51 protein-coding genes and 1 other RNA gene (1 of these 52 cut by a window edge) are annotated in these 57,671 nt (G+C 36.8%); 41 read left to right on the top strand and 11 right to left on the bottom strand.

Translation table 11 applies throughout. The features are described from left to right. Positions 1-11 precede the first annotated feature (11 nt). The 7 genes from IGK81_RS11145 (at position 12) to IGK81_RS11115 (ending at position 7,535) form a co-directional block, all read left to right on the top strand. On the top strand, positions 12-284 hold the full coding sequence (locus IGK81_RS11145) for a hypothetical protein (RefSeq protein ID WP_014834442.1): 273 nt from the start codon (positions 12-14) through the stop codon (positions 282-284). Then, complete coding sequence (gene comGF / locus IGK81_RS11140) at positions 259-693, top strand: competence type IV pilus minor pilin ComGF (RefSeq protein ID WP_034700735.1); 435 nt, start codon at positions 259-261, stop codon at positions 691-693. Before IGK81_RS11145 ends, comGF begins: the two co-directional genes overlap by 26 nt. Continuing rightward, positions 662-1,033 (top strand): competence type IV pilus minor pilin ComGG, encoded by a 372-nt coding sequence (gene comGG, locus IGK81_RS11135; RefSeq protein WP_034700733.1) that lies wholly within the window; start codon positions 662-664, stop codon positions 1,031-1,033. Before comGF ends, comGG begins: the two co-directional genes overlap by 32 nt. Positions 1,034-1,198: 165 nt before the next feature. Next, positions 1,199-2,206, top strand: a complete 1,008-nt coding sequence (locus IGK81_RS11130) for a class I SAM-dependent methyltransferase (RefSeq protein ID WP_010720892.1) — start codon at positions 1,199-1,201, stop codon at positions 2,204-2,206. A gap of 24 nt (positions 2,207-2,230) precedes the next feature. Beyond that, entirely contained in the window at positions 2,231-3,415 is a 1,185-nt protein-coding gene (locus IGK81_RS11125; protein WP_010737077.1) for an acetate/propionate family kinase, read from the top strand. A 223-nt stretch (positions 3,416-3,638) separates the two neighbouring features. Continuing rightward, complete coding sequence (locus IGK81_RS11120; RefSeq protein ID WP_034700729.1) at positions 3,639-4,853, top strand: immunoglobulin-like domain-containing protein; 1,215 nt, start codon at positions 3,639-3,641, stop codon at positions 4,851-4,853. Between the two features lie 243 nt (positions 4,854-5,096). Beyond that, a complete protein-coding gene (locus IGK81_RS11115) occupies positions 5,097-7,535 on the top strand; it encodes an immunoglobulin-like domain-containing protein (protein WP_178306380.1) in 2,439 nt (812 codons plus the stop codon). A gap of 184 nt (positions 7,536-7,719) precedes the next feature. Here the strand turns inward: IGK81_RS11115 and IGK81_RS11110 are convergent, their stop codons facing one another. From IGK81_RS11110 to IGK81_RS11095, 4 genes are all read right to left on the bottom strand, one after another. Then, positions 7,720-8,187 carry a universal stress protein gene (locus IGK81_RS11110; RefSeq protein WP_010720888.1) on the bottom strand — a complete coding sequence of 156 codons (468 nt, stop codon included), beginning with the start codon at positions 8,185-8,187 and terminating at the stop codon, positions 7,720-7,722. Positions 8,188-8,257: 70 nt separating this feature from the next. Continuing rightward, positions 8,258-8,545: a hypothetical protein gene (locus tag IGK81_RS11105; protein ID WP_010720887.1), complete on the bottom strand. Its 288-nt coding sequence runs from the start codon at positions 8,543-8,545 to the stop codon at positions 8,258-8,260. A 114-nt stretch (positions 8,546-8,659) separates the two neighbouring features. Next, positions 8,660-8,854, bottom strand: a non-coding RNA gene (ssrS, locus tag IGK81_RS11100) — 6S RNA. 61 nt (positions 8,855-8,915) lie between these two features. Continuing rightward, complete coding sequence (locus IGK81_RS11095) at positions 8,916-10,211, bottom strand: replication-associated recombination protein A (protein ID WP_010720886.1); 1,296 nt, start codon at positions 10,209-10,211, stop codon at positions 8,916-8,918. Between the two features lie 264 nt (positions 10,212-10,475). Between IGK81_RS11095 and IGK81_RS11090 the strand changes: the two genes are divergently transcribed. The 13 genes from IGK81_RS11090 (at position 10,476) to IGK81_RS11030 (ending at position 26,984) form a co-directional block, all read left to right on the top strand. Beyond that, entirely contained in the window at positions 10,476-10,985 is a 510-nt protein-coding gene (locus IGK81_RS11090; protein ID WP_034699958.1) for a DinB family protein, read from the top strand. Between the two features lie 224 nt (positions 10,986-11,209). Beyond that, the gene (locus tag IGK81_RS11085; protein ID WP_010737082.1) at positions 11,210-11,851 is read left to right on the top strand and encodes a DNA-3-methyladenine glycosylase; all 642 of its coding nucleotides are present in this window, start codon (positions 11,210-11,212) and stop codon (positions 11,849-11,851) included. Next, positions 11,848-12,336 carry a DUF3013 family protein gene (locus IGK81_RS11080; protein WP_034699955.1) on the top strand — a complete coding sequence of 163 codons (489 nt, stop codon included), beginning with the start codon at positions 11,848-11,850 and terminating at the stop codon, positions 12,334-12,336. The genes IGK81_RS11085 and IGK81_RS11080 overlap by 4 nt, the downstream gene beginning before the upstream one ends. A 12-nt stretch (positions 12,337-12,348) precedes the next feature. After that, a complete protein-coding gene (gene prmA, locus IGK81_RS11075; protein WP_034699952.1) occupies positions 12,349-13,296 on the top strand; it encodes a 50S ribosomal protein L11 methyltransferase in 948 nt (315 codons plus the stop codon). Beyond that, positions 13,297-14,049 (top strand): 16S rRNA (uracil(1498)-N(3))-methyltransferase, encoded by a 753-nt coding sequence (locus IGK81_RS11070; protein ID WP_034699950.1) that lies wholly within the window; start codon positions 13,297-13,299, stop codon positions 14,047-14,049. It begins immediately after the preceding gene. Between the two features lie 206 nt (positions 14,050-14,255). Next, a complete protein-coding gene (locus IGK81_RS11065; RefSeq protein ID WP_010720880.1) occupies positions 14,256-16,469 on the top strand; it encodes a RelA/SpoT family protein in 2,214 nt (737 codons plus the stop codon). An 11-nt stretch (positions 16,470-16,480) separates the two neighbouring features. Beyond that, positions 16,481-16,927, top strand: a complete 447-nt coding sequence (gene dtd, locus IGK81_RS11060) for a D-aminoacyl-tRNA deacylase (protein ID WP_034699948.1) — start codon at positions 16,481-16,483, stop codon at positions 16,925-16,927. Between the two features lie 304 nt (positions 16,928-17,231). Continuing rightward, a complete protein-coding gene (locus tag IGK81_RS11055) occupies positions 17,232-18,491 on the top strand; it encodes a cytochrome P450 (RefSeq protein ID WP_034699946.1) in 1,260 nt (419 codons plus the stop codon). Between the two features lie 305 nt (positions 18,492-18,796). Beyond that, positions 18,797-19,744 (top strand): aldo/keto reductase, encoded by a 948-nt coding sequence (locus IGK81_RS11050; protein WP_010737088.1) that lies wholly within the window; start codon positions 18,797-18,799, stop codon positions 19,742-19,744. A gap of 454 nt (positions 19,745-20,198) precedes the next feature. After that, positions 20,199-21,491 (top strand): histidine--tRNA ligase, encoded by a 1,293-nt coding sequence (hisS, locus tag IGK81_RS11045; protein ID WP_010720876.1) that lies wholly within the window; start codon positions 20,199-20,201, stop codon positions 21,489-21,491. Positions 21,492-21,505: 14 nt separating this feature from the next. Continuing rightward, a complete protein-coding gene (gene aspS, locus IGK81_RS11040; RefSeq protein ID WP_034699943.1) occupies positions 21,506-23,272 on the top strand; it encodes an aspartate--tRNA ligase in 1,767 nt (588 codons plus the stop codon). Between the two features lie 447 nt (positions 23,273-23,719). Next, positions 23,720-24,595 carry a YitT family protein gene (locus IGK81_RS11035; protein WP_010720874.1) on the top strand — a complete coding sequence of 292 codons (876 nt, stop codon included), beginning with the start codon at positions 23,720-23,722 and terminating at the stop codon, positions 24,593-24,595. Positions 24,596-25,037: 442 nt separating this feature from the next. Continuing rightward, entirely contained in the window at positions 25,038-26,984 is a 1,947-nt protein-coding gene (locus tag IGK81_RS11030) for an acyltransferase family protein (protein ID WP_010720873.1), read from the top strand. 448 nt (positions 26,985-27,432) lie between these two features. Here IGK81_RS11030 and IGK81_RS11025 read toward each other — a convergent pair whose 3' ends face one another. Continuing rightward, a complete protein-coding gene (locus tag IGK81_RS11025; RefSeq protein ID WP_034699939.1) occupies positions 27,433-27,714 on the bottom strand; it encodes a GIY-YIG nuclease family protein in 282 nt (93 codons plus the stop codon). After that, entirely contained in the window at positions 27,704-28,438 is a 735-nt protein-coding gene (locus IGK81_RS11020) for a tRNA1(Val) (adenine(37)-N6)-methyltransferase (protein ID WP_010720871.1), read from the bottom strand. The genes IGK81_RS11025 and IGK81_RS11020 overlap by 11 nt, the downstream gene beginning before the upstream one ends. A gap of 128 nt (positions 28,439-28,566) precedes the next feature. Between IGK81_RS11020 and IGK81_RS11015 the strand changes: the two genes are divergently transcribed. The 4 genes from IGK81_RS11015 to IGK81_RS11000 all read left to right on the top strand — a co-directional run bounded on the left by IGK81_RS11015 (position 28,567) and on the right by IGK81_RS11000 (position 36,865). Continuing rightward, the gene (locus IGK81_RS11015; protein ID WP_010720870.1) at positions 28,567-29,193 is read left to right on the top strand and encodes a lysophospholipid acyltransferase family protein; all 627 of its coding nucleotides are present in this window, start codon (positions 28,567-28,569) and stop codon (positions 29,191-29,193) included. A gap of 200 nt (positions 29,194-29,393) precedes the next feature. Further along, on the top strand, positions 29,394-30,521 hold the full coding sequence (locus IGK81_RS11010; RefSeq protein WP_010720869.1) for an exonuclease SbcCD subunit D: 1,128 nt from the start codon (positions 29,394-29,396) through the stop codon (positions 30,519-30,521). After that, positions 30,521-33,655: an AAA family ATPase gene (locus IGK81_RS11005; RefSeq protein ID WP_034699935.1), complete on the top strand. Its 3,135-nt coding sequence runs from the start codon at positions 30,521-30,523 to the stop codon at positions 33,653-33,655. Before IGK81_RS11010 ends, IGK81_RS11005 begins: the two co-directional genes overlap by 1 nt. 15 nt (positions 33,656-33,670) lie before the next feature. Beyond that, positions 33,671-36,865, top strand: a complete 3,195-nt coding sequence (locus tag IGK81_RS11000) for a DEAD/DEAH box helicase (protein ID WP_034699932.1) — start codon at positions 33,671-33,673, stop codon at positions 36,863-36,865. A 119-nt stretch (positions 36,866-36,984) separates the two neighbouring features. On the opposite strand, the gene IGK81_RS10995 is transcribed toward IGK81_RS11000, so the two are convergent. Further along, entirely contained in the window at positions 36,985-37,692 is a 708-nt protein-coding gene (locus IGK81_RS10995) for an HAD family hydrolase (protein WP_010720866.1), read from the bottom strand. A gap of 778 nt (positions 37,693-38,470) precedes the next feature. On the opposite strand from IGK81_RS10995, the gene spxA reads away from it, so the two are divergent. The 6 genes from spxA to IGK81_RS10965 all read left to right on the top strand — a co-directional run bounded on the left by spxA (position 38,471) and on the right by IGK81_RS10965 (position 43,949). After that, a complete protein-coding gene (gene spxA, locus IGK81_RS10990) occupies positions 38,471-38,869 on the top strand; it encodes a transcriptional regulator SpxA (protein WP_002296384.1) in 399 nt (132 codons plus the stop codon). Positions 38,870-39,257: 388 nt separating this feature from the next. Continuing rightward, positions 39,258-39,905 carry an adaptor protein MecA gene (locus IGK81_RS10985; RefSeq protein ID WP_010720865.1) on the top strand — a complete coding sequence of 216 codons (648 nt, stop codon included), beginning with the start codon at positions 39,258-39,260 and terminating at the stop codon, positions 39,903-39,905. Between the two features lie 100 nt (positions 39,906-40,005). Next, complete coding sequence (locus tag IGK81_RS10980; protein ID WP_051641773.1) at positions 40,006-41,001, top strand: competence protein CoiA; 996 nt, start codon at positions 40,006-40,008, stop codon at positions 40,999-41,001. Between the two features lie 123 nt (positions 41,002-41,124). Next, positions 41,125-42,939: an oligoendopeptidase F gene (gene pepF, locus IGK81_RS10975; protein ID WP_034699929.1), complete on the top strand. Its 1,815-nt coding sequence runs from the start codon at positions 41,125-41,127 to the stop codon at positions 42,937-42,939. Positions 42,940-43,308: 369 nt separating this feature from the next. After that, positions 43,309-43,485 carry a hypothetical protein gene (locus IGK81_RS10970; RefSeq protein WP_158000813.1) on the top strand — a complete coding sequence of 59 codons (177 nt, stop codon included), beginning with the start codon at positions 43,309-43,311 and terminating at the stop codon, positions 43,483-43,485. Continuing rightward, positions 43,482-43,949: a DUF4809 family protein gene (locus IGK81_RS10965; protein ID WP_034699927.1), complete on the top strand. Its 468-nt coding sequence runs from the start codon at positions 43,482-43,484 to the stop codon at positions 43,947-43,949. Before IGK81_RS10970 ends, IGK81_RS10965 begins: the two co-directional genes overlap by 4 nt. Positions 43,950-44,171: 222 nt before the next feature. Here the strand turns inward: IGK81_RS10965 and IGK81_RS10960 are convergent, their stop codons facing one another. The 3 genes from IGK81_RS10960 to IGK81_RS10950 are packed head-to-tail and all read right to left on the bottom strand — an operon-like array spanning position 44,172 to position 47,869. Then, entirely contained in the window at positions 44,172-45,359 is a 1,188-nt protein-coding gene (locus tag IGK81_RS10960; protein ID WP_010720860.1) for a galactokinase, read from the bottom strand. 2 nt (positions 45,360-45,361) lie between these two features. Continuing rightward, on the bottom strand, positions 45,362-46,396 hold the full coding sequence (locus IGK81_RS10955; RefSeq protein ID WP_034699924.1) for an aldose epimerase family protein: 1,035 nt from the start codon (positions 46,394-46,396) through the stop codon (positions 45,362-45,364). Between the two features lie 15 nt (positions 46,397-46,411). Further along, positions 46,412-47,869 (bottom strand): glycoside-pentoside-hexuronide (GPH):cation symporter, encoded by a 1,458-nt coding sequence (locus tag IGK81_RS10950; protein WP_034699920.1) that lies wholly within the window; start codon positions 47,867-47,869, stop codon positions 46,412-46,414. Positions 47,870-48,063: 194 nt separating this feature from the next. Here IGK81_RS10950 and IGK81_RS10945 point away from each other — a divergent pair, with 194 nt between their 5' ends. The 7 genes from IGK81_RS10945 to IGK81_RS10915 all read left to right on the top strand — a co-directional run bounded on the left by IGK81_RS10945 (position 48,064) and on the right by IGK81_RS10915 (position 52,557). After that, entirely contained in the window at positions 48,064-48,969 is a 906-nt protein-coding gene (locus IGK81_RS10945) for an AraC family transcriptional regulator (RefSeq protein ID WP_034699918.1), read from the top strand. Between the two features lie 77 nt (positions 48,970-49,046). Next, complete coding sequence (locus IGK81_RS10940; RefSeq protein ID WP_034699915.1) at positions 49,047-49,718, top strand: NAD(P)H-dependent oxidoreductase; 672 nt, start codon at positions 49,047-49,049, stop codon at positions 49,716-49,718. Position 49,719: 1 nt separating this feature from the next. Continuing rightward, a complete protein-coding gene (locus IGK81_RS10935; protein WP_010720855.1) occupies positions 49,720-49,890 on the top strand; it encodes a hypothetical protein in 171 nt (56 codons plus the stop codon). A 113-nt stretch (positions 49,891-50,003) separates the two neighbouring features. Further along, positions 50,004-50,894, top strand: a complete 891-nt coding sequence (locus IGK81_RS10930) for a LysM peptidoglycan-binding domain-containing protein (protein WP_034699913.1) — start codon at positions 50,004-50,006, stop codon at positions 50,892-50,894. Between the two features lie 499 nt (positions 50,895-51,393). Then, complete coding sequence (locus tag IGK81_RS10925) at positions 51,394-51,882, top strand: hypothetical protein (protein WP_232622384.1); 489 nt, start codon at positions 51,394-51,396, stop codon at positions 51,880-51,882. 38 nt (positions 51,883-51,920) lie between these two features. Continuing rightward, positions 51,921-52,115: a hypothetical protein gene (locus tag IGK81_RS10920; RefSeq protein WP_010737109.1), complete on the top strand. Its 195-nt coding sequence runs from the start codon at positions 51,921-51,923 to the stop codon at positions 52,113-52,115. Positions 52,116-52,140: 25 nt separating this feature from the next. Continuing rightward, a complete protein-coding gene (locus IGK81_RS10915; protein WP_010737110.1) occupies positions 52,141-52,557 on the top strand; it encodes a hypothetical protein in 417 nt (138 codons plus the stop codon). Between the two features lie 111 nt (positions 52,558-52,668). Here the strand turns inward: IGK81_RS10915 and IGK81_RS10910 are convergent, their stop codons facing one another. After that, complete coding sequence (locus IGK81_RS10910; RefSeq protein ID WP_010720853.1) at positions 52,669-54,042, bottom strand: amino acid permease; 1,374 nt, start codon at positions 54,040-54,042, stop codon at positions 52,669-52,671. Between the two features lie 245 nt (positions 54,043-54,287). Here IGK81_RS10910 and IGK81_RS10905 point away from each other — a divergent pair, with 245 nt between their 5' ends. From IGK81_RS10905 to IGK81_RS10890, 4 genes are all read left to right on the top strand, one after another. Next, entirely contained in the window at positions 54,288-55,034 is a 747-nt protein-coding gene (locus IGK81_RS10905; protein ID WP_010737112.1) for a metal ABC transporter ATP-binding protein, read from the top strand. Beyond that, entirely contained in the window at positions 55,031-55,882 is an 852-nt protein-coding gene (locus tag IGK81_RS10900; RefSeq protein ID WP_010720851.1) for a metal ABC transporter permease, read from the top strand. Before IGK81_RS10905 ends, IGK81_RS10900 begins: the two co-directional genes overlap by 4 nt. A 47-nt stretch (positions 55,883-55,929) precedes the next feature. Next, on the top strand, positions 55,930-56,880 hold the full coding sequence (locus tag IGK81_RS10895; protein ID WP_034699910.1) for a metal ABC transporter substrate-binding protein: 951 nt from the start codon (positions 55,930-55,932) through the stop codon (positions 56,878-56,880). Between the two features lie 304 nt (positions 56,881-57,184). Then, positions 57,185-57,671, top strand: the 5' portion of a protein-coding gene (locus IGK81_RS10890) for a hypothetical protein (RefSeq protein WP_034699908.1). Its footprint extends 260 nt past the window's final position; 487 of the gene's 747 nt are visible here — the first part of the coding sequence; its start codon is at positions 57,185-57,187; its stop codon lies beyond the right edge, outside the window.

The raw sequence follows: 57,671 nt of genomic DNA, 5'->3' as shown, positions 1-57,671 counted from the left end.
TAGAAACAGTAATGGCTTTATCCATTACCTTATCGTGTATCTTTCTTGTCAGCCATGGGAATTTGTATTTATTAACTGCAGAAAAGCAAAATAATCAGGAAATCTTATTACTTCGCAGGCTATATGAAGATGTAAAAACCTACCGAATGTATGAACAAATACCGAATCGAACGTTAAATGGACCAGATAGTCAGACAACCATAACCGCTAAAAAGAAAAAGATCGAAAAAGTGAAGCTCACACAAGGAGACAAAGTGATTGAGATTACCAAAATACCAGAATAAAGCTGCCTTTACACTGATTGAATGTTTGATTTCGCTTGCCATTTTAAGTGCTGTTTTACTTTCAATCAGTCTTTTAATCACGCAAACAACGAAAGTGGAACAATATTTACAACGAAAGGATCAAAAAGAGTGGCTGATTTTTTTAGCTCAGTTTGAAGAAGAAATAAAAAAAGGAAAAAATGTCGTCATTAAAGATAACCGTATTTATTATGAGATGGAAAAGAAAACCTATTTATTTGAGCAATATCATGCGTTGATACGTAAACGAGAAGTATCAGGGGGACACCAACCTGTGTTAACACAAGTCAAGCATTGGGAAGTGAGAGATTCTACTGCAGCTATCACATTTTTAATCGAATTTATAAACGGAGAGAAGTATGAGGGAATTTGGACCAAGCCACTATCATAAAAAGCATAACAAGGGGTTCAGTAGTAATATCTTATTCTCAACCTTACTATTGTTTTTAGTTTGTAGTTCCTTATTGTCGATCATTGTACAAACTTATCGCTCGACAGTAGATTTGAATCAACGCACCAAAAATTATTATGTAGCAAAAATAATCAAACAAATGGTTTTATCTGAAAGTAACGAGTTGAAAGAACAGGGAATGTATCAATATAATTTAGGAAAGGCTCATTACAAAAGAAAAGCGAATCAGCTAACGATCGAAATTCAGATCGAATCTCAGCATTTTCAGTTCATGGAAATGCTTAACAGTGATACAGAAAGTAACACAGAAAGTGAGTGAATCCATGAAAACGCACTCTTTTCTGTGTTACCGCTGTTTACATAACGTTTATGTTTTTTATTTCACAAACAAAAAAGTGTGAAAACGATTGAAATTTTGCTCATAGTTCGTTAAAATTAAACAGGTAAAATAATTGTTATAATATATCTAGAAATGAGGTGCACCATGTTACCAGAAAAAATGGAACAGGGGTTTGAACAAAACCTAAAAGCGATTCAGCTTTTACAAAATGCATTGGGAACTTCCTTTTTAGAAGCCTATGTCGAAAATGCTGAAAACTTAATCGACAACTATCAAGTACGAGTGGTAGATGGAGTACCGTCTGAAGAAATCAAGCAACAGATTTCTGCTTTGTATAAAGAGCTCAGTCAACTTTCCTTTGAACCAGAAGAGTGGCGCCGTCTGTCACAACTACTGTTACTAAAGGGGAGTCAGACAGAACATCTTCAAGCGAACCATCAACTTACTCCAGATAGTATTGGTTTTTTATTTGTCTTTTTAATTGAACAGCTATTCACAAATAAAGAAGAGCCAATCAAGATTTTGGACATTGCAGCAGGAATGGGCAACTTGTTATTAACAGTTCTTTTAAACCTATCAAGTGCGGGATACCAAGCGGAAGGGATGGGTGTAGATATTGACGATACGTTATTAGCGGTTGCTGCTTCAACAAGTGATCTGACTCAGGCGAATGTTCAATATTTTCACCAAGATGGCTTACAAGAATTACTGATTGATCCAGTGGATGTAGCTATCAGCGATTTACCGATTGGTTATTATCCGAATGATCAAAAAGCAAAAGAGTTTTTAACAAGCACCACACAAGGGCATAGTTATGCCCATCATCTGCTATTAGAACAGGCAATGAAGTATGTCAAACCAGATGGATTCGGTCTGTTTTTGATGCCAAGTAACTTCTTAGAAACAGAACAAAGTGAAGAAGTCAAAAGATGGTTTAAAGAAGAAGGATATCTTCAAGGAATGATCCAATTACCAGATGAATTATTCCGTAACAAGCAATCACAAAAAAGTATTTTGATCTTGCAGAAAAAAGGAACAAAGGCAAAACAAGCACAAGAAGTATTACTTGTAAAACTTGATTCACTAAAGAAACCAGAGAAGGTGACTGAATTTTTTAAAGAATTTGAAACATGGAAATCGTCTTCTCTTTAATCACGCACTAAGAAGGAGAATTATATGTCTAAAACAATTGCTATCAACGCTGGAAGTTCAAGTTTAAAATGGCAGCTATATCAAATGCCAGAAGAAACCGTAATTGCTAAAGGAATTGTCGAAAGAATCGGTTTAGAAGATTCAATTTTTACGATCAAATATGGTGAAGATCAAAAATTTGAGAAAATCATGGACATCGATGATCATGAAGTAGCAGTAAAAATGTTGTTAGATCAACTGATTGCATTACAAATCTTAAGCTCTTACGATGAAATCACTGGGGTAGGACATCGTGTGGTTCATGGTGGAGAAACTTATGCTGATTCTGTAATCGTGGATGAAGCTGTGATGGATCGCATTGAAGAATTGGCAGAGTTTGCACCATTGCATAACCCTGCTAATCTAATGGGTATCAAAGCATTTAAAAAAATCTTACCTGATATCCAAAGTGTGGCTGTGTTTGACACGTCATTCCACGCAACAATGCCAAAAAGCAGTTATTTGTATAGCTTACCTGTTTCTTACTATGAAGATTTCAAAGTAAGAAAATATGGCTTCCATGGTACAAGTCATCGCTATGTAGCAGAACGTGCGGCTAAGATGTTAGAGAAACCAATCGAAGAGTTGAAATTGATCACTTGTCACTTAGGGAATGGTGTTTCAATTACGGCAGTAGATGGTGGAAAATCAGTTGATACTTCGATGGGATTCACACCACTGGCAGGTGTAACAATGGGAACACGCTCAGGGGACATTGATCCAGCTGTTTTACCTTATCTAATGGAAAAATTAGAGATTGATATTGATGAAATGGTCAACATTTTAAACAAAAAATCAGGTTTGTTAGGTCTAACAGGTTTATCAAGTGACATGCGTGATCTTGAGAAAAACTATGAACAAGAACATATCCATTTGGCATATGACATCTTTGTAGACCGTATCCGTAAATATATTGGTGGATATGTGACAACGATGAACGGCGTTGACGCAATTGTTTTCACTGCTGGAATTGGCGAAAATGATGGGCACGTCCGTAGTGAAATCATTAAAGGGATGACATGGTTTGGTTGTGAAATTGATCCTGAAATGAATAAAAAACGTGGGGAAGAATTAGATATCTCCACAAAAGATTCAAAAGTCAAAGTACTTGTCATTCCAACTGATGAAGAATTAATGATCGCTCGTGACGTGGAACGTTTACGTAAATAAATATTCTAATGAAATAGTTGTTAGCCTTTTTTAGGTATGAAATAGTGTAACGAACGTATCATAATTTTAAGAATAAATTTTTTCCGAAGTGAACATTGTTCACTTCGTTTTTTTGTTTTGTCTATAAAAAGTGATTGATTGAAAAAAAGAAATGTTCTTTTTTAAATCAATAAAAAATATAGAAATAAAATAAAGTATTATGAAAAAAAGGGAGGAGATTGAATTGAGAAAAACAAATCGATTAACGATAACGATTATGAGTGTACTAATATTAGCTAATTCATCTATAACTGCCAGTCCATTTGTATACGCAGAACAAAATGAAGTCTCAGGAAAGAAAACAATGAAAAGTGAAATCAGCCAGGCAAATATTTCAGGTGAACATTCAGATGTGAAACAAACGAACATTCCTAATGATCAAAACGTTAAGAAAGCGACTGAGGCAGTGAAACTTCTGTTTGATGAAATAGGAGCAAAAACAAGTAATACCCAAGCAAAAATTAATGAAGTAAAGCTACAAGTAATGGAATTAACAGAAAGTGTACAAAAAACAAAATTATTTGAAAAAATTGTTCAAGCGCAAGAAATGTATGATTCAAAACAGACTAAAATGACAAATTCTAAAGAAAAAAATGGACAAAAAGAATTTGACGAAAAAACTCCTTCCTGTACAATCGACCCCTATATTTATGGGAACGTATACATGACTGGTGCTTATGAAGGGGAAATCAATCAATTTGAATTGATTGTTGGCGATAAAGAATATACCCCAGGTTTTACTTTGTTACCAAATAATCAGTTCAAACTTTATATTGGAAAGAAAATTCCGCCTTCAATTTTTTCAGTCACAGTAAAAATCTTTGATAAAAAAGGAAAAGAGACAAGTTCTCAAAACGTTTCAGTTCAAGCACCGAAACTCACCATTAACAATTACACATTAGGAGAAAACTATGTCAAAGGTGAGTTTATTGGTGATGTTGCTAAATTTAAATTGAGGGTGGGGACCACAGGAAGCACGAAAGAATACACTCCAGGTTTTAGACGATTAGCGAATAATCAATTTGAAGTCTATGCGAAAGATAAAATATTACGTGGAAGTAAAAGAGTCGTTTTGGTTGCTCTGAATTCAGAAGGAGATTTGTTAAAATCTGGTTTAGTTAGAGTCCAATCTCCCTACTTAGATATAAATGACTATAAATTAGGAAATGAATATATTACAGGTACCTATGCTGGGGCAGTAAAGAAATTTAAGTTAGTAGTGGATGGAAAAGAGTATTTTCCAGGATTTAAATTGTTAAAGGATAATCAATTTGAAGTCTACGCGAAAAACAAGGTATCGGCGCTAACTAAATCTATTACTTTGATTAGTTTAGATGAACAAGGAAAAGAAATCGTTAGTAAGCAAGTGGTTTTCATTGATTCAACGAATAAAGACTGACTATTTTTATAGCTGAAGCATTAACGACTCGTATAAAAAGTTACTTGAATAGAAATAGAAGAACAGCCAGTGTCACAAACAAAAATTTTTTTACCGAAGTGAGTAACTTTAACATTGTTTTTTATTTTATAAAATAGTCTATTTAAAAAAATGACATTTTTTTTTAAATAATTAAAAAAAATAGCGAGCCCGAATAGGTTATTATTTCCTTAAATCAAATAAACAAAAAAGGGTGGTTTTTAATTGAAAAAGGGGAACTTGAAAAAGAATTTAGTGTCGTTTTCAACTACGAGTGCATTAGTATTATCTAGTTTATCTGGAGTAGTGACACCAATGGTCCATGCAGATCAAAATGGGGCGGGAGAAGGCATCACTATTACTACTTCGGAAAAAAATGAGAAAAAAGAAGAAGCAAATCAATCAAATCAATCAAGTCAGGCGAGTGAAACAAGTCAAACACACGCTTCAGAAGAAAAAGAAAATAAAAAAGTAGAAGAAACAACAACATCTTCCACTACAAAAGAACAGAACGCATCAAGTGTGCCAGTACCGGAACAGAAGAATACACTTGCAGATGAAGTGATTCAACATGCTACTGATGCAGTCAATAATCTATTTGATGGAAATGGAGCAAAAGTAGGCAATACTAAAGCTCAAATTGATGCGGCGAAACAACAAGTCGAAAGCTTACCAGATAGTGATCAAAAAACAGCGTTGTTGGAAAAAGTCAATCAAGCACAAAAAGCATACGATACATTGATGCAAAAATGGCAAGTTGCGAATGAGACGATGGATAAACACTTTATTGATGGAGATATCGGTAATCCTAAAGGTAGTTTTACAACAGAAGAAATGATCGATCTTGCAGAAAAACTAGGTGAACTTCCTTATATAAACATTCCATTTTTAGAAGGCTATACGACCAATGAATTGCATGAAAAATACGATCAGTTAATTGCTGTATCAAACGCAACGCCAGTGGTGGATCGTCTGTTTTTTAATGGTAAACCAAGTACAAACAATACTCAAAATGATATTAATACTGCATTGAATCTTGTCCACCGTCTTGTGGATGGACCTTATAAAGACAGACTATTAGCGAAAGTACAAGAAGCACAAAAAGCTTATAATGATGCACATATTGTCCAAGATCCTGCAGAAAAACAAGCGGTAGAAGCTGTAAATCAGCTCTTTAATGGAGACACTCCCAAAGAAAGTAATACTCAAGAAGCAATAGATGAAGCTAGAAGAAAAGTAGATGCGGTAAATAATATATCTCCTGTTAAAGCACAATTATTGAAAAAATTAGAAATCGCTCAAGCAGCTTTGGATGATAGAGTAAATGCATTCAAAGTGGATGTTTATCATTATGGAAATGTCCATATGACGGGAGAATACAGTGGGAAAATCAAGAAGTTCAAGTTGATTGTTGATGGCAAAGAATACACACCAGGATTTAAATTATTAGCAAACAATAAATTTCAACTTTATATTGGGAAAAGGATTCCTTCGACAACAAAAACAGTTACAGTGAAAAGTTTTGATTCAAATGGAAAAGAAACAGGTACAAGAGAAGTTGCTGTACAATCACCTAAATTAACGGTGGAAGAATATACAGTAGGTAAAGATTACATCAAAGGTCAAATTGCAGGTGAGGCTAAACAATTCAAATTAATTGTTGATGGCAAAGAATATACACCAGGATTTAAACTTTTAGAGAATAATAATTTTGAAGTGTATGCAAAAAATAAAGTAACAGTAGATTCTAAAAAAGTGATTTTAAAAGTTTTAAATGCTGAAGGTATAGAAATCGGCATGCAAGAAATCACCCTTAACGCTCCAAGCTTAGTTGTAGATTATTATAAAGTAAACACTGATTATATTACAGGAAGCGTGACCGGCAATGTCAAGAAATTCAAATTGATAGTAGATGGAAAAGAGTACTTCCCAGGATTTAAGTTGTTAAAGAATAATCGATTTGAAGTATATGCAAAAAATAAAGTATCAGCAACGTCTAAAACAATTACTTTAGTGAGCTTAGATGAACAAGGGAAAGAAATTTTGAGCAAACAAGTTTCTATCTTGAATTCAGCAATCGAAGATGCTTTAACGATAGTAAATAATTTGTTTGATGGAAATGGAGCAAAAGTAGGCAATACTAAAGCTCAAATTGATGCGGCGAAACAACAAGTCGAAAGCTTACCAGATAGTGATCAAAAAACAGCGTTGTTGGAAAAAGTCAATCAAGCACAAAAAGCATACGATACATTGATGCAAAAATGGCAAGTTGCGAATGAGACGATGGATAAACACTTTATTGATGGAGATATCGGTAATCCTAAAGGTAGTTTTACAACAGAAGAAATGATCGATCTTGCAGAAAAACTAGGTGAACTTCCTTATATAAACATTCCATTTTTAGAAGGCTATACGACCAATGAATTGCATGAAAAATACGATCAGTTAATTGCTGTATCAAACGCAACGCCAGTGGTGGATCGTCTGTTTTTTAATGGTAAACCAAGTACAAACAATACTCAAAATGATATTAATACTGCATTGAATCTTGTCCACCGTCTTGTGGATGGACCTTATAAAGACAGACTGTTAGCGAAAGTACAAGAAGCACAAAAAGCTTATAATGATGCGCACATTATTGTACTTCCTAAAGGAAATAAATAGGCGAATTGATGACAAAGAAATATTTTTATCATGAAATCGATTAGGTTAGAAAAAATGATTGATTGAATAAATAATCTAAAAAAGAGCTTGGAACAAAAGAACGTGCCAAGCTCTTTAGCATATGTAAAAATAAATAAAAGCGGTTGTGACATACTTTTGTCACAACCGCTTGTTTAGTAATTAATCATTCTTTTTCAGGTAATTTATTCTCTAAATCAGTACGTACCACTAGAACATCACAAGTGGCGTTACGAATCACATATTCTGAAACAGAACCAATAAATAGACGTTCAACAGCATTCAATCCTGTTGCACCTAACATGATTAAATCTACATGGTTATCCTCAGGAATTTCTTTAGCGATGATTTGTTTCGGCGAGCCGTATTCAATCACGGTAGTAACATTGTTCAATCCCGCTTTTTTAGCATTTGCTTCATAATCAGCTAGCGTTTGCTTCGCCATTTCAGTTGCTTGCTCTGCCAACATGCCATCAAATGATGAAACGGTTTGGAAAGAACGAGTATCAATCACGTGTGCTAATAAAAGTTCTCCATTATTTCTGATAGCAACGTTTACGGCTTTTTTAAAAGCTAATTCAGCTTCATCAGAGCCATCTACGGCAACCATAATTTTTTTGTACTGTTGTAACATAAGCATTCACTCCTTCAGATAAATCAATCATTTATAATTCTATTGTAAAACAAGTTGAACAAAAAGAGAATTATTTACTGTTTGGTTTGACCATTTTCCGAGCGAAAGTAAAACTGAAGACAGAAGCAACAATAATGACCAAGAGCAGGTAAGCCAAAGCAATAAATCGTTGATTGAAGAAGGCGACAAAAATACCTAACACCCCTAGGAAAGCGTAAATGGCACCATAGAATTGTAAATAGCCACGATTTTTTTCTGTTTCTTCTATTAATACGAAAAAGATGGGTTGTTTTTTTAATAAATAATAGCTAACAAATAATAATAATAATGCGGCAATGCCCATTAAAAGTTGAATCATAGAAATTCCTCCAAAAGTCTAAAGATTGGTCAAATAATGTTTTTCAAGGGATCTACTCGAAAAAAAAGGAGCTGTACCAAGTAATTGGCATAGCCCCTTAATCTTCAAAAAATGGTAATCTCCGTTAATGCCGTTGTTCGTCCTGTAGTATTGATCCCGCGAATTCAAGCAGGTGGGTCCCACGGTCGTAGCCTCGAACTACCAAATGATAAGGCATGTTACCAGCAGTGACACAAGACGGGTCCCAAGATATCAATAAAAATGTTCGGTCAACACACAAAGAGGACAATTCGAACATCACAGATTTCCCACCTCTATAGTAGCATATGGAAATAAAAAGAGCAATGAGAGCGCTCATGGAAAATCAAGTCTATGTCGTTGGCTTATTGCCTCCTGATTTTTTCCATTCTTTGATTCGCTGATATTGTTGCCCAAGGGCTTGTTCATATTTCCCTGTAGTCTTCGGATGATAATAAGACGCTTGTTTTAATTTGTCGGGTAAATATTGTTGGTTCACCCAGGCTTGATCAAAATTGTGAGGGTATTGATAACCAATCCCACGATTCAATGCCTTGGCTCCTTGGTAATGACTGTCTCGTAAATGATCGGGCACTTCGCCAGCGTTGCCTGAGCGGATATCAGCAATCGCTTCATCTAAAGCGGCATAAGCAGAATTTGATTTAGGAGAGAGACAAAGATCAACTACGGCATCTGCTAAAGGAATCCTTGCTTCGGGAAGTCCTAGACGTTCAGCAGCTAAGACAGCATTGACAGTTCTAGCTGCGGCAGCAGGATTTCCTAGACCGATATCTTCATAACCAATCACCATCAAGCGCCGACAGATACTTGCCAGATCACCAGCCTCAACTAAGCGGGCTAGATAATGAAGTGCTGCGTCAACATCGCTTCCTCGGATCGATTTTTGAAATGCTGAAATCACGTCATAGTGAGCATCTCCATCTTTATCATGAGTAAGTGCTTTTCGTTGGATACATTCTTCAACGATCGTTAGCGTTAAGTGAATGATCCCCTGTTCATTTGGCTCGGTCGAACGAGCCGCTAATTCCAAGCCGTTAAGTGTGCTTCGAAGATCGCCGTTCGTTGCCCGTGATAGATGAAGCAAAGCGTTTTCGTCTAATTCAATAGCTAGATTACCAAGCCCACGCTCTTTATCACTTAGAGCTGATCGAACCGCTTGCTGGATATCTAATTCGTTTAAGGGTTTTACTTCAAAAATCTGTGTTCGACTGCGAATAGCAGGATTAATCGTGATATAGGGGTTTTCAGTTGTTGCGCCAATCATGATGATCCGTCCATTTTCCAGATGAGGGAGCAAAAAATCTTGTTTCGTTTTATCAAGACGATGGATTTCATCAAGTAAGAGAATGACAGTGCCACTCATCTTGGCTTCTTCGGCAACTACTTGTAAGTCTTTCTTGGAATCAGTTGCTGCATTGAGCATGCGAAAGGCAAATTTGGTTGAGCCAGCAATCGCACTAGCAATACTGGTTTTACCAGTTCCTGGTGGACCATATAAAATCATGGAAGACAACATTTTGGCATCAACCATTCGCCGAATAATTTTTCCTTCACCAACTAAATGTTCTTGTCCTACGACTTCATCGATCGTTCGTGGACGCATCCGATAAGCTAAAGGTTGCTGCATAAAACGGCCTCCTTTTTTTATTTTTCGTTCGTTAATTATACCATACATTAGGACAATCCACTTTATGGTAACGCTAATTTAGAACGCCGTAAACCGTAAAGTGAAAGGAAACGAGTTTACTCATATTCAGGCTAAGTTTAACAGAGAGGATCTTTATTGAAAGGACTGGGGGACTTTTAAAATAAAGCACCAGTTTCCTCGTTTATTCTGATTTGAGGTAAAATAAAGGGAGTGAAGACATAGATGGCTTGGAGGAGGAGAAAAATGAAAGCGACACGATTATTGAGTGAAACATTGTTACGAGCACAAGAACGGTTTGAAGAAACGTTAGACCAGCTAGATGTAGCAGAAGCAAATACGATGCCGGCACCTTTGATCAAATCAGTAACTTGGCTGATCTGGCATACTGCTCGAGAATTAGACCTTCAAATATCCGATTTGAAAAATAGTGAACCACTGTGGTTTAGTCAAGACTGGTCTGGAAAATTTGCATTAGATCTGCCTGATGATACGCAAGATTGGCAACACACACCTACGGAAGCAAAAAAAGTCGTCATAACAGACAAAAAACTACTTACAGACTATTTAGCTAATAGTGTTTCATTGACGATTGAGTACTTGGAACAAGTCGATGAAGGAACACTTGATGAAGTCATTGATTCCAACTGGACACCTCCTGTCACACGTGAAGATCGTCTCGTGTCGATCATTGATGATGCAGTGATGCATTCTGGTCAGGGAATCTATACTCGCCGACTGGTGATCGGTAAATAATGAATGCTAAACCTTGTTCTGGTTTGAACGGTCTATGTAAAATCCTATAAAAGGCTGTGACAGAAGTGTCTAGTTCTGAAAAATAAGCCGGAGAATCCGAAGATAGTTCTTCCTATTTTTGGGATTTTTCGGCTATTCTTATCTGCCTGTCTATTGCTGTAGGTTTTTCTTGGTTTCCATAGCTTATGCTTTCAATATTGTGTATGATAAGGGTGGTGAATAAAATGACAAATAAAGAGCAATTAGATGAACTTTTATTGAATAAAACAACACCCGAAGTTGCCAGAGATCTTTTAGGGATGTATTTAGAATATGTTACGCCAACTGGTACCGTTGGTGGTTACATCGTTGATGCAGAGGCATATCTTGGTCCAGAAGATGAAGCGGCTCATAGTTTTGGGATGCGCAGAACCCCACGAGTGGCAGCGATGTATGAAAAGCCAGGAACGATTTATCTTTATACGATGCACACCCACCGTATTTTAAATATTATTACGCAACCTGAAGGGATTCCACAAGGGGTAATGATTCGTGCGATCGAGCCTGCAACTGGTGTGGCTCAAATGAGCATTAACAGAGGCGGGAAGACTGGTCCTGATATTAGTAACGGTCCCGGAAAATTGGTAGCGGCATTAGGATTACCACAAGAACTTTATGGACAATCGATTTTAGACAGTCCGTTGCATTTTGTTTTTGAAAAAACAAAAATACCTAAGAAAATCATGGCTTTGCCAAGGATCGGTATTCCTAACAAAGGAGAATGGACAGACAAACCATTACGTTTTGTAGTGGCTGGAAATCCATATCTATCATTACAAAGAAAGAACCTGGTGGAGGAAGACTGGGGTTGGAGGAAGAGAAAATGAAAAAAACAAACTTACTTGACTACTTAGACAAAACAATCGAAAAAACGATCACTGATTATGATGTGGCATTAGACTGGGATACGAAAAACCATACGATTGAAATCATTGTCCGACTATTTGCAGAAAATAAAGCACATTTGGAAATCGATGATGCCCAAGGTGTAGTTTCCGAAGAAGAAATCATTGAATTTGAAGATGGTATTTTATTGTTCAATCCACAAAAATCCCATTTTGATGAAAAAGATTATTTAGCGGTTATTCCTTATGAAGGAAAGAAAGGGATAGCCAAATCGGTCATTGATGCATTGATTGAGTATTTGAACGAAGTATTAGCGCAAGGGCAAAGTGATCTCTTAGATTTTCTTGATGCAGATGATGAAACGGCAGTGTTTGAGTTGAATTGGGAAAATCAACAGTTAGCAAAACTAGTCGAAGAAAAACAGCAAAATGAGACGGACGTCTATTTGCCTTATCCAAGTTATTAAGGAGTGAATGTCATGAAATGGAATGAAGTAAAAGTTGAAACCGCCAGTGAAGCAGTGGAAGCTGTGGCTAATATACTAATGGAAGCAGGAGCAAGCGGTGTTGCGATTGAAGATGCTTTAGACGTTGAAAATTTCAAGTCTGATCAATATGGGGAAATCTTGAATAAAGAAGATTTTACTTCATTAACAGAAGGCGCACTGGTGATGGCTTATTTCCCTGAAACAATTTTTTTACCAGAAATTTTGCCTTTTATCAAAGACCGTGTAGCCCAACTCCCAGAATTTGGCTTGGCGATCGGTAAAAATATCATCACCGTTAGTGAAGTGGAAGAAAGCAACTGGGCAACTGCTTGGAAAAAGTATTATCACCCAGTACGGATCACCAGAATGTTAACGATCGTGCCTAGTTGGGAAGCGTATCAAACAAATGATCCATTAGAAAAGATCATTACATTAGATCCTGGAATGGCATTTGGAACAGGGACACATCCAACTACCTCTTTAACATTGCAAGCATTAGAAACGGTATTGCGTGGCGGAGAAACACTTTTAGATGTAGGAACTGGTTCTGGCGTCTTAAGTATCGCAGCAAAATACTTAGGAGCCAAAGATGTTTATGCCTATGATCTGGATGAAGTGGCTGTTCGTGCAGCGAAAGAAAATATGGATATGAATGAAGTAGCCAAAGATGTTCACGTAGCTGCTAATGATTTATTGAACGGCATCACAATCGAAAGTGATGTTATCGTGGCGAACATCTTAGCAGATATTATTTTGTTGATGATCCCTGATGCTTGGCGCTTATTAAAACAAACGGGGCGCCTGATCGTATCTGGTATCATTGAAGAAAAAAAACAAATGGTCATTGACGCCATGAAAGAACAGGGCTTTGTCGTTGATCAAATTTTCCAACAAAAAGATTGGTATGCAATTATCTTGAAAAAGCCTGAGGTGGAATAAATGCAACGTTACTTTTTAGCAGAGGCGTATCAACCAAATACACGCTTCGAACTTTCGGGAGAGGCATTTCATCATATCGTACGGGTCATGCGCATGGCGCCAAAAGATCAAGTCTATTTAGCATTCAACGATCAAGTATCGATTCGTGCGGAAATCACAGAAATCAGTGAAGATACCGTTTATTTGAGCGAGCTTGAAAAAGAAAAAAGCCAAAAGGAATTACCCAATAACATCACGATTGCCAGTGGTTATCCAAAAGGGGATAAACTAGACTGGATCGTTCAAAAAGGAACAGAATTAGGTGCGCATGGATTTATTGGCTTTCCAGCTAAAACATCTATTGTAAAATGGGATGCGAAAAAAAGAAACAAACGTCAAGAACGTTTGAACAAAATTGCTCAAGAAGCAGCTGAACAATCTCATAGACAGATTGCGCCCCAAGTGGAATTATTGGAAAGTCAGCAAGCTCTTTTTGATCGACTATCTGCTTATGATGTGTTGTTGATTGCTTATGAAGAGTCAGCAAAACAAGGAGAACTAGCCAATTTAGCTAAGGTATTCCAAGAACTCACTGATGGTAGTCGGATTTTAGCCGTTTTTGGTCCTGAAGGAGGTCTTGCTCCTGAAGAAGTTGAAGCCTTTGTTGAAAAAGGTGGAATCTTATGTGGATTAGGACCGCGGATTTTACGTACGGAGACGGCACCTCTTTATCTTTTAAGTGCGGCAAGTTATCAGTGGGAGCTCACTCACTGATAATAACTGAATAAAATCAGGAAAAATTGAAAAAATTCCGAACAATCTGTATAATAAAAACAATTATTTTATTGTAAACAACGGATGACATCAAATGAATGGTGTGCATGAGTTTGTTTCTAGTTATGTTATAAAAAAGAAGAATGGTTTTTAATATTATTCGGAGCAACAGCTGTTGTTCGTAACCTTTGAAAGGGGGATGTTCCATGCCAAAAGAAGAATTATTGACAGGTCCTGGAGTGATTAAATTGGTTAGCCAATACATGGGACCTGATCATGTAGCATTTGTTCAAAAAGCTTGCGATTATGCAACGGCTGCTCACGATGGCCAGTTTCGTAAATCAGGCGAACCATACATTATCCATCCTATCCAAGTTGCTGGGATCTTAGCTGATTTAAGAATGGACCCCCATACTGTTGCAACTGGTTTTTTGCATGATGTTGTAGAAGACACCGACGTTACTTTGGATGATTTGAAAGAAGAATTTGGTCCAGACGTTGCGATGTTAGTTGACGGTGTAACGAAACTAGGGAAAATTAAATACAAATCACATGAAGAACAATTAGCAGAAAATCATCGAAAGATGTTATTAGCTATGGCGCAAGATTTACGTGTAATTATGGTGAAATTAGCTGATCGACTACATAACATGCGTACGCTAAAACATCTTCGTGAAGATAAACAACGTCGAATCGCCCAAGAAACTTTAGAAATTTATGCACCATTAGCTCATCGCTTGGGGATCAGTCGAATCAAATGGGAATTAGAAGATACCGCACTTCGCTATCTCAATCCTAAACAATATTATCGAATCGTGCATTTGATGCAAACGAAACGAGAAGAACGAGAAAAATATGTCAACGCCACAGTCGAAGATATTCGTCTAGCAACAGAAGAACTAGATATTTATGCAGAAATCTATGGACGTCCTAAACACATTTATTCTATTTATCGGAAAATGAAAGACCAAAAGAAACAATTCAATGAAATCTATGATTTACTTGCAATACGGGTAATCGTTGACTCTATCAAGGATTGTTATGCTGTTTTAGGAGCAATCCATACCAAATGGAAACCAATGCCAGGGCGGTTTAAAGATTATATTGCTATGCCTAAAGCAAATATGTATCAATCCTTGCATACAACAGTCATTGGACCAGCTGGAAATCCGGTAGAGATCCAGATACGAACTCAAGAAATGCACGAAATCGCCGAGTTCGGGGTGGCTGCACATTGGGCATACAAAGAAGGTAAAAATGATAAGGTCGAACCAGATGGTATCACGAAACAATTAAGCTGGTTCCACGAAATCATTGAACTGCAAGATGAAAGTTATGATGCTTCAGAATTTATGGAAGGTGTCAAAGGAGATATCTTTAGTGATAAGGTCTATGTTTTCACTCCTAAAGGGGACGTGACAGAACTGCCAAAAGGTTCTGGACCTTTAGATTTTGCTTATAGTATCCATACTGACATTGGAAATAAAACAACGGGTGCCAAAATCAACGGCAAAATGGTTCAATTAGATTATAAGTTGAAAAATGGGGACATCATTGAGATTTTGACTTCACCTAATTCGTTTGGTCCAAGTCGAGATTGGTTGAAATTAGTTGCTACGAGTAAAGCTCGCAATAAAATCAAACGTTTCTTCAAAGCGCAAGACAGAGAAGAAAATATCATCAAAGGACATGAAGCAATCACAAAATGTATTATCGATCTAGGCTTTGCACCAAAAGAAATATTAGCAAAAAGTAAGCTGCAAGATGCTTTAGAAAAGCTGAATTATCAAACGGAAGATGATATGTATGCAGCTGTGGGTTATGGTGAAGTCAGTGCATTGACGATGGCGAACCGTTTGACTGAAAAAGAAAGAAAAGAACAAAAGATCGAGCAACAAAAACAAGAAGCTGAAGAAATCATGAACCAACCGAAAAAAGAACCGGAAAAAATGAAGGTTCGCCATGAAGGTGGTGTCGTGATTCAAGGTGTCGATAACTTGTTGATTCGGATCAGTCGTTGCTGTAACCCGATCCCTGGAGATGATATCGTGGGTTATATCACTAAAGGAAGAGGAATCTCGATTCACCGAAGAGACTGTCCGAATGTCCAAGTAGACAAGCCGAATGTGGCCGAACGCCTGATCGAAGTTGAATGGGAAGATACCTCAAATACCAGAAAAGAATATGATGCTGATCTGGAAATTTATGGTTATAATCGTTCCGGCATGTTAAATGATGTCTTACAAACGGTAAATACCATGACTAAAAACTTAAACAGCGTGGAAGCGAGAACCAACAAAGACAAAATGGCAACGATCCATTTAACAGTAGGGATCCAAAATCTTGCTCACCTAAAGAGCATCGTGGATAAAATCAAAGCTGTACCAGATGTGTATAGCGTGCGACGAACCAATGGTTAGGAGGAAAACACGTGAGAGCTGTTGTCCAGCGAGTAAGTAAAGCTTCAGTGACGATCGATCAACAAGAAGTTGGGAAGATCGATCAAGGGCTGGTTATTTTACTAGGTATTCATGAAAAAGATACGCAAGATGATGTTGATTATTTAGTAAAAAAAATTGCACAAATGCGTATTTTTGAAGATGAACAAGGAAAAATGAACCGTAGTGTAGAAGATGTCGAAGGACAAATTTTGAGTGTGTCCCAATTTACGCTGTTTGCAGATACTAAAAAAGGAAATCGTCCAAGTTTCATCTCAGCAGCTCGTCCCGAAACAGCTATTCCACTATACGAGGCTTTTAATGAAGGGATTAGAAATAGAGGGATTACCGTAGCAACCGGCCAATTTGGAGCTGACATGGCAGTTTCTTTGATCAATGACGGTCCGGTTACTATTATCATTGATTCTCAAAATAAATAAGAGATACTAGTGTATTCATAATTGATTGAAATAAGATGGGCATGTCTCGTCAAGTCCAACCGATCCTCAGAGATTCGCACAAGCGATGAATCTTTGAGTGATCGGTTTTTTGTGTGCCTACTCGAAAAGTGTCATACAGATGGGGGAACCTATTTTTTAAGGAAAAAAGAGTGATTTTAGAGGAGAAATAGTTCTAAAATCGAGTCCATTTGGTCTTTTTGGTTTTAGAACACTTTTTTTGTCAGCTATCTAAAAAAAAGATAAGCTAATAATAGATGAAGTGTTCTATTGGAGGAGATAAAAGATGAAAGAGGTACCAGTAGTCGATATAAAGATAACCGAGATTAAAAAAAGATATGAGCAAGGTTATCACTTGTTAGAGGAATTACGTAAAGAGGCAAATGCGCCAGTAGTGAAAGCAAAAATCTTCAATAAAGAAGCGATTGTGATCTATGGAAAAGAAGCCGCTCAAATTTTTTATGATCCAAGGAATTTCAAACGAAAAGGAGCAATGCCTAAATTAGTATTAAAAACGTTGTTTGGGAAAGATGGTGTTCAAACGCTAGACGGTGCCCAACACCATCATCGCAAATCGATTTTTATGGATTTGATGACACCGGAAAGAATGGATACGTACCATCAAATTTTAGAAAAAAATTTGTCTCAAGCGTTAAACGAACAACATGGACAATTTGAATTATTTGATTTAAGTAAACAAGTACTATTTACTTCGATTTGTGAATGGTCAGGAATCAACTTAGCAGAATTGACCGATGAAGAAATCAATCAGTTCGCTGATTACCAAATTTCTATGATCAGTGGGACATTTACGTCGCCAATCGATCATATCAAAGGGGTTGAAAATCGTAAAAAATCTGAACAATGGGCTCAAAGGTTGATTGAGGATGCACGAGCAAACCCTGTTCCAGGTAAAGAAGATGTCGCTTTATATGCTTTTGCCCAAGCAACTGATCTTGATGGTAATTTGTTGCCAATCGAAGTGGCTGCGGTGGAATTGCTCAATATTATTCGACCAACTGTAGCATTGACAGTCTGGGCAGCTTTGATGGGACATGCTTTATTCAGTCGACCAGACTTAAAACAGCAGTTAAAAAATGACTTTACAGAACTTCAAGATCCGTTTATTCAGGAAATGCGTCGTTACTATCCATTTTTCCCAATGTTGCCAGCCATTGCTTTAAAAGATGTGTCAGTTGACGGCTATCTTATTCCTAAAGATAGTTGGGTTATTTTGGATCTATACGGGACGAATCATGATGAACGTACAATCGATGCGCCAGATTCATTCATGATCAAACGTTATTTAGGGAAAGCAAAAGATCTTTCTTACGAAGAGGAATATGAGATGATTGCTCAAGGTGGAGGAGACTTTCGACAAATGCATCGCTGTGCGGGAGAATGGATCACTTTACACAGTTTACGGGTCTTTTCTGACCAATTAGTCAACCATTATGAATTTTCAGTACCTGAACAAGATTGGACGATCCCTAGTAATCAATTTCCAACTTATCCTAATAGTCGTGTACTCTTATATAAAGAATAGTGCGTAGAAAATAAAAAGTCTGAAATATAAATCTCATTCTGTAGCGCCCCCCAAAAAAAGTTAGACTAAAAAACTAACTTTTGGGGGGCGCTTTATTTTTTATTCTAAAGCAAGTAAACGGTGTTCAAGCAACAGCTCCTTGAAATAAGCCTGAATTTTTCAAAACATGAGAAGCTGTTTTAAAAAATCCTTTCTTATTGTCATCGGAGCTTCCCGTTGCTTTCACAACCTCTTACTTCAAAAGTTCTTTTAGTTTAGCTTTTTTTCTTTTTGTTTTAGACTAAAGAAAAAAGGAGGAATTGCGAATGGCAGAAATAAGAATTGGACATTCACAAGTTTACGCTGAACAACTTGGCTTAGGAGCGAATGCGATCGGTGGTCATAATCTTTTTGCTAACTTAAAAGATGAAACTGGGAAAGAAGTTGTACGAACCGCTTTGCAAAACGGCATCAATTTAATTGATACTGCTTATGCTTATGGAAATGGACGTTCAGAAGAACTGATCGGTGAAGTCTTGCAAGAAAATGAATTTGATCGTTCACGGGTGATCATTGCCACTAAAGCTGCCCATGTTCCTGGACAAAAAGGGGTATTCAATAATTCACCAGAATTTTTGACCCGTTCTGTAGAAGAAGCACTCCGACGTTTACAAACTGATTATATTGATATTTTTTATATCCATTTTCCAGATAAAGAAACGCCAAAAAATGAAGCAGTCGCTGCGTTGCACAAACTAAAAGAAGCAGGGAAGATCCGTGCAATCGGAGTCTCTAATTTTTCAATGACTCAACTGAAAGAAGCAAATCAAGATGGCTATGTTGATGTTGTTGAAGATAAATTTAGTTTGATCCATCGTGAAGCTGAAAAAGAACGTTGGCCTTATCTTGAACAACATAACATTAGTTTTGTCCCTTATTTTCCACTTGCTTCCGGCTTGTTAACGGGAAAATATCATTTAAATAGTCTTCAAAGTATGGCTCCAGATGACCCTCGTAAGAAGAATCCGGATTTTCAAGGAGAGAGGTTTGAAAAAATCATTCAGGCTGTCGAACAACTTGCACCGATTGCGAAAAACAATCAAGCTAGTATTGCTCAACTCGTTTTAGCTTGGTATATGAAAAATCCACGGATTTCTGTCGTGATACCTGGAGCGAAAAAACCGGAACAAGTTAGAGATAATGCTCGTGCATTAGATATTCATTTATCGTCCACTGATTACCATACCATTGATCAACTCTTTAAAGATTTTTAGAAAAATACAGAGAAGGTCGTGACAGAAGAAGTTAGCTCTGAAAAAATGGGCGTGTGCTGGAATGAAGGATGCTAGTAATTAAGGAGATGTTTCATTCAGTTAGTCGGTTAGCACCTTATTAATTCTCAGTTGATTTACAGATTTTTCTTGACTTTACGCCTTGTTTTTAGTAGGTTATAGGTAATATTGAAAATATCAATGAAAGAGCGAGTAAGTTTCTGAAGCTTTACAAGAGAGGATCATCAAGGCTGAAAATGATCTAAAGTTTTAAATTCTAAAAGACACTCTGGAGATGGACGAGTGAAAAGCCGTCCCGTGTACGAGCGTTAATCGTTAGAGGAAAGAGCAATCTTTCAAAAATAGGTGGTACCGTGTATGAATTAGTCATTCACCCTTGTTCGTAATGAATAAGGGTGGATTTTTTTTTACATAGAAAAGTAAAGGGGAGAAAAAAATGAGTTTCCAAAGACCAAAAGGAACAAATGATATTTTACCTGGTGAGTCAGAAAAATGGCAGTTCGTGGAAGAAACAGCGCGTTTATTGTTTAGAGATTATCAATACAATGAAATCCGCACGCCTATTTTTGAACACTATGAAGTCATTTCTCGAAGTGTAGGGGATACAACGGATATCGTGTCAAAAGAAATGTATGATTTCTATGACAAAGGGGAACGCCACATCACTTTACGTCCAGAAGGAACAGCACCGATCGTTCGTTCTTTTGTGGAACATAAATTATTTGGACCAGAATATGCAAAACCTTATAAAACATTTTATATGGGACCAATGTTTCGTTATGAACGCCCTCAAAAAGGTCGTTTACGTCAATTCCATCAAATAGGAGTAGAAGCTTTTGGTTCTGACAATCCAGCAACTGACGTGGAAAGCATGGTTATGGCCCTTGATTTCTTCAAACAATTAGGAATCACTCAAATTCGATTAGTGATCAACTCGCTAGGAGATAAAGAAACGCGTCAAGCATATCGTCAAGCATTGATCGACTATCTTTCACCATTTGAAAAAGAGTTGAGTGAAGATTCACAACGTCGTTTGCATGAGAATCCGTTGCGGGTGTTAGATAGTAAAGACAAACGAGATCAAAAGTTTGTTGCTGATGCACCATCGATTTTAGATTTCTTAAGCGAAACAGCACAAAAACATTTTGATATGGTCGTTGCTATGTTGGATGCACTTAATATACCTTACGAAATCGATAGCACGATGGTTCGAGGGTTGGATTACTATACACATACAATCTTTGAGATTATGAGTGATGCACCAAAGATGGGCGCACAAGCGACGATTTGTGCAGGTGGACGTTACGATAATCTGGTTGAAGAACTAGGCGGACCTCAAACACCCGGGTTTGGTTTTGCGATGGGGATCGAACGCTTGCTGTTAACAATGGAAGCAGAAGAAGTCGTGATTCCGGCATTTAATGAATTAGATGCTTATGTCGTGGCTTTAGGCGAAGAAACGAATATCGAAGCATTGAAACTGGTGCAAACGATCCGCAATTTTGGGTTTTCAGCTGATCGTGATTTTATGGATCGTAAAGCAAAAGCACAATTCAAAACGGCTGATAAAGCGAATGCTAAGTTAGTGTTAGTTATTGGCGGAGATGAGCTGGAAAACCAAACGGTCACAGTCAAATCAATGGCTAATAGAAAAGAAAAAAGCTTTAGTTTAACAGAAGTTTATGAACATTTTGATGAAGTCTATGATGAAATGACTTTATTCGAGTAGGAGGAAAAAGAAAAATGGCACAAAGAACAACTTATTGCGGTTTGATTTCAGCAAAAGAACTAGATCAAACTGTTACATTAAAAGGGTGGGTACAAAAGCGAAGAGACCTAGGGGGAGTAATCTTTATTGATTTACGTGACCGAGAAGGAATCGTCCAAATCGTTTTCAATCCTGAAGTCAATAAAGAAGCATGGGAAATCGCGGATAAATGTCGGAGTGAATACGTGATTGAAATCACTGGTGTGGTTCGTAAACGTGAGGAGCTAGCCATCAACCCTAAAATGGTCACTGGTGAATATGAAGTATTCGCAAACGAAATTGTTATCTTGAACAAAGCAAAAACACCACCGTTTTTGATTGAAGACGATCAAACAGTCGGAGACGAGATCCGTATGAAATATCGTTATTTAGATTTGCGTCGTCCAAAAATGACGAAAAATATCAAAATGAGAAATGAAACAACGAAAGCAATCCGTCATTATTTAGATGATAATGATTTCATGGATATCGAAACACCTTATTTAGGAAAATCAACGCCAGAAGGGGCTCGTGACTATCTTGTTCCTTCGCGTGTTTACCCAGGGCACTTCTATGCGTTACCTCAATCACCTCAGTTGTTTAAACAATTATTGATGAACGCAGGATTTGATCGTTACTACCAAATCGTTCGTTGTTTCCGTGACGAAGATCTTCGTGGTGATCGTCAGCCAGAATTTACTCAAGTAGATATTGAAACGACATTCTTGACGGCAGAAGAAATCCAAGATTATACCGAAGGCTTGATTGCGAAAGTGATGAAAGATGTTCGTGGAATCGACGTTACTTTACCGTTTCCTCGCATGACGTATGACGAAGCAATGAATCGCTACGGTAGTGATAAACCAGATACACGTTTTGAGATGGAGTTGATCGACTTAAGTGAAATCGTCAAAGATGTTGATTTCAAAGTCTTCCAAATGGCTCTTGAAAAAGGTGGCGTCGTCAAAGTTTTAAATGCTAAAAATGCTTCAAGCAACTACTCTCGTAAAGATTTAGATAATCTTGGGCAATACGCTAGCCAATTTGGTGCGAAGGGATTAGCTTGGCTAAAAGTAGAAGAGGACGGCTTGAAAGGTCCAATCGCTAAATTTATGGGAGATGCAACAGAAGCAATCGTTCAAGCGACAAACGCTGAAGTTGGAGACATTTTATTATTTGGTGCGGATACAAAAGAAATCGTAGCTGCAACACTAGGGGCAATCCGTACACGCTTAGGAAAAGAATTAGGCTTAATTGATGAATCAAAATTCAATTTCTTGTGGATCACAGAATGGCCACAATTTGAATATTCTGCAGAAGAAGGACGCTACGTATCCGCTCATCATCCATTTACGATGCCAAAAGAAGAAGATCTTGAACGCTTGAGTACAGATCCAGCTAGTGTCTATGCAGAAGCATATGATATCGTATTGAATGGCTATGAGCTAGGCGGTGGCTCAATCCGGATCCATACTCGTGAAATCCAAGAAAAAGTCTTAGAAACTTTAGGCTTTACGAAGGAACAAATGGAGGAACAATTTGGTTTCCTATTAACTGCATTGGATTATGGGTTCCCACCACATGGCGGTATTGCTCTTGGCTTGGACCGTTTTGTGATGTTACTTGCTGGTGAAGAAAACATTCGTGAAGTTATTGCTTTCCCTAAAAATGGTAGAGCAGCAGATGTCATGAGTGATGCACCAAGTACGGTATCAGATGCCCAATTATTTGACTTGAATATTGATGTAACCAGCATGGACTAAGTTTATTCGTATTGAACAAAAGACTAGTAACTCAATTCCATTGATCGTTTTATAAATAATAAGTACGGGAGTCTGGACTAGGTGTAAAAAGACTCTCGTACTTGTTTATGTTGTCTTGATTTAATTCCAAAACGATTTATAATTAAGCCATAGCGTATAATGTCAGTTGAGTTTTAACCCATATTTTCAATGGATGCTACGTTTAGTGATGCGATAGGCGAAGAATGAATCCTTCTTTTTGGTTAGTGTAATGATGGATCATTATAGAGTAGTCACTGAACGTAATCGTTCGTTCTTTCATTATATACTACGTATCTTTACTCACTATCCAAATTAAAATTAAGAAAGGAAATTCCGGGAAAAGAGAGAAATTGACTTCCAGCCAATGATTGTCTCTTCATACGAATTCATATGAAAGTACGAGATCGTAACCGGAAATACAAAGCAATGAAAAAAACTTTCGAAAATTGGGCGCATCATGATTATACGACCAAGCTTTCGGTATCTATCGTTTATGCATTGATTGCATCAGTAGCACTAAACTTTTTTTATCAACCAGGACATATTTATTCAAGCGGAATCACTGGCTTGGCACAAATACTGACTACTTTATCTAAATCGTTGATTGGATTCGAAGTACCCGTCTCAACGACTTTATACTTATTGAATATTCCTTTATTTGTTCTTGCTTGGGTGAAGATCGGTAAGAAGTTTACGATTTTTACATTTATCACCGTGACATTGACGTCACTTTGTATCCATATCCTTCCTCTAACGGTTCTTTCAACTGATCCAATCATCTGCGCGATTTTTGGGGGTGCTGTGATGGGGTTAGGGATCGGGTTAGCCTTAAGAAATGGCTTATCCTCAGGTGGTTTGGATATCGTCAGTATCACTATTCGTAAAAAGACAGGAAAATCGATAGGTTCAATTTCGATTTACTTCAATGCATTGATTGTTTTCGTAGCTGGTATCCTTTTTGGCTGGCAATACATGTTTTATAGCGCACTTTCGATCTTTGTCAGTGGGAAAGTAACCGACGTGATGTATACGAAACAAAAGAAAATGCAAGTGATGATCGTAACGAAGCATCCCGAACGAGTAGTCAATGAAATCCAAAACTGTATGCGTCGTGGAATCACGATCATCAATGAGGCAGAAGGAGCTTACAAGCACGATAAACAAACGGTGTTGATGACGATCGTTACACGCTATGAGTTGCCTTTGTTAAGAGAAGCGATGAAAGCTTCTGATCCACAAGCGTTTGTCAGTATCGCCGAAAATGTCCAAATTCTTGGTCGGTTTTATGAAGAGGGCGTTTAGTGCAAGTGCAACTTATTGACAGAAAAAGTGACATATCCAAATAAATGAATCGATCAGTGTGGCTGGAAACAACTTTATTCTACAAATCGTTTGATAAAGTTGGGCATTGTGTAGCTTGATTTGTATCTGGAGGGTGAGAATCTTCAAACAGTTTATCCTGTTTTGAGATTTTCACCCTTCATTTTGCTAAATTTGTCGTAACGATCTTAGTAAAGTGATTCTTTCAGTTAGATGTAATCTTACTGGGACTTCAAGGTTATTTTTAGTTATACGTTGTTCATAGTTGAATTTTTATTAAAGTTGCGGAAAAAGTTATTCTTTTTTTCAAAGTTTTATGGGAAGATAGAAATGATAGCGAAAATCACATGAATTTTTCTTGCTATTTTTGTACAATACACGTATATTACAAATGAAAAAAGTTTATGAAAAGTTGGAATATTGAATGGAAAAACAAAAAAGGTTAAAAAATAGTCGCTACATTACTGGTTTTGACGGTATTCGTTCTTTGGCAGTAGTAGGAGTGATTTTGTACCATTTGCTCCCTACAAGTTTGAAGGGTGGTTATTTGGGCGTCCCGATATTTTTTGTTGTATCAGGCTATTTGATCACTGATTTACTACGGCAAGAATGGGAACAAAATGGCAAAATCAATATTTGGCAGTTTTATGTCCGACGAATGAAAAGGTTATATCCAGGATTAGTGTTTTTACTAATCACTGCATCTGCTTATATTACGTTATTTCAACGAGGGTTATTGAATAACTTACGAGGAACAGTCGTTAGTAGTTTATTGTATGTCAACAACTGGTGGCAAATAAAAAATGGTTTGTCTTATTTTGATCGATTTGCCAATGAATCACCGTTTACCCATATTTGGTCATTGGCGGTGGAAGGTCAAAACTACTTAGTTTGGCCCATTCTTTTTGTTTTGTTAATGGTTTTTGTACGTAAAAAGAAGTGGATCGTTTATACAGTCTTAGGAGGATCACTTATTTCTGCGATCCTCATGATGATCCTGTTTACGCCAGGCGGCGATCCAACTCGAGTATATTATGGAACAGATACGCGATTGTTTTCAATTTGGTTAGGAAGTGCTTTGGCTTTTGTCTGGCCAAGTACCCGATTGAAAAAAAATATTCCGAAGCAAGCAAAACGCGTGTTGAATCTAGCCGGATTGATTTCGCTGATCGCATTGATTCTCTTCTTTTTCTTGTTAGATGATCATTATAGTTTTGTCTATTATGGGGGCATGCTGTTAGTTAGTCTCTTCTGTGTCGTTTTAGTTGCGGTAACAGCGCATCCAGGCGCAAGTGTGAACAAATGGTTAACCAATCCCGTGTTTTCTTGGATCGGTAAACGAAGTTACGGCATCTATCTGTATCAATTTCCAGTCATGATTTTTTATGAAGCAAAAGTTGCGAATATTGCGGATCATGTTTTGCTTCATACATTGATCGAGATTTCATTGATCCTGATCATTAGCGAACTTTCTTATCGCTACATTGAACGTCCTTTGGCACGATTCGATTATGGACAAACGATTCAAGTAGTCAAAGGCTGGTTCACTAAGCCGATTATCAGCAAGCAAAAACCTTGGGTCATTCCGGGAACATTGATGGTGTTGATCGCTCTTGTTGGTTTTGTTACAGCACCTAAGAATTCAGTGACTGCGGATCAAAAAAAATTACAAGCACAAATTGCTGAAAGTAAAAGATTGGCGGAGGAAAGCCAGAAAAATGAAGATAATAATTCCAACACCGTTGATCAAGCAGTTCTTGATAAATATGGGCTAACAGCTAAACAAGGAAAGAAAGCGCAGAAATTAGAATTGACAGCATTTGGGGACTCAGTCATGTTAGATGCAGCGACTGATTTGAAGGAGTTATATCCTAAAGTTGTTGTTGATGGAGACGTTGGTCGACAATTATATGCGAGTGAGCCATATATTGAAGAACTGAAAAAACAAAACCTATTGAAAGACACGGTTTTGATTGGCTTAGGAACAAATGGAGCCTTTTCTGAATCGCAATTTGATAGCATCATGAGTGCCTTAGGAGATCGTAAAGTTTACTGGGTAAATGTCCGCGTTCCTACAAAACGTTGGCAAAACGATGTGAATGCCTTGTTAGCACAAATGGCTAAAAAATACGATAATCTTACATTGATCGACTGGTATGATTATAGTAATAGCCACAATGATTGGTTTTATGATGACCAAGTACATCCAAATCCAGAAGGAATGAAACACTATATCCATTTAGTAAGTGAAACTTTATTAGGGAAAGATAAAACGAAGAAAACTGTTTCAAGTGAATCAACCCAAAATGATACGAATACTAATAGTGGTAGTGTAGCTAGTTCTGCTAATGGAAATGGTAGTACGGAATAGTTGAATAAGAGATAAGACATCTTGATTTTCCGGCTCTTTGTCAATAAGGACTGATGAGTGGTATAAAATCAAATACGGGTCAGAATGAACCTCGTTCTGACCCGGATTTTTTGTTATTTCACGTTAATTAATTGATTGCTCAAAAAGATTCTAATATTCATGTTCTCAAATGATTTAAGTCCGTAAGCTACACGTTTGATTGTCTTTATATGGGGATTCTTCTGGAAGCTTTCGTAAGCAACCTCGATACATCATCAGTCCCATAAATTATAGAGCCGATTTTCCTCTAACAATGAGTGCTGAACTCATTTGAAAGGATCTCAAGATGTCTTTTCAATTGTTTGAAGTAGGTAACAATCAACAGCCAAAAAACTAATTTTTGTGTTTTTGTTTAGTTCTCGTACATCCCCTTAAAAGGTCGATTCAGCCCCAGTAATATTGACCCAAATTATTGTTCTGGCAACATGTGAGAGGGCTGTATCTTTAAATACCGTTCTTTTTGAGTGCGCGTGAGTTTTTTAAAGGCTGCTTCGGCTTTTGTTGCGTCACTCCTAGTTGCAAACACCTCAGCATGGATCATTTTGACGGGTCGCCTTTTTTGTAATCGGGTATATTTAGCTCCTGTTCCATGATTGTGTTCTGCTAATCTTCTTGAAAGATTCGTCGTATAGCCACCGTAAAACGTGCCATCTTTACAAGCTAAGACATAAAAATAATGCTCACTGGCCATAAAGAATTTCTCGGATTTCATTTGTATAGCTACCATCAGGCATGTATGTGATCAACGGTGAAGCAACTTTAAAGCCATCTAATTTGCCTTCTTTGATTCCTTCGATCAACAAAATATTTGCCTCTTTCCCCATTTTTGGATAAACGAATTGAATTTTTTTAGGGGCGATACGGTGTTTTTCTAGTAACTGAATAATTTCTAAAAAGCGGTCTGGGCGATGGACCATTGCAAAGCGTCCATTGGTTTTTAATAATTTACTAGAAATTTGGATCACATCTTCAAGGGTAGTATGGATTTCATGTCGAGCAATCGCTAAATGCTCATTCGGATTTTTTTTATTGGTTGGTAATCCCTTAAAATAAGGGGGATTACAGACGACTAAATCACATGAATTATGACGAACAACGGATAAACTTTCTTTTAAATCAAGCGTATGGATGGTCATTTGGTGTGTTAGCTCGTTTAATTGGATACTACGTCTTGCCATATCCGCTAAACGTGGTTGAATTTCGATTCCATCAATCAACGCATTCGTTCGTTTGCTCAAAAAAAGACCGACTGCACCATTCCCTGCACAGAGGTCAACGATTTGTCCTTTTTTCGGTACACGTGCAAAATGAGCAAGCAAAACAGCATCTAGTGAAAAAGAAAAAACGTGAGGACTTTGAATGATTTTAATATCATTTGCATATAATTGATCGATCCGTTCATCTTCGTGAAGCATGGGTTCCCTCCAAAATGAAAAAACTAATTGATTGTATTATACTATTTTTATAAAAAAGAACCAAGGTACCTTGTAAAGTTTCCTAAATTTAGGCATACTATGACCATACACCTAGAAAGGAAGAGACTATGTTCTATCGATTTATGAGAGGGCTAGTCCGAGTGATCTTAGCAGTGATCAACGGCAATGCCCGATATGAAAATAAAGAAGTTTTACCACAAGATGAGAATTATATTTTGGTAGCGCCACATCGAACTTGGTGGGATCCTTTATATCTTGCTGTAGCAGCTTCGCCTAAAGAATTTAGCTTTATGGCAAAAGAAGAATTATTCAAAAATCCAGTATTACGCTTTATTTTGACACATGCCCATGCGTTTCCAGTAAAAAGAGAAAATCCAGGACCTAGTGTCATCAAAACGCCAGTTAAAATTTTAAAATCTACTCATTTAGGTTTGATCATGTTCCCAAGTGGAACAAGACATGCAACGGAATTAAAAGGCGGAATGGCATTGATTTCTAAAATGTCAAAAGCAAAAATCGTTCCTGCTGTCTACCAAGGACCATTGACTTTGGGTGACTTATTCAAGCGAAAACGGGTGGTTGTACGTTTTGGTGAACCGATCGATTTGTCTGATATCAAAAAAACAGACAAAGAAGGAATGGCAGAAATCGAACGTAGAACACAAGCCGCTTTCGATCAATTAGACAAAGAAGTCAATCCTGACTTTAAATATGAAATCAAAAATAAAAAGTAAATGATTCTTTTTCAATAAAAATCAAAGCGCAAGGTAATGATAAAAGTTGCGGTTCTTTCTAAGCATGGGATTATCTATGTTTATACGGAATCAGCAACTTTTTTTCATTGCCTATTTGTTTTAGTCCGTAATGATCCTAGGTATCATGTAATGAGGGGAAGTGTTATAATAATTAGAAGGACATTTTTTGAGGTGATGAGATGCGTTTTTTACATACAGCTGATTGGCATATTGGAAAAAAACTACAAGGATACGATCGAATCAAGGAACAAGAGCATGTTTTAACCCAGATCTTAGCAATTGCAAAAGAAGAAAATGTTGATGCAATCGTGATTGCGGGAGATCTTTATGATCGAAGTGTTCCGTCAGTGGATGCCATTGAAGTGTTCAATCAATTGATGGTCGAATGGAATCTACGGGAAGAATTTCCGATTTTTGCGATATCCGGAAATCATGATAGCGGTATTCGACTTTCGACAGGAACACCTTGGTTCAGTCAGTCCGATTATTATTTACAAACTAGATTGGCAGAAGCCTTTCAACCAATCATATTCAAGGATACGCAATTTTTCCTTTTGCCTTATTTTGAACCAATCTCAGCGAGGATATATTTTGAAGATGAGCAGATACGCACCATTCAACAAGCAATGGAAAAAGTCATTGAGAAAATGAAAACGCAGTTTGACTCAACAAAAAAACAAGTGTTAGTGAGTCACTTTTTTGTGACCGGGAGTATGAAATCAGATTCAGAAACCAAAATTGAAGTAGGCGGATTAGATGCTGTTCCAGGAGATTTACTTGAACCATTTGATTATGTCGCATTAGGACACCTCCACAATCAAGCAGCATTGAATCAAAAAAATGCCCGTTACAGTGGGTCGCCTTTAAAATTTTCATTGTCAGAAATCAATCAAAAAAAAGGTGTCTGGATCGTAGATTTAGAAGAGAACGTCTCTTTGAATTTTCGAGAACTGACCCCGTTATATGATATTGAAGAAATAACAGCAAGTTTTAAAGAGCTGTTGAATCCAGATTTTTATCAGACGATCAATCGTGAAAATTATCTCCAAATTTATTTGGAAGATCGAACGATTATCCCTAACATGATGAATCAATTAAGAAAAATCTATCCACGGATACTTGGTGTGGAACGTTCAAACGGTCGAGTAGAACTGAAACAGGGAAAACAAAAAAAGATGATGACAAAGGATCCACATAAGATCGCACAAGGCTTTTTCAAAGAAATGACCAAGGAACAGTTGACGAACAAGCAGGAAATCTGGTTAAAAGAAACGCTACAAGAACTCACGGACAGGAATGATCAGTAATGAAACCCAAGAAATTACGACTAAAAAATTTTGGTCCTTTTATTGACGAGACAATTGATTTTGCGAAATTGACCGAAGCACCACTATTTTTGATTACTGGAAAAACAGGTGCAGGAAAAACGACTCTTTTTGATGGAATGACTTATGCATTGTTTGGTGAAACTTCTGGCAGAATCAGGACTGGTAAAGAAATGCGGTCTCTTTTTGCTACGCCTGAAGAAGAAACGTGTGTCTTTTTTTCATTTGAGCATCAGCGGCTGAATTATGAGATTGAACGTAAGCCAGAACAACTCTTGGCCAAACGTAAAGGTGAAGGCAATCGAAAGCAAGCAGCAAAAGTTTCTTTGACGATCTTTGATGAAGCGGGCAAAGAAATGCGCCAATACACGAAACGTAGTGAAGTGGATCAATTAATCAAAGAATTAATGAATCTGGATGCGAAACAGTTTTCTCAGATCGTTTTACTACCTCAAGGAGAATTTCGTAATTTTTTAATTTCATCAAGTAGTGAGAAAGAAATTGTCTTACGTAATTTGTTTGGTACGCAATTTTTCCAACAACTTAATGAACAATTGAAAGAAAAAGCCAAAGAACATCAAAAAAAATTAGATCATCTTGAGCAAGAATTGAGTTTGCTGCAAAAACGGTTTATCCCTTTGGACACAGGAACGGTTCCTGAAACCTTAAGTTTCGATGCGTTATTCACTTATTGGCAGGCAGAGCAAACAACATTACAAGAAAGACTTCTCCAAGAAAAAAATAAACTGGTTCATTTACAAGAACAACAAAAGCAATTAGAAGATACCTATTATCATTCGCAAACATTGCAAACACGTCATGAAGAAAAGCAAAAATTAGAGCAAAAATATGCAGAATTGATCCAGCAAGAAAGTGAAATCAATGAAATAAAACAATGGATCACTCATTATGAATTTGCTGAACGACTGGTCGATACGTTGACACGAAGTCAAGAATACCAGAAAGAACAAGCAGAACTGATTGATAAAGAACAGACTTGTTCTGAAACATTCGTGCAACAAGAACAAGCGTATGCACAGTGGCGTAAAGATGAACCTGAACGAAAAAATGCCCAACAAGAAATGGAACATGCAGCGAATCGATTACAAGTCATGAAGTCATTGATCCCAATTGCGGAAGAATGGCAAAAAAAGCAAAATGAAAGTGAAGAGTTACAAAAGGCTAAGAAAAAAGCAGAAGAAAAAGAACAAAAAATTCTTCAAGAACAAGTCCAGTTAAAAGAAGAAGAACAAAGACTAGCAGAACTGCTGCTTGACCAAGATCGCTTGCACAGTGATCAATTGTGTTACGAACAACTTCGGCATGAGCAAGAAAAGTACCAAACTATCCTTACAGAAAATCACCAGAATACAGAACAGTTAAAGATGAATCAAACCAAGTTGTCCGAACTGATCACAAAACTCCAAGCTCAACAAGTAATGTTAAGCAAACAAAATAATCAAGTTGATCTTTTAAAGAGTCAATGGGCAAGCCAACAAATTGCGAAGTTGCAATTGCTATTATTACCAGGGCAACCTTGTCCAGTTTGTGGGTCAACGGAGCATCCTAAACAACGAAATGAGCATGTATTGCCTAATCAAGAAGAATTTGTCCAACTGGAAGCAAATTTAGCCGAGGCAGAAACAAATCTTGAACAAATCAATCAAGAAATAGGGCGTAGTGAAGCAGAAAAAGCACAAATAGAACAAAAAATAGCTGACTTAAAAAACTTTGGAGAAGAAAAACAAGTAGAGATCCAAAAAAGCAAAGAACGATTACAACATTTGATCCAGCAATCGTTTAAATTTGCCATAGCAGATGATCCTCTTGTATCCTTAGAAAAAATCCAGCATGATTTGGATTCGCGTGCAGTGGCCATCACACAGGCAAAAATCGCTACTCAAACACTAACTGAACGTTTAAGTCTTATCGAAGATCAGCGAAAGAAGATCACCGAACAAATCAGCCAAAACAAAGAAGAGCTCCAACAAGTACAAGGGGAGCTTGTTACCTTGACGAAACAGTTAGAAGGACAAAATACTCAGACTTTGATTGAGGATGTCAACCAATTAGAAGAAAATGTTGCGATGAAAGCCCAATGGTTAGCAGAAGAAAAAACAAAAGAACTTCGTTTTTCTCAAGAAATCAGTTTGTTAAAAGCGCAAATGGCTAATATTCATGAACAACAGGAAAAAATTAAAAATAAAATTCAGCGTATCCAAGAGCAAATTTCAGCAAAAATAAAAGAGCAAGCTTACTTTAAAGAAGCAGATGAGGTATTGGCATTTGCTAAACAAACAGTTGAATACCAAGAGAAGAGTCAACTGGTCAACGCATACGAGAAAGAACGATTAATCGTTGAAGACCGCTTAAGCCAGTTGAACCATGTTGCTTTAGCTGAAACACTCCCTGATTTAGAACAATTGGAGCAACAACTAGATGAGCTAAAAGCTGCGGTTCAAACACAACAGGAACATTGTTATCACTTGCAAGAGCAAGAACAGCAGAATCAGCAAATCATCGAAGAATTTTCTTCGATTTATCAAGCGAGTCAAGAACAATTAGATGAATTGATCCAACTACAACAATTATCGCAAACGATGAATGGGGAAAACCCTAGAAAAACCAGTTTGGAAAGATACGTACTACAAGTGTATTTACAAGAAGTACTACAAGTGGCAAATGTGCGATTGCAACGTCTGACGAAAAATCGTTACCAATTTGAGCTTGCAGATGAAGTGGGAAGTTACCGTGGGAAAACAGGGTTGGAGATCAATATCTATGATGATGAAGCAGGTCTGACACGTGGGGCTCATACGCTATCTGGTGGTGAAAGTTTTATTGCAGCTTTATCCTTAGCGTTGGCTTTAGCTGAAGTGATCCAGACACAAGCCGGTGGTGTGTTGATCGAAGCGTTATTCATTGATGAAGGATTTGGATCGTTAGATGAAGAAGCACTTGAAATGGCGATTGAAGCATTAGAAACAATTGAAAGTGAAGGTCGTATGATCGGGATCATCAGCCATGTGAGAGAATTAAAAGAACGAGTAGTACAACAAATCAGAATCGAAACAGAAGGTAGCGGACAAAGTAAAGTACGCTATCATCTTGGATAAGAGGGGGATTAACTGATGAAATGGAGCATTCCAGAAAAAGTCATTGCAAGAGGACGTCAATATCTGCAAGAAGGACGGGTATTATCGGTTGTCCCTGACCAAGAAGAAAAAGTTTGGCATGCGGAAGTCTTAGGCAGTGAATTGTATATGGTCGATTTAGATGGGACAGCCAAAGAAGTCGATTTCTGCCAATGCCCTTATTGGGAAGAACATCATTATTGTAAGCATACAGTGGCAGTCGAACTGTACTTGCGCTCTAAGAATCTTTCACGAATAATCAAGGCAGATCAACCTGCGTTAGAACCAGTCAAAAAAAGTAGCGAAGGTGAAATTTTAACGAAAGGTTTTTCAAGACTAACTGTCAAAAAAAATTCACCACGGACGCAACCATTGATTGTAGAATATCAAGTAGAAACGATTGAGACCAATCACTATCATCCGGAATTAGCTATTTTAGCCGTTTATTTGCGGATTGGCTATTTAGATCAGCCAAAGAAAACGTATATCGTTAAAAACATTTTTGATTTTTTACATTCCTATATGGAAAATGAACGCTACACTGTGAATAAACAATACCAGTTCCATCTAGATCAACGAGCTTTTCAAGGAGAAGATCAAGTAATCTTAAAAACGTTAGCTGAGTGTGCCCAAACGCAACTTCTTTTAGGTGCAAACGGCCTACAAGTCAAAGGGAAATTAGATAAACGTTATTTGTTATTACCGATCGAACAAGCAAAAACATTGTTAGAACAGATGAACCAAACGACAAAACTCCAAATGAAGATCGGAGAAGTGAATTATCAAGGGGTTCGATTTTCTGATAATGAGCCTTCCTTAGAATTTGAGGTAACAAAAAAAGAAGAGGCCTATCAATTAAGCGCACTGAATGACTTTGAGTTGTTCTTTACTCATTATCAATGGGGAATGATCCAAGGAACTTTTTATTCATTAACAAAACGTCAACAAGCAGTCTATTTAACTTGGAAACAGCTTATGAGAAGATTTGAGAAACCAGAAGTATTGTTTCTTAAGCAAGAACTATCCTCATTATTCAAAGAAATCATTCCATTGCTATCTGAAATTGGTCAAGTGAGCATAGCGGATGAAGTGAAAGCAGAAGTCGCTGACGTGCCAGTGGAATTTATTTTCTTTTTTAGAAAATTGAAAGGCAAGATCCAAGCTCGTGTTGATTTTGTCTATGATGAAGTCGTTTTTTCAACAGATAAAAAACATGAAGTTATTGCTGAAAATGCTTCTGAAGTATTAAGAGACAAAGCCCAAGAACAACGCGTATTAGACTTGTTCAAAATGTATCGCTACCAACGAAATGATACAGGCTATGAACGTTTATTGCCAACAGGAGAAGAGTTGTATACTTTTTTCCGTACGGAGTTAGCCGTTTTTCGTCAGTTTGGTGAGGTCCGCCTTGGGAAAAAACTTCGGGAATTGTATTTAGATGCACATCGACATCAACCGAAGATCGAAGTGGAAGAAACCAGTTCATGGTTAGATATTCGTTTTGATGTGACTGGGATTGAAGAACAAGAAATCAATCAGGTCTTACAAAGTTTGTTGCGAAATGATGCTTTCTATACGTTAGAAAATGGGCAAGTACTGTCCTTTGATTCCGAAGAGTTTCAGCAAACAAGTCAAATCTTGCAACAATTCCGTGAATCGATCCGTTCAGAATCTGGAACAATCCATGTGCCTAAAAACCAAGGATTGATCATTCAAGATAAGTTAGCAGGAAGTTCAGCAACTTTTGGTGACTCCTATCAAAAAATGATCCAAGATCTAATACAACCTGAACAATATCAAGTATCCTTGCCAGCAGGTCTACAAGCTGAATTGCGTGATTACCAAAAACAAGGATTTCGATGGTTGAAAATGCTAGGAAATTACCAGTTTGGCGGAATTTTAGCAGATGAAATGGGTCTAGGAAAAACCCTTCAGACAATTGCCTATTTGCTTTCAGAAAAAGAAGAAAAAGGCGAACTCTCTGCTTTGATCGTCGCTCCTGCTAGTTTGATCTATAACTGGCAAGCAGAAGTGAAAAAATTTGCTCCTTCTTTGAGCATCCAAGTAATCAACGGGAATAAAAAGGAACGAGAAGAACTATTAGCTCGTAAGGCAGATATCAGAGTCACTTCTTATGCTAGTTTAAGACAAGATTTAGCAGATTATCAAAAACATGCGATTAATTATTTGATCCTTGATGAGGCTCAGATGGTTAAAAATAGTAGTACCAAAACAGCTCAAGCGCTACGAGAATTAAGTGTACCGCAACGTTTTGCCTTAAGTGGGACGCCAATTGAGAATAATCTGGAAGAACTATGGTCGCTCTTTGCGACGATTATGCCGGGATTTTTCCCGAATAAGACCCGCTTTAGAGAGCTGGCACCTGAAGAAATTGCCCGAATGATTCGTCCGTTTGTGTTACGAAGGGATAAGCAAACCGTGTTAAGCGATCTGCCAGAAAAAACCGAGATGAATCTTTATTCTGCATTGACAGAAGAGCAAAAAACCGTGTACTTGGCTTATTTACGTCAGATGCGAGAAGAGATTTCTACTATGGACTCAGAAGCTTTTAAAAAGAATCGCATCGGTATTCTAGCTGGTTTGACACGATTACGCCAAATTTGCTGTGATCCAAGATTATTCTTGGAGGATTATGAAGGTGGCTCAGGAAAGCTAGAACAAGTCAAAGATCTACTGGTCGCAGCCAAAGAAAACAATCGGCGGGTTCTGTTGTTTTCTCAATTTACAGGTATGTTGACCATCTTACAAGAAGAACTAGCAGAATTAGGAATTTCTACTTTTTACTTAAGAGGAAGCACCAAACCGCAAGATCGTTTAACGATGGTAGATGCATTCAATGAAGGAGAACGAGATGTCTTTTTGATTTCATTGAAAGCTGGCGGAACCGGACTCAACTTAACGGGAGCAGACACGGTAATTCTGTATGATTTATGGTGGAACCCAGCCATTGAAGAACAAGCGGCAGGACGTGCGCACCGTATCGGACAAAAAAATGTGGTCGAAGTTTGGCGCATGATTGCAGAAGGAACGATTGAAGAGCGGATGGATTCGTTACAACAAGAAAAAAGAGAGTTATTCCAAAAAGTCATCCAAGGAAATGAAGACCAATTAACCAAATTAACGGAAGATGATATCCGGATGATTCTGAGTGTCGGAGACCTGGAAGACTAAAAATTTTGAAACAAAAAATAATTAAATCTTAAGACTCAATAATAAAAAACTCTCGAAACAAGATTATGTTTCGAGAGTTTTTTAGTTATTTGTTTTGCTAGGAGCTGTGCATGGATGCTTTAGCTGAAAATTACTTTCATCGTTTCTAATAATTGATCAAATGAGGTGATTTCGATATCACAGTTCAATGGACCATCAACTTTTCGTTCACGATGGTTAAACCAAAGCGCTTGCCAACCAGCTCTTTTAGCACCTAATACGTCATTGTCGTAGTTATCGCCTACATATAGAGTTTCTTCTGCAGTTAGATTGAAACGTTCTTCAGCAAGTTGAAAAATCTCTTTTTCTGGTTTCTGAAATCCTGTTGCTTGCGAAACGATCATATGCTGTGAAGGAATCCAGTTTGCTAATTGAAGTTGATTCAATTTTTTGGTTTGATGATCGGTGGGACCATTGGTAATGATTCCGAGAGGGATATTCATTTCAGTCAAGAAGTCCAATGTTTTCTTTACTTCCTCATGAAGACAGATATTATCTAATTCTTCTTCATAAACTTGTTGGAAATAAAGACCTTCTTCTTCAGTAATATGTGGATAATCTAAGTCTTTTAGTGATTGGCTGATTCGATGTGCACGCATATACTCCAAGGTCCATTTTCCTGCCATCACTTTAGGGAAATTTTCATCACTGTGATGACGGAACCGGAGATATAATGGTCCCATATCTATATCTGAAACAAGCGGCACTACTTTTTTTACCGCATTTCTAAATGGCTGTTGTTGATCGTACATCGTATCATCAACGTCAAAAACAACTGACTTAATCAAATTCTACACGCCTTTCGGTTTTCATCATTTTTTTCATAAATCCTCGACTATTGTATCAGAAAAATACCGGTTAAAACGTTGTTAAATAAAGGTTTTTATTACTATATTTCGCTTTTCTTGACAGAATAAGCTTTTTAAGTTTCAGTTTTTTTCACTAAAATAGTAAAATTGAATATCATTTGATTATCTGATGAATAAATTAATCCTCAATGAAACGAAATTCTGACTAATTTTAATAGAATAATCCTATTTTACTTGATAAAGAATGTTTTTTTTAATACAGAAAAACGAAAATGATTAAAATATAAAATAACACTTTATGATGGCAATAAGGCGTTTTGTAGTGATTTTCATTTTATAACCATTGTAATATAAAAGGGTGCTTAATTAGCGGACAAAATAAGGGTTAGGTTCAATTAAAAGGACTGTTGTAATAGCAAACAAAATAAAGCAGACAGAAATAAAAAACATAATTTTTTCAAAGAAACCGTTTTTTTGTGGGGTGAGTAATAAAATAATAGTACAACTTTAAAGCCTGTTTCAATGGCAGGTTATATTTGAATTAAATTTGAAAACTCTCATTTTTTAATTGCTAACTAAACGTAAAGTGTTGGTTTTACGGAATATAAATCTTAGATAACTTTCATTTTTTTGATAAAATATTATGAAAAAAGCTAGCTATTTAAAAGTTGATTATGTATAATAGAAACAGATGGAAGATTATAATGATCTTCTGTTACAAAAAAGTGACATTAGTCATGAAAAGGAGTGGTGCACGTTGTTAACACTATATACTTCCCCAAGTTGTACTTCCTGTAGAAAGGCCCGTGCGTGGTTACAAGAACATCAAATTCCATTTGTTGAACGAAATATTTTTTCTGAACCATTAAATAGTTCAGAATTAAAGGCAATCTTACAAATGACTGAAGATGGCACAGAAGAAATTATTTCAACACGTTCAAAAGTTTTCCAAAAACTAAACATGGATCTTGATGATTTACCATTGCAAGAACTGTTAGAACTCGTTCAAAATAACCCTGGATTGTTGCGTCGTCCGATTATGATCGATGACAAACGCCTACAAGTTGGTTTCAATGAAGATGAAATCCGTCGTTTCTTACCACGTGATGTACGTCAATTGGAATTGCGTCAAGCACAATTAATGGCTGGATTATAGAAAATAAACGTTAACTTAGAAAAACTATTTTTGTAGTTTTTCTAAGTTTTTTTTTACCGGAATAGAAAGTACATATAACTAGATGTAACATGTAAATGAATTTTATTCTTTGGCTAATATCAAGATTTGAGAAGACCAAAATACTTGGTATCAAAAATTCGATTTATTGTTAAGGATTACTTTTTGAATGCCGTTTATTCGTTCTCGTATTAGGAGTGGCTTTTTGTCCTAAGCTCTTTTTTACGTTTAGCTAAGTGAAAAAAATGATGTCAAGGTTAAATTAAAAACTTATTTTGATTTTAAATGGTAATTTTTTTTCTTTACATTTAAGCTTATTTCGCTACAATGAAGTTATATTGATAGTTGTGGCAAAGTGAGGTGTAGCCAGATGGAAATGGAACATATTAATGAAAATACGATCCGAGTAATGATCGGTCATGAAGATTTAGAAGAGCGAGGCGTCTCATTTTTAGACTTGCTTGGTAACCATAGAGAGATCGAAAATTTTTTCTACAGTATTTTAGAAGAAGTTGATATTGAAGATGAGTTCCGCAGTAGCGAAGCTGTTACATTTCAAGTGCTTCCTAAAGGAGACGGGTTAGAACTTTTTATTAGTAAAAACTTACCGAATGAAGAAATGCTCCAAGAAGACGAAGACTCTTTAGATTCTGATGATGTAACTGAATTTATCCAGCAACAAATCTTAAATAATGAAGAAGAAACGACTGAACGCATTTCCGATGAAACAGAACACCAAGCGATTTTTGCTTTTGAAGACTTTGAACAAATGATTCAACTAGCCAATGATGTCGAGTTGGAATCAGCCTGGACAGATTTGTATTTACTAGATGGTATCTACTATTTAGCCGTACATTTTTGGATGGAAGATTTAAACCAAACAGATGTCGCTAATGAAGTAGCTCGAATTTTAGAGTTTGCAGAAAGAAGCGATCGGACCATTGAAACATTGAACGAATATGCGCAATTACTTATGGAACGAAATGCTTTGGAACGTACAAAATTTTATTTTGCGTAAGCAGCAAATAATCAAAGAAACAATTTGAAGAATCTGATCAATGAAAATGATCAGGTTCTTTTTTTGACGTATTTTCTTTTAGAAGGGGGTCAGCTAATTTATGATGGTTGCAATAGATAAACATGGAAAAAGATTTCTGGCTACAACATGTACGAAACGGCAAAGTCTTTTCTGCCCAGCTTGTAAGGAACCAGTGATATTAAAAACTGGGCAGCAAAAAACAGCACATTTTGCTCACAAAAATTTACAGGATTGTTTTGGTTTTAGTGAGAAAGAAACAACAGAGCATCTCCAACTCAAAAAATATTTTTTTGAGTGGTGTAGACAATTTGTTACTCATCCGCCTGTCTTAGAAGCCTATTTACCAGCCCTTCGACAAAGACCAGATATCCTTTGCGGGGATCTAGCCATAGAAATTCAGTGTTCAGTACTCGCTTATGAACGGATGAAAGAACGAACAAAAGGATATCTAAGCAAAAACTATCGTGTTTGGTGGATCTTAGGCTCTGCTTTTTTCAAAAATGATCGTTTAAAAACGAGAGAAAAGTACTTTTGTATGTACAATGACACCATGGGTACTCATTTATGGAAAATCGATTGGCTGGAAAAAAGATTATATTTGTTTTATCATTTGGCAGAATTATTTTCTGGAACAGTAACCTATGAAACAATCAGCTGGCCTTTCTTTAGTGAATCTCCTGTAAGTCTATTAGAAAAACAGATGGAGAATCAAAATCGGCAAAAAGTTCTTACTAATGTTGGCTGTCAAAAATGGTTACAAAAAAAATTATACTATCGTCAGTCTAAATACGTTCATTTACAAAAACAATTCTATCTTAGAAAAAAACATTTACTTTATTTATCTCCATGGATGTACGCAGAAAGTCGATTTTTTTTTATTTTCAAGAAAAAGTTTTCTTTTATCGTCTTTTATTTGAAGAAATCATCAGTGAACAAGCAGGCAGAAGCAAACAATGGAAGTATCTCAATTGGCTCCAAAAAATTGAACCAAATAAAACAACTTGGCTTTATCCAATGGCTGATAAGAAAAAGATTTTCCGATTACTTTACCAGGAGTGTGAGGAGATATTCTTGATGTCAAACAGAAATAAATTATGATACACTAATTAAGAGTAGCTGATTTTAGTAGGCTTATTCATTTTTCTATTTTCAATATGAATTAGAAAAAAAGAGTGAAAACAATAAAGGAGTGTATTAAATGAGTGAAACGACCCAATTACCAAAACGAGAAGAATTGCCTGAAGAACTAACTTGGGATCTCACCAAAATCTTTTCTAGCGATCAAGAATTTGATGAAAAATACCAAGAATTAACAGAAGAATTAAAAAATTCCGATCAATATAAAGGAACATTAGCAAAGGGTGCGACAGAATTTCTGAATGCGCTTGAATTTGTTTTAGATGTTTACCGAAAAGTGGAACTCATTTATGTCTATGCTCATTTAAAAAATGACCAAGATACAGCAAATACGACTTATCAAGCGTTATATGCGAGAGCAGGAAGTTTATTTTCTAAAGTAAGTGAAGCAGTCTCTTGGTATGAACCAGAAGTCCTTCAACTTTCGGATGAGCAGATTTGGCAGTATTTTGAGCAAGAGCCGAAGTTAGAACTGTATCGTCATTACGTAAAACAAATGGTGGATAATCGTGCGCATATATTATCTGCAGAACAAGAATCATTACTAGCTGGAGCAGGAGAAATTTTTGGCGCTTCCAGTGATACATTTGCTGTTTTAAACAATGCCGATTTAGAGTTTCCTACGATTGTGGGAGAAGATGGGAAAAAAATCCAGCTTTCTCATGGTGTCTATGGTCAATTGATGGAAAGCACAGATCGTACAGTTAGAGAAGCTGCATTCAAAGGGCTTTATCGTGTCTATGATCAATTTAAAAATACGTTTGCTTCAACATTGAGTACCCATATCAAAGGGCACAATTACAAAGCAAAAATTCGCCATTATCATTCTGCTAGAGAAGCTTCTTTGAGCAACAATCATATCCCAGAAAGTGTTTATGATACATTGATTGAAGTAGTCAATAAAAATCTTCCGCTATTGCATCGCTATATGGAATTACGCAAACGTCTTTTAAATGTAGAAAAACTGCATATGTATGATCTATATACACCAGTATTAGGAGAAGCTCCTATCAAGTTCACTTACGAAGAAGCGAAACAGAAAGCTTTGGAAGCTTTGGCACCAATGGGGGAAGAATATCTGTCAGTGGTAGAAAAAGCTTTTGCTGACCGTTGGATCGATGTGGTCGAAAATAAAGGGAAACGAAGTGGCGCTTATTCTTCAGGAAGCTATGATACCAATCCTTATATTTTAATGAACTGGCATGATACGTTGGATCAATTATTTACGCTCGTACATGAAATGGGACATAGTGTGCATAGTTACTTTACTCGTTCAAATCAACCGTTTGTTTACGGTGATTATTCCATTTTCTTAGCAGAGATTGCTTCAACAACTAATGAAAATATTTTGACAGAATACTTGCTTGAAACTGAACAAGATCCACGTGTTCGTGCATATGTCTTGAATCATTATCTTGATGGATTCAAAGGAACGATTTTCAGACAAACACAATTTGCAGAATTTGAGCATTTCATGCATGAAGAAGATGCCAAAGGTGTACCTTTGACCAGTGAATATCTAAGCGACAGTTATGGGGAATTGAATGCCAAATATTATGGATCAGCGGTAGAAAAAGATCCGGAAATCAAATATGAATGGTCTCGTATCCCACATTTCTACTATAATTATTACGTTTATCAATATGCAACAGGCTTTTCAGCTGCCTCTGCTTTGGCGCAGAAAATTTGGGGTCAAGAGCCAGATGCTCTAGAAAAATACCTTACTTATTTGAAATCAGGAAATAGTGATTACCCAGTTGAAGTCATGAAAAAAGCAGGCGTTGACATGACAAAAGCTGATTATATCGAATCAGCTATGACTAAGTTTGAACAACGATTAAATGAATTAGAGGAACTAGTTGAAAAATTGTCATAAGTGTTCGAGACAAGAATGCGTTGATTATCAACAGATAGCTTCTGTTTCTTTTATCTGATCTAAATAGCTGAAACCCACAAAAGTCCTATGTGGATTTCTGTGGGTTTTAGTTATTTACCTCATAATTAAAATAAATAAGAGCATTTTATTTTTTTATAGTTGCTTGTTTATATTGACGTAAATTTTATTTTTTCTTATGCTATAGAAAATAATTTGTCTGATAGATGTTGGAGATGCCTATCAATACTTCTAAAAATACATAGATGGTATTCAAGTGTCAACTCTATGAAATAAGCCAAAATTTTTCTTATTGTCAGAGAAGTTGCACAATATTTTTGTACCATACACATTCAAAAAAGAAATGGAAGGATGAATATGTCTTTTTGGGGATTTGAACAAGAGTCAGATGAAGTAGTGTTAACTTATGTCAATTGTCATGTACGTTGTCTGCGAGAAGCTGCTCGCTTGGAAATGAAGAAAAGAAGAGCAAAGAACGCGAAGAATAAAAAACAGATCCATAATAGGAAGAAGGTGACCCAGAAATGATGGAAGTACAAATCACTAGAAAAAGTGAGTTAACAGAAGGTGGTTGTAATGCCTGTGGTATCGTAGATGCTGCGATCTATTCGTTGCAATTAGGAACGAAAACAGCAATCATTGCTGATTTGACTGTGAGTTCGTTAGTTGACAGTCTAGCACTACTAGAAGGATATGAAGGTGAGGACATCTATGAAATGTTAGGAGAAGTTCGCCAGTTGAGTAGAGCGGGCAAGACGATCAATGTTTCTGAAGAATTAGGAAATGTGACTTTTTGTACAGCTGATCAGCAACTGACCGTCAAAAATAGGATGGAGCGTCCAGCTTTATTTGAGCAAGTGAATCAGATCCTTCAACAGTTTTTTGAATTAGGACCATACAAATTTAAAGAAATAGCCACTGTACCAAAACATGATCCTGAATGGCAAAAACGAATCGAAGATCAAACGGATCATGCGTATTTATTTCAATAAATAGTAGATGTTTTATTGAAATGGGTATGGTGAGAAAGTTAGCTACAAAAAGACCGACTGCCAAAAGTTGTTTAAATGAACTATTGGTGGTCGGTCTTTGTTTTGACACTTATTTTCAGGTAGCATTTCATGATTATTTGTTTTTTTGAAAAGTGACGATCATAATTTTGCTTTATTCTTTTGAAACGTAACGTTGAACTACCTTACATTTCTTTCATTGGATTAAGCTGAAACACTTTCTTCCATAATCTTTGTAGTACCATTGCCGATGTGTGCCACATAAAATTCTGGGGCGTAGCCAACGACGTCTAAGTATTCATCATAAACCTTGTTTTTAAAGTTAGGGATATTTTCTTCTTTGACTAATGCGATCGCACAGCCACCGAAGCCAGCTCCTGTCATACGGGCGCCTAGAACACCTTCTTGTTTTTGAGCTGCATCGACTAATGTATCAAGCTCGATACCAGTTACTTCATAATCATGTCTCAACGAATCGTGTGAAGCATTTAATAATTGACCAAAAGCAGCCAAGTTTCCTTGTACCAGTTCAGCTTTAGCTTCTAATGTTCGTTGGTTTTCAGTAACTGCATGACGAGCACGACGAATCAATGTGTCATCACCAATCAAATCAATGTTTGCTTCAAATGTTTCTTCGTCTAAATCACCTAATGCTTGAATAGCTAATTTTTGTTGGAGACGTTTTAGTGCTTCTTCACATTCACTACGTCGTTCATTATATTTAGAATCAGCTAATTCACGACGTTTATTTGTATTCATGATTACTACTGCATAGCCATCTAATTTTACTGGAACCATTTCATATTTTAACGTATTTGTATCAAGTAGAATAGCTTTGTCTAATTCGCCAAAGCCAATCGCAAATTGGTCCATGATCCCCGAGTTGACACCGATAAATTCATTTTCTACTTTTTTACCAATTTGAACTAATTCAAGTCGATCAATGGATAAATGGAATAAGTCTTCTAAGGCAACACCGACTAACAATTCTAAGGAAGCGCTACTTGAAAGTCCTGCACCGTTCGGGATCGTCCCTTCAACTAAGAGTTCAAAACCATGTTCAATTGGGTAGCCTGCTTCGTTTAGTTTAACGATCATACCTTTGACATAGTTTGCCCATCCTGCTTGTTTGTCGTAATCAAGTTGGTCTAAAGTAAAGCTGATGACACCGTCGTCTTCAAAGTTTGTTGAGTAGACCAATACTTTATTATCCTCACGAGGTGCGGCAACTCCTTGTGTGCCATAAGTGATGGAGGCAGGGAAAACATGACCACCGTTATAATCTGTATGTTCACCAATCAAGTTGATTCTGCCTGGAGAAAAATATTGTGTGGTTTTTTTAGGTCCAAAGATTTCTGCGAATTTTGTATTTAAACTGCGTTTGATTTCCATAGTTAGATATCCTCTCTTGTGTCGATTTTAAATTCTGTAGTTGTTTCAAATGGTGTGTGTGCTGCTAAATGAATATTTCCAAAAGCTGGATACTGTTCTGCTCCGGGAGCGATTTGAGTCTCAAACGTGATACCACCGTGGTTGGCTAGTTTCTTTCCATGCATTTCTGGGGTATCTTGCCCAAAGTTAGCAGTGAAAATCACGACACTAGGTGAATCGGTCATGATGCTTACTTTGATTTGTTCATCGGGACTTAATAAATAAGCCGATACATGATTCATATCTGGGTTATTTAAAAAGAAAGGATGATCGATCCCATCAACAAGTTGTTTTTGTTCAAATTGACTAGTAAAGACGGTGGCTAATTTTTGAGGTGTTTGAAAATCAAAAGGTGTTTGAGCAACACTCGCTTTTTCGCCAGTTGGTATACTATCAGGTCGTAATGGAGCGAAAGACTCACTGTCTAGCCAAAGTGTATGTTGATCAATTGATTCTTCTACATCGCCACTTAAATTGAAATACACGTGGTTGGTCGGATTGAAAAGCGTATCCTGATCACTGATTGCTTGCGTTCTAACACGCCAAATGTTGTCTTCTGTCAAAGTATAACAAACTTCTACGGATAGATTTCCAGGAAAACCATGTTCTCCGTCGGGACTGGTAGTAGTAAATGTGACTGAGCTTTCTTCGTCTGTTTCACTTAGTTGATACGTCCATTTTTTCTGTTCAAATCCTGGTGTACCTCCATGAAGTGAATGCCCTGTCTGAGGATCGACACTCAATTGATAGGTTTGATCATTCAAAGAAAATTGTCCTTTTTCAATCCTACCTGCTGTTCGTCCGATCGTTGCTCCGATATAAGCATCTTTTGTCAAATATTCTTGTGCGGAGTCAAACCCTAAAATTAATTCCCGATCATTAGCAGTTAATTGAACGATCCGTGCACCTAAGTCAGTGACGGATAATTTAAGTCCGTGAGTATTGGATAATGTGATCAAATGGTACCCCTGACCAAAGTCTTTTTCTGTAATCGTCATAATATAATTCCTTTCTTAATGTTGTGGAATGATAAAGTCATCTTCTAATTCAGATGCGAGTTCTTCATGTGAAGCTAATTTATTTTCTAGTTCTTTGACGATTTGCGCATGTTTTTTCTCTGTCAAAGTGATCTTCCAAGCAAAAATGATGGCAGAAAAGAACATCAATGCTGCAGGAACATAAAATGCATACGCTTTAAAAGTCATGATCCCATGATTGGTAATATCAGCAGCAGAAGCATTTCCAGTCATACCAGCTGCGATTGCGACAAACCCAACGATCCCATTAGATAAAGCACCTGCAATTTTATCGAGCAGTGGGCGAATCGATAAAGTCACAGCTTCGTTACGAATCCCATTTTTCCATTGTCCATATTCCACAGAATCAGTGATTGTCATCAAAGCAGATAAAAAGATCAACTGTTGTGGGAAGTAAAATAAAACAAGTCCAACGATCACGATCGGTAAGCTAGTGCCTGCGATAGAGAAGAAGAAGTAAGAACTGATCATCATCGCAATACCGCCGATATAGACATAGCGTCTAGAAATCAATCGTGTCAAAGCAGGGAATAAAGGCACAGCGACTAGTCCAAGTAAAGCTGCTACTAAACCGACAATCCAGAATTGAGTTGGTTGACCTAAGACATATTTGAAAAAGTAGAATAAAACGGCAGTTGTTGCTACATTGGCAATAGCATAAGCAATGTAAGAAAGTGCTAACCACATTAATTGGTCATTTTGGGCAATTGCTTTAAAGACATCTTTGATACTTGCCTTTTCATTTTGTTGACGAATCGCCGTGTCGACTTCTTTTGTTCCTAAAGCTGTAATAATTGCAGTTCCTCCAGAGATCACAGCGGTAATCACACCGAACCAGAACCAACCTGAAGCGCCTTCAACATGATGAGCAGTAACTAAATAAGTGAAAAATGTGACGATTGGTACGACGACCAAAGTGGTCCCGTTTGCTCCTAAGGAAGAACCGAATCGAGCAAAAGTCGCGAATTTTTCTCTTTCTTTGGTTTCAGTACTTAAAGCTGGAATCATTGACCAAAAAGCAATATCTTTAAATGAATAAAAACTATCTAATAATACAAAAACAATGGTAAAAAGGATGATAAACAAAGTTGTATTGTGAGTAGCAAGGCCAAAGAAATTAGTAAAAAGAAAAATCAAAAGGAATGAACTAACTAAACCACCAATGACCAGCCATGGTTTAAATTTTCCATATTTTGTTCGAGTATTATCAATAATCCCGCCAATCAATGGATCGAAAACGATTTCAATTAAACGAATACCAACGACTAAACTGGTCACCGTAGCGATCATTCGAGCAGTAGTTGCTTTATCTGTACCTGCAAACATCTCGCTTGTTACAAAAACCATAAAATAAGTGCTGAGAGTAACATAAAAAGTATCATGACCGAATGCGCCTAAAGCATAAGAAACCCGTTGTATCATTTTGTTCTTCATAGTATCTAATCCCTTCTTTGTTAAATATACAATAAAAAGTTAACCGGTTACAATAAATAAATAAAGTTCTTTTTCTACTATTGACTTTATCAAGAAAACGCTTCCTGATGAATATATTTTTGTGACTAATATTTAACTTTTTGTTGCACGTTGTAGAACAAGAAGAGTAAAGTAAAAACAAAGGAGTGAGAGCGATGGAGCAAGCAATATTTTTAAAAAAAGAACGTCAAGAATTAGCTAAAGGGTGTTATTTTGACTTTTGTGGATTTTCAAAAACTTTGCCATATCATTCTTTCGGTCCAGCAATCAGACAAGATTATGTGTTACATGTCGTGATGGAAGGTAAAGGAACTTACCATGTGAAAGAACAGCAATATCAATTGCAAAAAGGGGATCTGTTTTTGATCCGGCCAGGGGATTCTACTTTTTATTTAGCAGATGGTGAAGAGCCTTGGGTCTACTGTTGGTTGTCTTTTGGTGGGCCATTAGCGAAAGAGATCATTGAACGTTCCTTATTCAAAGAAGATCAGTATACAATGGTTTCTGCAGGTATTTCGGCATATATAGATATTATTTTGGACTGTCTTCATTATTCACAAGACGGTTTAGCAGATGAATTAGAATTGACGGCTTTGACTTATCGCTTTTTATCCGTATTACTAAAAGATGGCGGGAAAATCGGTTTGGGAAATCAAAAAGTCTCTTCGCCACTAGCAATCGAAACAGTGAAGTATATTGAAGAACACTATCCAGAAAATTTAACAGTAGAGGAAATTGCTCGACAACTGTCAGTCAACCGGAGTCATCTATCAAGAGTCTTTAAAAATCAATTAGGAACGAGTATCAAAGAATATTTGATTGGCGTGCGAATCAACCGAGCAGCATTTTTATTATCGTTGACTGATGATTCAGTAGAGAGTATCGCTTATCAAGTTGGTTTTAATAGTTTAGTTGTATTTAGCCGAATGTTCAAAAAGACAACTGGAGAAACAGCAACAAATTATCGGAAACGGATGAAAAATGAAGCGTCCAAAAACCTTTCATTAGGTGCTTTGAAGAAAGAATTAGAAGAACAAGAGATTGTTTCCTGGTCTACCTAACCATAAGGCAGGAGACTAATGACATTTTGTGTTCTGTGCTAAACTAGAAAATAGCAAGAATGAAGAGGAGTCAAGAAATGAGAACTTTGATTATCGTTAGTCATCCTACGATTGAGACATCATTGAACCAACAGTTTTTTAAAGAAGCAACTGAAAATTTAACGGTTACTTGGCATCATTTGGAAAAACATTACCCAGATTGGACGATTGATCGTGATACAGAACTTGAATTATTAAAAACACATGACCGGATCATCTTCCAATTCCCTTTGTACTGGTATAGTGCGCCAGCTCATTTAAAACTATGGGAGGACACTGTATTGGAACATGCTGACGAATTTCTTAGAGGCAAAGAATTAGGGATTGTCGTAACAACTGGCGTTTCTGAAAAAGAATATCAAGCAGGCGGGAAAGAAGAATATACCATTTCTGAATTATTAAGACCGTATCAGCGGATTGCCCACAAGTTTGAAATGACTTTTTTACCTCCATTTGTGATGGCGCAATTCATGTATCAAACAGAAGAAAAGCGTTGGGAGCGTTTAGTGGCGTATCAACAATACCTGACATTAGTAGGCAAACCGACCTTGATCCAGCGAATAAACTGGTTTATTGAGCGACTAAGCAGCAATCATTCTTTACAACAACTAGATCAGACCAAGCAAGCATTCTTAATCGACTATTTAGAGAATGAAAAAGAAGAGATTGAAGACCTCACATTTATCTTACAAGAATTAAAGGAGCAATAAAATGGCGGAAGAATGGTTTGTACGACAATTGGAAGAATTAAGTACATCGGTAGATTATGAAACAAAAGCTGTGTTGCATGAAACAAAAAAACTTTTACTGGAAATTTCAGAACGAAAAGTCCAATTACAAGGAGAAATCGATGGAGAATCCTGGAATCATCAAAAATGGTGAGTTTTGTTTATAAATAACACAGTTTAAAATGTTCAGAATGATGATTATTTGCTACAATGGGATTAAAGTAGGATTGAGAACGCTATTTTATATACTAATGGGTGGTGAAAGAAATGAACGAAGAAAACGAGCAAAGAGTCAATGTCCGAATGGCTCGTAGACAACAACAGAAAAAAGAAACGCAACGCCGATTGATCAAAATTGGTTCGGCTGTTGCTGTTTGTTTAGTCCTTATAGGTGCTGTTACAGCTCTTTATTTTCATGGAAAGAATAGTTCGAGTGCAGAAAGCTCGGTCGCAAAAACAAGCGAAACTACCACAAAAAAAGCTTCTTCCACAACGAAACCAAAAAATAAAGAAACTGCAAGTTCGACTCAAGAATCGAAAACAGGCACACTGACGGATCAGTTACAAACGATTATGACAGATTATACAAAGAAATTGGAAGAACAAACGCCTCGTTTGATCGAAGAATACCAAGCTGAGATTCAGAACAATCAAAACGGTGTGATGGGGTTGTCTGCGATTGCTAATCAAAAGGCTCGAGCGCTACAAGCTATTTCTGATGAAGGGATCAGCAAACTACAAGCAACGTATCAAGCAGCGCCAACCAAAGAAGGTGTAGATCTTGCAAATTGGATCAACCAACTTTCAGCAGATTATACGGAACAAGTAGCTAAAATTTCTGATATCTATCTCCGAACAAGTGCTTCGGTACAAGCAGAAACGTCAAGCAGTCAAACAACTAGTGAAACGGAAACTAGTGTTTCTCAGACGACTGACTCAACGACACAATCTTCCAGTCAAGCTACCCAAGGAACCGAAGGACAGACAGCAAGTGCTACTTCAAATGAACAAGCTGCTACTACTGTCGTTCAACAAGGAGAAGGTCCAAACCAGATTGCAGAACGTACAGGGATACCAGTTGATAAGCTTTTATCATTGAATGGGATGACGATGGACAGCTATTTCTTCAATCCTGGAGACGTATTGAAATTGAATTAAGCCACTGACAAGATGCCTTGATCAGCAAAAATAAGCTAGCGACCAATCAGTTGATTGGACACTAGCTTATTTTTTTGAATTGAAATGGTTTATTTACGTATATCGTAGTTTGGAGTAAGCCATTGACACAGAAATTATTGGGAGCATTATTCGATGAGAAATTTTCTTAATTTTAGAAAGTCATAAACATTGAAAAAAGTCCGTCTAGCGCCTCTTAGCTTTCAAAAAAACGACTAAGTGGTTAGCTATTACAATGAACTTCTATCAATGCGTATATCAATCATTTGTCTTGCTTATTTTAAGTATGTTGAAAATCACTTATCTGATTGCTTCGCTTAAATTTCCTCGAAGTTGAACATATAGGAAATTCAATGAAAAAAACGGAAAAAATCACTTGATTAGAAAGCGTTTTCGTTATAAAATGATTTTGTAAAAATAACAAGGAGATGATAGTCGTGTTTAAAAAAGTAATTTTATTTGTTGCATAGCTAGTTTGTTGTTGGGATTAACTCCACTAGTTACTTTTGGAACTAATGTTTATGCAAGTGGAATAGTAGATAATAGGTCGGATCCAATCGAGTTTTATAAAGAAAATTCGGATTATTTCGATGTTCAAGTAGAAGAGGACAGCACAATCGTAACGATAACAGACAATAATTTAAAAGCGTTTCTTGAAATGAAAGGATTGGATTCTTCTTTTCTTTCTAAAAAGCAGCTCACACCAAGAAGTAATGGTGTCACTAAGATTGTGTGGCATGGACAAGCTAGAAAGGGGAATGTTGATATATATATTAGTAAAACTTGGTTGAATAATATAAGTAAAGCCGGTATTGGAGCAATTATAGGAGCTCTGGGCAGTTTACTCCCAGGCGCTGGTTGGGGTTCCGCCATAGGTGGGATATCAGGTGTTATAACTGGTGGTAATTTTAAACATGGTAGAGTTTTTGTAGTAAGAGGATTTGTATATCAATACTATTATTTACAATGATATCTGAGTAGATATTATTTTTTAGGAAGTGTTTATGTATGAAGAAAAATCAGCATGAAGTTTTAAATATATTATCAGCTTTTATAGGCTATATAATTGTCGGCACAATAAAGGCATTGATTGATGGAACACTGAATTTTTTATCATTTTTTAATGATATATTTCTTTCAGGTCTACTTTTTATTGTATTTTATTCAATTAGTTATCTTCTAATCATGAGATTAAAAAAATGATTATTAAAAATGGGAGGCAATTAGGATGAAGAGTTTTGGATTAGGAATTCCACTTATTTTTATATTTTGTTTAGTTGGATTAGCTGTTCCAGTTGCAGCAGAACAAAATACAACGACGGATCATCTATTTATATACCTAGATGAAACGGAAAGTGAAATTGCAACAGATGTATATGTAGTTGAGAACAATGATAATATTGTAGAAATTACTAAATCTAATCATTTAGTGAGAGTTAGTCCAATCTTTTCAGCCCAAGTTTGGATGAAAGTAGGATCGACTTGGGGTGGGAAACCTGCACAAAGTAAATATTGGTATGTAGAATATGTAAGTGGTCGAAAGTATCAAGGGTATGTTTATTGGACAGGAGACAAAAGAGTAGCAAATTGGGGACCACCACCACAAATGGAATTTAAATTCCAAGGAACTTTAGATTTAGTATAGAAAAATTTCTATTTGTTTCAAACAATAAAAAACGCTATTTGTGCATTTAACTAAAAAAGAGTAAAAAAGCAGGGTCCCATTTGATGGGGAGCCCTGCTTTTTTGATGAAGATTAGCGACTTTTCAGTCTTCGTTCACGTAGAAAATAATGAATCGTCATGTAGCACAAAAACACGAGACCAATAATCAATGGAATTCTTGTTTCTTGATTGATAAACATAAAAATCAAGACAATGGCTAAAAATAATAAAGTAAGATAATTGGTATAAGGTGATAATGGCATTTTAAATGGATGATCTCTCATTTCTTTTGGGTGTTGTTTTTTAAATTGGATCTCACTAAGTAAGATAACTACCCAAGGAACCATCCCCGGTAAAATACTGGAACTATAGACAAAAACGAAAATATTTTCTGCATGATTCACAAACAAAGGTAACAGGTAATTTAAAACTAGGCCAATCAATATCCCGCTAGAAATCGCTACGACTGGATAAAAAGGTACGCCATGACGGGTTAGTTTTAAAAATTTCCTCGACATTTTTCCATTGATTGCTAAGGTGTAGATCATTCGACTGGCACTGAAAATACCCGAATTACACCCAGATAAGGCAGCCGTCAAGACGACGAAATTGATCAATCCGGCAGCAAATGTGATTCCGATTTTAGAAAATGTTTGAACAAATGGGGAACCTATTGTGCCTAATTGATTCCATGGATAGATACTAACGATAATAAAAATAGCACCAATGTAAAAAATCAAGATTCGTCCAATAGTTGATTGAACAGCTTCAACGATCGTTTTTTTCGGATTTGCAGCTTCTCCAGCGGCCATTCCGATCAGCTCGATTCCTTGATAAGATGCAACAACAATGGATAGCGCAAAAAAGAAACCTTTTACTCCGCCGGTAAAGAAACCGCCGTTTTTCCAAAGATTAGAGATCCCGACTGCTTGGCCTTGATTTCCTAAGCCAAATAAGATGACACCTAGCCCTACCAGAATCATCAAAACGATCGTGCCGACTTTAATCATTGAAAACCAAAATTCTAGTTCACCAAAAGCTTTAACAGAAGCTAAGTTGGCAAGCATCAAAAAGAGGATGACGACAATCCCAGGAATGATTGTTGGCAGATGAGGCCACCAATAATTCATATATTCACCGACTGCAATGACTTCACTGATCCCGACAACAATAAACTGAAAGATGTTACTCCAAGCAGTTAAATAACCAGCGACAGGATGAAGATAATTACTAGCATAATTCGCAAAAGAACCCGTTGAAGGATCGACATAAAGCATTTCGCCAAGTGCTCGCATGATCAAATAAAGAAAGAGACCTGCGACAGCATAGGCAACCATTACTGAGGGACCTGTCCAACGAATGGTTGAGGAAGCACCCATAAACAATCCTACGCCGATCGTTCCTCCTAGTGCAATCATCTGAATGTGACGGGCACTAAGGCTTCGAGTTAATTTTTCTTCTTCCATACTAAAACTCCTTTCATTTTTGAGTAAAACAAGCAAATACGAATAAATGATAGACATTAATAACAAATAAATGATCAATAAAGACAATTTGCTTTTAAAACTCTTGATGTGATTTTACAGAAAGTTCTCACAAATTGCGAGCCTTTCTTGTAAAAAAAATCATGCGGGATACTTGAAAATGCTTTCGTCTTTAGTTAAACTATAGTTAAATAAAAAGTTAGGTAAACCTAAAAGGAGTGGAGAATGTGTCAGAAGCGATCATTAATATCCAGCAATTAACCGTTGCTTATCAAGGAAAGTTAGCGTTAAACGAAGTTGATGTAATGATCCAACCCAAAAAAATCACTGGGATCATCGGTCCAAATGGTGCGGGAAAATCAACTTTTATGAAAGCTATACTGGCTTTGATTCCCAAAGTATCTGGAGAAATTTCTTTTGGCGGTTCATTGCTAAAAGAAGCACGTAAAAAAATCGCTTATGTTGAACAACGAAATGAATTGGATCTCTCTTTTCCAATTGATGTGTTAGGTGTGGTCTTATTGGGGACTTATCCATCATTAAGGTTGGGACAACGTCCGGGAAAAAAAGAAAAAGAACGAGCACAGCAAGCATTAGAAAAAGTCGGTATGGCTTCGTATGGGAAGCGACAAATAAGCGAATTGTCGGGTGGACAGTTACAACGTGTTTTTATTGCCCGCGCATTGGCGCAACAAGCAGAATGGATTTTTCTTGATGAGCCATTTGTAGGGATTGATGCCGTAAGTGAGAAAAAAATTTTTTCAATATTGAAAGAATTAAAAGCAGCAGGTAAAACGATCATCATTGTTCATCACGACTTGCACAAAGTAACAGAATATTTTGATGAAGTGATTTTATTGAATCAGCAATTGATCGCTGCCGGACCTGTTGCAACGACATTTACTTCAGAAAATCTGAAGATTGCTTATGGTGAAGTGATCGGGCAATTAGTGAAAGGAGCAAAAGAAAAATGATCCAATCGTTTATTGAAGGAATGATGAACTACCAGTTTTTACAATATGCATTGTTCACATCAATGCTCGTTGGTTTGGCTTCCGGGGTGATCGGATCTTTTATCATCTTACGAGGGATGTCGTTGATGGGAGATGCTATTTCACATGCGGTCTTACCAGGAGTAGCAATTTCCTACATGTTTGGCTTTAGTTATATTTTAGGTGCAACGGTCTTCGGCATGTTGACGGCAGGACTCATTGGTTTTGTCACCCAACGAAGTCGATTAAAAAATGATACAGCAATCGGTATCGTCTTTAGTTCATTCTTTGCATTAGGAGTCATTTTGATTTCTTTTGCCCAAAGTGCTACGGATCTTTACCATATATTATTTGGAAATGTGTTAGCGGTGAGAGAAAGCGACCTGCAGATGACGGCGATCGTTAGCGGTATTGTGTTATTGTTTGTGTTCATTTTCTATAAAGAACTCAAAATTACTTCTTTTGATCCGATGATGGCTAAAGCTTATGGGCTAAATATTACTTTGATCCACTATTTGCTCATGTTTTTCCTGACGTTAGTCGCAGTGGTTAGTTTACAGACAGTAGGGACGATCTTAGTGATTGCGATGTTGATCACACCAGCTGCTACAGCTTATCTATTAACGAATAGTTTAGTGAAAATGATTGCTATCTCATCAACAGTTGGTGTATTAAGTGCAATCTTAGGGGTATTTTTTAGTTATAGCTATAACTGGCCTTCCGGTGCAACCATCGTTTTAGCTTGCGCGCTATTCTTTCTGTTGGCATTTTGCTTTTCACCTTCTAAGGGAATCTTTTTTGCTCATAAACGGGTCATAAAAAGCGAGTAAAAAGAATGATCATGTAAAACAAATCACTTGAAAAAAGGAGTAATGAGATGAAAACCAATAACTATCGGATTTTTTGGGTAATGTTCGCAAGTTTCTTTTTGTTAGTGGGCTGTGGCAGTCAAGAAAAGCAGGAAGCTAATAAAGAAACGACTAAAGAAACATTGAATGTTGTAGCAACCAACTCTATCTTAGCGGATATGGCAAAAGAAGTAGGAAAGGAACATGTAGCTGTTCATAGTATCGTGCCTGTAGGAACAGATCCTCATGAATATGAAGTGTTACCAGAAGACATCAAAAAAGCGAGTGATGCCGATGTGATTTTATATAATGGGCTAAATCTAGAAACTGGTAATGGCTGGTTTACAAATTTAATGGAAACCACACATAAAAAAGAAGAGAAAGATTATTTTGCAGTGAGTAAAAAAGTAACACCCATTTATTTATCAGGTGGGAGTTCCAAGAGTAAAGCTGACCCTCATGCCTGGTTAGATTTATCGAATGGGATGAAGTATGTAGAAGAAATTACCCGTATTTTTTCAGAAAAAGATGCTGAAAATAAAGCAGTCTATGAAGAAAACGCAAAAAAATATATTGAAAAGTTGAGCGAATTGGATGAAAAAGCTAAAACAAACTTTCAAACAATTCCTGAAGATAAAAGATTATTAGTAACGAGTGAAGGAGCTTTCAAATATTTTTCCAAAGCTTATGGTATCCCAGCAAGTTATATCTGGGAAATCAATACAGAAAGTCAAGGAACTCCTGAACAAATGAAACGAATCATCAATCAAGTAAGAGACTCTGCAGTACCCGCTTTGTTTGTCGAAACAAGTGTTGATTCTAGAAGCATGGAACGTGTAGCGAAAGAAACAGGAGTAGCTATCTATGATCGATTATATACAGACTCTATCGATAAGGAAGGCAAACCAGGAGATTCTTATTATAAGATGATGGACTGGAATATCCGAACGATCCATGATGGGTTGACTCAAGAAAAATAAATGGTACAAAATAACTTTCATTCAAAAAAACTAGAAAAGAATGCGTGCTAAATAGCCAGCCGAAGAGATCAAAATCAGTTCGTTAGATTTTGATTTCTTCGGCTTATTTATGCTAAAAATCAAGATTAAAAAAACAAGAAGCAGGAGGATTCATTTACCCTGATTTATGTGGAAAGGAGATCAAGCGAAGGCTCACTTATTTTGCAAGTAAAAAAATAAAAAAAACGTCTGCTTTTTGTTAGTTTCGGATACCTTTTTTTGTTGTTTTCCGTTATAGTTAAAGATAAGAAAGGAAGGTAAAGCTATGAATTTTACGCGTAAAGATAAACAACTAATCAAAGAAGAAATCCTTAAAGTGATCGAACAACAGGATAGCTCTGATAAAGATCAAGACCTTCAATTTCTTGAAACAGAAATGGCTAAATTATTCATAGCAAGTCCAAGTGAAGCGGATGTAGAAGAACGTTATCCGGGGAAATGGCTTTTTGATGAATTTCAGCCATTAGATGAACAGACTGGAATTGGTTATTTTGTCTCGATTTCTTCTGTTGGATTTATTCCAGGAGTATTAGTGAAACAAAATAATGAAATCAATATCAAGGCATGGCCAGCATTATTTTCCACAATGGGGACAGAAGGGGTCATTGAAAAAATTCAATCGGCTTATTATAAAAGTTCGTTTATTGCAAATAGTAAACTAATGAATACATTCTATAATCGTTTGGTTTTGATTGCCCGCCCAGGAGATATTCCACAAACATTTACCTACTCGCAGCAAAAGAATCTCTACG

This window comes from Enterococcus sp. DIV0703 (assembly GCF_051711065.1).
Taxonomy (GTDB): domain Bacteria; phylum Bacillota; class Bacilli; order Lactobacillales; family Enterococcaceae; genus Enterococcus_B; species Enterococcus_B hirae.
This window is presented reverse-complemented; position numbering and strand designations above follow the sequence as displayed.

What these genes read in the sequence shown, in the direction of transcription:
- IGK81_RS10900 (WP_010720851.1), top strand. Translation starts at nt 55,031, where the DNA reads ATGATCCAATCGTTTATTGAAGGAATGATGAACTACCAGTTTTTACAA.
- IGK81_RS11080 (WP_034699955.1), top strand. Translation starts at nt 11,848, where the DNA reads ATGAAAAAAACAAACTTACTTGACTACTTAGACAAAACAATCGAAAAA.
- IGK81_RS10965 (WP_034699927.1), top strand. Translation starts at nt 43,482, where the DNA reads ATGATGGAAGTACAAATCACTAGAAAAAGTGAGTTAACAGAAGGTGGT.
- IGK81_RS11065 (WP_010720880.1), top strand. Translation starts at nt 14,256, where the DNA reads ATGCCAAAAGAAGAATTATTGACAGGTCCTGGAGTGATTAAATTGGTT.
- IGK81_RS10935 (WP_010720855.1), top strand. Translation starts at nt 49,720, where the DNA reads ATGGCGGAAGAATGGTTTGTACGACAATTGGAAGAATTAAGTACATCG.
- IGK81_RS10940 (WP_034699915.1), top strand. Translation starts at nt 49,047, where the DNA reads ATGAGAACTTTGATTATCGTTAGTCATCCTACGATTGAGACATCATTG.
- IGK81_RS10895 (WP_034699910.1), top strand. Translation starts at nt 55,930, where the DNA reads ATGAAAACCAATAACTATCGGATTTTTTGGGTAATGTTCGCAAGTTTC.
- IGK81_RS11035 (WP_010720874.1), top strand. Translation starts at nt 23,720, where the DNA reads ATGAAAAAAACTTTCGAAAATTGGGCGCATCATGATTATACGACCAAG.
- comGG (WP_034700733.1), top strand. Translation starts at nt 662, where the DNA reads ATGAGGGAATTTGGACCAAGCCACTATCATAAAAAGCATAACAAGGGG.
- IGK81_RS10960 (WP_010720860.1), bottom strand. Translation starts at nt 45,359, where the DNA reads ATGGAAATCAAACGCAGTTTAAATACAAAATTCGCAGAAATCTTTGGA.
- IGK81_RS10950 (WP_034699920.1), bottom strand. Translation starts at nt 47,869, where the DNA reads ATGAAGAACAAAATGATACAACGGGTTTCTTATGCTTTAGGCGCATTC.
- IGK81_RS11095 (WP_010720886.1), bottom strand. Translation starts at nt 10,211, where the DNA reads ATGCAGCAACCTTTAGCTTATCGGATGCGTCCACGAACGATCGATGAA.
- IGK81_RS11050 (WP_010737088.1), top strand. Translation starts at nt 18,797, where the DNA reads ATGGCAGAAATAAGAATTGGACATTCACAAGTTTACGCTGAACAACTT.
- IGK81_RS11025 (WP_034699939.1), bottom strand. Translation starts at nt 27,714, where the DNA reads ATGGCCAGTGAGCATTATTTTTATGTCTTAGCTTGTAAAGATGGCACG.
- IGK81_RS11085 (WP_010737082.1), top strand. Translation starts at nt 11,210, where the DNA reads ATGACAAATAAAGAGCAATTAGATGAACTTTTATTGAATAAAACAACA.
- hisS (WP_010720876.1), top strand. Translation starts at nt 20,199, where the DNA reads ATGAGTTTCCAAAGACCAAAAGGAACAAATGATATTTTACCTGGTGAG.
- IGK81_RS11110 (WP_010720888.1), bottom strand. Translation starts at nt 8,187, where the DNA reads ATGTTACAACAGTACAAAAAAATTATGGTTGCCGTAGATGGCTCTGAT.
- IGK81_RS10980 (WP_051641773.1), top strand. Translation starts at nt 40,006, where the DNA reads ATGATGGTTGCAATAGATAAACATGGAAAAAGATTTCTGGCTACAACA.
- IGK81_RS10930 (WP_034699913.1), top strand. Translation starts at nt 50,004, where the DNA reads ATGAACGAAGAAAACGAGCAAAGAGTCAATGTCCGAATGGCTCGTAGA.
- IGK81_RS11000 (WP_034699932.1), top strand. Translation starts at nt 33,671, where the DNA reads ATGAAATGGAGCATTCCAGAAAAAGTCATTGCAAGAGGACGTCAATAT.
- IGK81_RS11130 (WP_010720892.1), top strand. Translation starts at nt 1,199, where the DNA reads ATGTTACCAGAAAAAATGGAACAGGGGTTTGAACAAAACCTAAAAGCG.
- IGK81_RS11005 (WP_034699935.1), top strand. Translation starts at nt 30,521, where the DNA reads ATGAAACCCAAGAAATTACGACTAAAAAATTTTGGTCCTTTTATTGAC.
- IGK81_RS10910 (WP_010720853.1), bottom strand. Translation starts at nt 54,042, where the DNA reads ATGGAAGAAGAAAAATTAACTCGAAGCCTTAGTGCCCGTCACATTCAG.
- IGK81_RS10970 (WP_158000813.1), top strand. Translation starts at nt 43,309, where the DNA reads ATGAATATGTCTTTTTGGGGATTTGAACAAGAGTCAGATGAAGTAGTG.
- IGK81_RS11020 (WP_010720871.1), bottom strand. Translation starts at nt 28,438, where the DNA reads ATGCTTCACGAAGATGAACGGATCGATCAATTATATGCAAATGATATT.
- IGK81_RS11090 (WP_034699958.1), top strand. Translation starts at nt 10,476, where the DNA reads ATGAAAGCGACACGATTATTGAGTGAAACATTGTTACGAGCACAAGAA.
- IGK81_RS11010 (WP_010720869.1), top strand. Translation starts at nt 29,394, where the DNA reads ATGCGTTTTTTACATACAGCTGATTGGCATATTGGAAAAAAACTACAA.
- IGK81_RS11070 (WP_034699950.1), top strand. Translation starts at nt 13,297, where the DNA reads ATGCAACGTTACTTTTTAGCAGAGGCGTATCAACCAAATACACGCTTC.
- IGK81_RS11030 (WP_010720873.1), top strand. Translation starts at nt 25,038, where the DNA reads ATGGAAAAACAAAAAAGGTTAAAAAATAGTCGCTACATTACTGGTTTT.
- pepF (WP_034699929.1), top strand. Translation starts at nt 41,125, where the DNA reads ATGAGTGAAACGACCCAATTACCAAAACGAGAAGAATTGCCTGAAGAA.
- aspS (WP_034699943.1), top strand. Translation starts at nt 21,506, where the DNA reads ATGGCACAAAGAACAACTTATTGCGGTTTGATTTCAGCAAAAGAACTA.
- prmA (WP_034699952.1), top strand. Translation starts at nt 12,349, where the DNA reads ATGAAATGGAATGAAGTAAAAGTTGAAACCGCCAGTGAAGCAGTGGAA.
- IGK81_RS10920 (WP_010737109.1), top strand. Translation starts at nt 51,921, where the DNA reads ATGAAGAAAAATCAGCATGAAGTTTTAAATATATTATCAGCTTTTATA.
- IGK81_RS10985 (WP_010720865.1), top strand. Translation starts at nt 39,258, where the DNA reads ATGGAAATGGAACATATTAATGAAAATACGATCCGAGTAATGATCGGT.
- IGK81_RS11105 (WP_010720887.1), bottom strand. Translation starts at nt 8,545, where the DNA reads ATGATTCAACTTTTAATGGGCATTGCCGCATTATTATTATTATTTGTT.
- IGK81_RS11015 (WP_010720870.1), top strand. Translation starts at nt 28,567, where the DNA reads ATGTTCTATCGATTTATGAGAGGGCTAGTCCGAGTGATCTTAGCAGTG.
- IGK81_RS11145 (WP_014834442.1), top strand. Translation starts at nt 12, where the DNA reads ATGGCTTTATCCATTACCTTATCGTGTATCTTTCTTGTCAGCCATGGG.
- IGK81_RS10945 (WP_034699918.1), top strand. Translation starts at nt 48,064, where the DNA reads ATGGAGCAAGCAATATTTTTAAAAAAAGAACGTCAAGAATTAGCTAAA.
- IGK81_RS11125 (WP_010737077.1), top strand. Translation starts at nt 2,231, where the DNA reads ATGTCTAAAACAATTGCTATCAACGCTGGAAGTTCAAGTTTAAAATGG.
- IGK81_RS10955 (WP_034699924.1), bottom strand. Translation starts at nt 46,396, where the DNA reads ATGACGATTACAGAAAAAGACTTTGGTCAGGGGTACCATTTGATCACA.
- IGK81_RS11055 (WP_034699946.1), top strand. Translation starts at nt 17,232, where the DNA reads ATGAAAGAGGTACCAGTAGTCGATATAAAGATAACCGAGATTAAAAAA.
- IGK81_RS10915 (WP_010737110.1), top strand. Translation starts at nt 52,141, where the DNA reads ATGAAGAGTTTTGGATTAGGAATTCCACTTATTTTTATATTTTGTTTA.